Source organism: Paenarthrobacter sp. NPDC089988 (assembly GCF_044748465.1).
Lineage (GTDB): Bacteria > Actinomycetota > Actinomycetes > Actinomycetales > Micrococcaceae > Arthrobacter.
Genome location: NZ_JBIVGD010000012.1, coordinates 113670 through 171340 on the forward strand (window position 1 = coordinate 113670; position 57671 = coordinate 171340).

Genomic DNA, 57671 nt, shown 5'->3' on the forward strand with positions numbered 1-57671 from the left:
GCCTCGGCAACAGCTTTGGCGATGAACGGCAGGAAGGTCAGCTTGACGCCGTTCTGGGCCTGGAAATTGTTCTTGGCCTTGAGGCGGAGCTTCGCGATCTTGGTCATGTCCACTTCGTGCACCTGCGTGAGCTGCGTGGAGACCTCAAGGGATTCGCGCATGCGGCGGGCGATGACCTGACGGATACGCGGCGCTTTTTCCGTGGTTCCACGGAGCGAGGAAGCAACCACGGGTGCGGCTGCCTTGGCGGCAGGAGCAGCTGCCGGGGCCGGAGCTGCGGCGGCCTTCTTGGCCTCGGCCGCGGCAAGGACGTCCTGCTTGCGGATGCGGCCGCCAACACCGGTGCCCGATACGGCGGAGATGTCCACGCCGTGCTGGTTGGCGAGTTTGCGGACCAGGGGAGTGACGTAACCCGACTCGGAGGAGCCCGTGGTCTCTGCGGGTGCCGCGGCCGGGGCAGCGGGAGCCGGTGCAGCGGCGGGCGCTGCAGGAGCGGGCGCTGCAGGAGCGGACGCTGCAGGAGCGGACGGGGCGGCGGGTGCCGGTGCTTCCGCGGCGGGCGCTGCAGGAGCGGACGGTACCGGCGCTTCCGCAGTGGGTGCTGCCGGTGCCGGAGCTGCAGCAGGAGCAGCTGCGCCGGAACCAATTACTGCAAGGACGGACCCAACTTCGGCGGTTTCGTCTTCGCTGACCCGGATTTCCTGCAGGGTTCCGGCCACCGGGGAAGGGATCTCGGTGTCAACCTTGTCCGTGGAGACTTCGAGCAGCGGCTCATCAACCTCGACGGTGTCGCCGACAGCCTTGAGCCAACGGGTCACGGTACCTTCGGTAACGCTCTCGCCAAGCGCGGGCAGGGTTACTTCGTGGCCTTCGCCGCCGGAAGCGGCGGGAGCCTCGGCAGTCGGTGCCTCAGCAGCAGGTGCTTCCTGTGCCGGTGCAGCCTGCTCGGCGGGAGCCTCGGCAGCCGGAGCGGGTGCTTCTTCGGCGGCCGGAGCGGCAGAGCCGGAACCATCGCCGATGCGAACCAGGGGAGCGCCAACCTCAGCGGTCTCGTCTTCGGCGACGAGGATTTCTTCGATGACGCCTGCGATCGGAGAAGGGATTTCGGTGTCTACTTTGTCGGTGGAAACCTCGAGCAACGGCTCGTCGATCTCTACCCGGTCACCAACCTGCTTGAGCCAGCGGGTGACGGTTCCTTCGGTGACACTCTCACCGAGGGCGGGCAAGTTAACGGATTCAGACATGTCGTCCCCGTTCTCCTTATTGATCTTTTTGTGCGGATGAATTCTGCTGGTCCGGGAGGGTGCACGCTGCAGATTCTGCCGCGTGCACCCGGCCCGTTTGTCTTGGGTAAAGACTTAGCCGTGGAGCGGCTTGCCCGCGAGGGCGAGGTGGGCTTCGCCCAGGGCTTCGTTCTGCGTGGGGTGGGCGTGGACCAACTGGGCCACGTCTTCCGGGTAGGCTTCCCAGTTCACGATCAGCTGGGCTTCGCCAATCTGCTCACCAATGCGCGAGCCGATCATGTGGATGCCAACCACCGGGCCATCCTTCTGGCGGACGAGCTTGACGATGCCGCCCGTGCCGAGGATGGAGCTCTTGCCGTTGCCGGCCAGGTTGTACTCCTGGGTCTGCACCTGGTCTTCGCCGAACTTTTCCTTGGCGAGCTTCTCGGTGTAGCCCACGGTTGCGATTTCCGGCTCGCAGTAGGTGACCTTGGGGATGTTGATGTCCTCGACAATCGCGGGGTTCAGGCCCGCGATTTCCTCGGCAACGAAGATGCCCTGCTGGTAGCCGCGGTGGGCGAGCTGCACGCCGGGGACAATGTCGCCGACGGCGTAGATGTTGCCGACGCCGGTGTGGAGGCGCTCGTTGGTGATGACGAAGCCACGGTCGATGGTGAGGCCTGCTTCTTCGTAGCCAAGGTTGGCGGTGACGGGGCCACGGCCAACAGCGACCAGAAGGAGGTCTGCTTCGAACGTCTGTCCGTCAACCAGCGTGACCTTGACGCCGTTCTCGTCCTGCTCAACGCCCTGGAAGAAGATGCCGGTGCTGAACTTGATGCCGCGCTTCTTGAAGGCACGCTCAAGGTTCTTGACGATCGAGGCGTCTTCGTTGGGAACCAGGGAGGGGAGGCCTTCGATGATGGTGACGTCCACGCCGAAGGACTTCCACACGGAAGCGAATTCGACGCCGATGACGCCGCCGCCGAGCACGATCGCGCTCTTGGGGATGTAGTCCATGGTGAGGGCCTGGTCCGAGGTGATGACCTTGCCGCCGATTTCCAGTCCGGGAAGTGAGCGCGAGTAGGAGCCCGTGGCTAGGACAATGTTCTTGCCGGTGTAGGCCGTACCGTTCACCACGACGGTGTTGTTGCCCTGGAGCTTGCCTTCACCTTCGATGACGGTGATGCCCTTGGACTTGATGAGTCCCTGGAGTCCCTTGAACTTACCGGCGATGATGCCGTCCTTGTAGGCGTTCACGGCGGACATGTCGATGCTGTCCAGGGTCACGTTCACGCCGTACTTGGCGGAATCGCGTGCATGGTCGGCCAGTTCGGCCGAGTGCAGGAGTGCCTTGGTGGGGATACAGCCATTGTGGAGGCAGGTTCCGCCGAGCTTTGCCTTTTCCACAAGGCCAACGGTGAACCCAAGCTGTACGGCCCGCAGCGCCGTGGCGTAGCCGCCGCTGCCGCCACCGAGTACCAGGATGTCGAATTCTTGCGCAGTTGCCTGATCGGCCACTTAAACGCTCCCTCGCGTGAATGATGACACGGGACTGCGTGTCATCGGGTCTTTGGAACTTGTTCTGCCGTGATTATGCCAGCACGTAAGTTCTCTTGCATTTGTGACTATCGAGTTCACCTTAGCGAACCACCTACCCATGCTCCACCCTCTGCGGGCGTTTGTGGAGCGCTTGTGTCGAGACTCACGTTCACTTGTGACACAGCCCTACACGCCGCATAATTCCGCGGCAGGGCGGGCTTCCGGACGTGGTCCGGGAAGGCCCGCCCGTGCCTCGGTGGAGGGCAGGAACGCCTAGGCGGAAGTCGTCAGGAGGTCTTCCGCGTAGGCCACCAGGGTGCGGACAGTGCAGCCGGTTCCCTGCTTGGGTGTGTAGCCGTAGGGGCTGCCGTTGTTGAAGGACGGTCCGGCGATGTCCACGTGGGCCCACGGGATTTGTTCACCGTTGCCGTTCTTTCCGACGAACTCGCGCAGGAAGACGGCTGCGGTCATCATGCCGCCGTTGCGTTCGCCGATGTTCGCGATGTCCGCAACCTGCGAATCCAGGCTGGGACGCAGCTCCTCGGGGAGGGGCATGGGCCACACCAGTTCGCCGGCACGGTCTGCTGCGGACTTGAGGGCGGCGGTCACGGAGTCCGAGCCCATCACGCCCGCGGTCCGCAGGCCCAGGGCGATCAATTGGGCGCCTGTCAACGTAGCGACGTCGATGATGGCATCCGGGGCCTCCAGGCTGGCGGCGACAAGGCCGTCGGCCATGACCAGGCGGCCCTCGGCGTCGGTGTTGAGGACCTCGACGGTCTTGCCGCCGTAGACCGTGAGGACATCGGCGGGCCGCTGCGCTGCGCCGGAAGGCATGTTCTCCGCGATGCAAAGCCAGGCAGTTGCCTTAATGGGCAGCCCGAGAGAGGCGATGGCCAGGACAGTGTTAAGAACGACGGCGGCACCGGCCATGTCGCTCTTCATGTCGCCCATGCCGAGGGCCGGCTTGATCGAGATGCCACCGGTGTCGAAAGTAATGCCCTTGCCCACCAGCGCGATCTTCTTGGTGGCCTTGGCCGGGGCGTACTCCACCTTGACCAGGCGGGGCTGGCGGGTAGAGCCCTTGCCGACGCCGAGGATACCGCCGAAGCCTTCCTTTTCCAGGCGCTTTTCGTCCCACACGGTGACCTTGACAGGCAGGCCTTTGGCAAGGTCCTTGGCGGAGTCGGCGAACGATTCAGGGAAGAGATGGCTCGGGGGTTGGTTGACCAGGGTGCGCGTAGCGTTAACGGCGCGGGCCAGGACGGTGGCACGGTCCAGGACGGGCTGTGCTTCCTTTGCGGCGACCTCCGTGTAGAGGAGGACTTTGCTGACGGGTGCCTTCAAGCCGTCCTGGCTAGAGCGGTGCTCGGTGTACGAGTAGGAACCAAGGGCGGCACCTTCGGCCACGGCTGCGACTTCGGCCACTGTGGATGCCGGGAACGCGAGCGTTACCGTGGACAGGCCGGCGAGTTGGCGGACAGCCGAACCCGCAGCGCGACGCAGCGCCTCTTCGGTGAGGCGGCCGCCGTCGGACGTCTTTCCTGCGCCGGCGAGGACGAGGATTTCCGAGCCGGTTTCCGGAAGCCCCGGCAGGCGGTGCACCTGGTCGGCCGCGCCCGTGATGCCCAGGACTTTCAGGGATCCGGTGATGGACTCGGCGGCTTTGGCGCTGAGGGGATTGGACAGCAGCACCGGGCCGTCGGCGCCTTGCGCCACGCCCACCACGAGGGCGTCGCTGGGGGACTTTTTCAGATCCTTGGCGATCACGCCGAGGAGGATGTCAGTAGTCTTGACCACGAGGATGTGTCCTCACTTCTCTCTGCATTGCATGGCAGGGCTGCATGTTTGGCGCCCTGCTCCGGTACGCGCCCGGCGTCTTGTTGCGACGGCGGCCTTGGTCTTCGGGACCAGCGTAGTGAAAGGGCGCCGGCCCATTTCGATCGTAGTCTCTCGCAGGCTGCGGAGAGCAATTAAATGAGACTTGCGGCACACCGGGTGGCAGGAATGCCCACTCGACGTGCTGCGTTGTATCTACAACGGACCTTCAAGACCGGTCCTTGCCCTGCACGGATTCCACGCGAATCCATGCGTTGGCCGGGCCCCGAACTTTGCCACTGTGAAAGGAACATGCCGTGTTTGAACGGATATCCGGCTCCCTCCTGGACCCCGAGGCGCTCTACGCGAGCAACATCGAGATTTTCCACAGCCCCGAATTGCGTGGACTGAACATGGTGATGGGCTTTACCGGTTTCGCGGACGCCGGACATGTGGTCCGGCAGATCAATGCGGAACTGCTTGACCAGCTTGACGCCGAAGTGGTGGCGATGTTCGACGCCGACCAGTTGATCGACTACCGCTCCCGGCGGCCCCACATCACCTTCGTAGAGGACCACCTGCAGGATTACCAGCCGCCGCGCCTGGGACTGTACAAGCTGACCGACGGACTCGGACAGCCCTTCCTCCTGCTGGCAGGGTTCGAGCCTGACCTGCAGTGGGAGCGCTTCTCCAGGGCCGTTGTGGGCATTGTGGAAAAGCTCGACGTGAACCTCGTGACCTGGATCCACTCGATTCCGATGCCTGTTCCCCACACGCGGCCCGTGGGCGTTACGGTCCATGGCAACCGTCCCGAACTCATCGAGGGCATTTCCAGCTGGAAACCAACGGTGGAGGTTCCTGCCGCGATCGGACACATCCTTGAGCTGCGGCTCACCGAAGCCGAACGCAACGTTGCAGGCTACGTCATCCATGTCCCACACTACTTGTCCGAAGCGGAGTACCCGCAAGCGGCCGTTGCTGGCTTGGAGTACCTGGGAGCGGCAACGTCGCTGATGCTGCCCACCGACCGGTTGCGCGAATCCGGCCGGGAGGTGAGCCGGCAAATTGCGGAACAGATCGAATCGTCGGAGGAAGTGCAGGCCGTGGTTTCGAATTTGGAAGCCCGGTACGACGAGAAGTCCGAGGGCGTAGTGCGACGTTCCCTCCTGGCGGACGAGAATGATGAACTTCCCAATGCGGAGGATCTCGGTGCTGCGGTGGAGGCCTACCTCGCCCGTAAGGACGCGCCTCAATAAATCAGCTTTGATCTGATGACAGGCATAATTAAGGAGTGAATTCTCCCCGCGCCTGGCTCATCTGGACAATTGGCGTGTTCGCCTACCTCGTGGCTGTGGCGCAGCGCACCTCCTTCGGCGTTGCCGGGCTGGAAGCCACCGAGCGGTTCCACGCCAGCGCCGCCGCGGTATCCTTCTTCACCGTCCTGCAATTGTTGGTCTACGCGGGTTTGCAGATTCCCGTGGGTGTCCTGGTGGACCGGTTCGGTTCCCGGGTGATGGTTGCCGGTGGCGCGGTCCTGATGGGCTTGGGGCAATTGCAGTTGGCCTTCGCGGACAGCGTTCCCGGTGGAGTCCTGGGCAGGGTGTTGGTTGGCGCGGGAGACGCCATGACCTTTATTTCGGTTATCCGGCTGGTGCCCTTGTGGTTCGCTCCGGCACGCGTTCCGTTGGTGACGCAGCTGACCGGCATGTGCGGTCAATTGGGCCAGTTGTTCAGCGTGGTGCCGTTCGCGCTGCTGTTGCATTCCGCGGGGTGGACCCCGGCCTTCCTGTCACTGGCGGCACTGTCCGTGCTCGCCGTCGTCCTTGTCCTTGTCTTGTTGAGGGATGCTCCTCCGGGCCACCCGCCCAGGGACACCTCCCAGGGGCTCAGGGCCACGGGAGTTTCCTTGTCGCGGGCATGGAAGCAGCCCGGGACGAGGCTTGGGCTGTGGAGCCACTTCACAGTCCAGTTCAGCGGAAACCTGTTTGCCATGACCTGGGGCTACCCCTTCCTTCTTTCGGCCCAGGGGCTGGACGCAACCACGGTTTCTGCGCTGATGGCGTTGTTTGTAGCCACGGCCATTGTTTCGGGACCGGGCGTGGGGCGGTTCGTCTCCAAGCACCCCATGAGGCGTTCGGCGATGGTCCTTCTGATAACCCTGGCCACTGCGCTGGTGTGGGCGGCGGTCCTCGTGCTGCCCGAGAGGGCGCCGCTCTGGCTGCTCGTAGTCCTCGTGGTGGTGTTGGCCGTCGGAGGTCCCGGCTCGATGATCGGCTTCGACTTTGCCAGGACCTTCAATCCCTCGCACAGAATCGGGACCGCAACGGGAATCGTCAACGTCGGAGGATTTATCGCGGCGCTCGTGGCGATCTACCTCATCGGCCTGGTGCTGGACGTCCTGAATGCCAGTGGCTTTTCCAACGGTGTCTTGTACGGACTGGCCCCGTTCCGGATCGCTTTGAGCATCCAGTTCGTGCTCCTCGCGCTGGGCACGGTGTTGATCCTCTTGACCCGGCGCAAGGTGCGCCGCCAGATGGCGGCGCACGGCATCCATGTTGCCCCGTTGGTGGCAACGCTGGCCAAGCAACGCCGTGAGCGGATTGAGCGGCGGCGTACAGCGCGCCAGGCTTCCACCCACCCTGGCGATACCTAGCAGCCAGCTTCACTGGTCTTCCCCAAGAGCCCTTTTCCACATACGCCAAGAGGCGGCTGTGCGGTCCACTCCGCGCTGGCCAAGCTTGAAGCATGACCAGCAACGAGACCCTCAACATCTACCGGCCCGAAGACGTCCTGGGCTACATTCCGCATTTGCTCGGCTACTGGCCACAGGACAGCCTGGTAGCCATCACCATGCAGGAGAAGACTTTCGGAGCTACCCTTCGGGTGGACCTTCCCACGTCAAACTCGCCGCGCGTCCGGGCAGCCTTTGCGGAGTACGTACGGAACCACCTCCTCGCCGACGAACATGCGGATGGTGTGGTCCTTGCCCTGTATGACAGTGCCGGTTGGGACGACGGCTCGGTGGTGTGCCACGCCATGCCGGTGTTGGTGGCCTTGCAGCAGGCTCTCGAGACTGTGGGGCTTTGCGTCCGGGAAGCGTGGCTGGTGGGAGACGACTATTGGCGCAGTGCTTTCTGTACAGACGCGGACTGCTGTCCGGTCCCGGGCCTGCCAGTAGACCAGATCCGGAACAGCCGGATCAACGCCGAGATGGTTTACCGCGGAAGCAGCGTGGGCTCGTCGCCGCAGAGCCGGGTGGACCCGCCCAGGCTCGCGCTGCCAGGGAAAGCACCTGAGGGCGTGCTTGAGGCGGAGCTGAAATTCGAGGGCCAGTTCACTGGTGCATGGCGCAGCCGGCTGTGCCTGGATGCCGTCATGGATGCCTGGCTCCAGATCCTGGACAGACCGTGGGCGCGTGGCGAATCAAGCCTGGACGGTGCGGGGGAGGTGCAGGGGTTCGAGGGGCCGGCCGCCGACGAAGTGGTGGGCTTCCTGCGGGCGAGCCTTGCCGTACCACCGTGGCGGGACGCCATCATGGTCATGGCGGCGGCCGGGGTGCGATCTGCGAAGGCCGGGGCGGAGGCCTTCAGCATCTTCGACGACGATGTCTCACCGTCGCTGCCCTTTGATCCACGCGAACTTGGTTTGCGGGCAGGCCATGATCCGTGCGGTTGGCCCGGAACAGCTTTCGGCACGGGCGGAAGAGGCAGGGTGGCCGGAGAGTCAGAAGTGCCACAGCCGTCCCTGGATTCGGGCCATGGGGGGCTCTTCTCCTACGGAGAGGTGCTCCTGGGTGTGCAACCCGGCATTCCCGATTGGCCGCTCCTCGACGCCCTGCAGCGGGTGTTGTCCTTCCTGAGCTTCGACGAAGAAGAGAGCGAGGCCGCGGCGGCTGCACTGACCCTCCAAGGATGGATCGCCTGGTGCAAGGGGAGTGGTTCGTTCGCCCATGCCTGCCTGGACCGCGCCCTGGCCGCCCAGCCCGGATACAGGCTGGCCGAACTCCTCGACGAGATCCTGGGCCAAGGCACGGTCAGCGGATGGGCCCGGCGTCCTGACTCGGCGTGGGGCACCTACGTTGCGGGCAGGAAATAGGCCCGAGACCGGCCCGCTACGCGTGGGATTCGCAAAATCGTGAGACAATGGATGCCGAGACCCGGTTGGGTCCGCGTTTGAATGCCCGGGTGGCCCCCATATTGGGGAACATTTCGGCGGCGTCGGCAGTTGTACCTAGAGACCCTGCGGACGGCGATTGCATTTGAAAATAATCGCGGACTTGACAGGGTCATAGTGGTGTTGCCCACATGGTGATTCCACAGACCGCCGCTAGAAAGGTTTTCTGTGACCCCGTCTTCCGTCGAGAAGGAACCCGCCGCCCAGGCCGAACTGTCCGCTGAGGAAAAGAAGGCGGCTTCGGCAAAGAGCGCGGCGACTCGTGCTGCCAACAAGGCTTCAGAGGGAAACCCTGACAAGCCTGCACCCAAGAAGCGTGGACCCAAGCCCGGTGCCAAGGCCGCGGCCGAGGCTGCCAACAAGTCTTCAGACGCCGAAGACGACTCTGACGATGTGGAAGTCGAGGACGAAGAATTCGATCCCTCGGCAGCTGAGGAAGTGGAAGTCGGCGACGACGAGGCTGAAGAGGAGGGTGCTCCTGCCAGCAAGGACAAGCCTGCCCCCACTGGTTCCGGCTTTGTCTATTCCGATGCTGATGACGACGACGCCCCCGTCCAGCAGGTCATGTCCGCCGGGGCAACCGCAGACCCCGTCAAGGACTACCTGAAGCAGATCGGCAAGGTAGCACTGCTGAACGCAGAGCAGGAAGTCGACCTCGCGCTCAGGATCGAAGCCGGCCTCTTTGCCGAAGAGAAGATTGCTGCCGATGACGGATCCATGGACCCCAAGCTCAAGCGCGAGCTGGAGTTCGTTATCCACGACGGCAAGCGCGCCAAGAACCACCTGCTTGAGGCGAACCTGCGTCTCGTCGTGTCCTTGGCCAAGCGCTACACCGGCCGCGGCATGCTCTTCCTGGACTTGATCCAGGAAGGAAACCTGGGCCTTATCCGCGCCGTGGAGAAGTTCGACTACACCAAGGGCTTCAAGTTCTCCACGTACGCCACGTGGTGGATCCGACAAGCCATCACCCGCGCAATGGCCGACCAGGCGCGGACCATCCGTATCCCGGTCCACATGGTTGAAGTCATCAACAAGCTGGCCCGCGTGCAGCGCCAGATGCTGCAGGACCTCGGACGCGAACCCACGCCGGAAGAACTGGCTCTGGAACTGGACATGACCCCGGAGAAGGTTGTGGAAGTCCAGAAGTACGGCCGCGAGCCGATTTCCCTGCACACTCCGCTGGGTGAAGACGGCGACTCGGAGTTCGGTGACCTGATCGAGGACTCGGAGGCCGTTGTTCCGGCGGACGCCGTGAGCTTCACGCTTCTCCAGGAGCAGCTGCATTCCGTACTGGACACGCTCTCCGAGCGTGAAGCCGGTGTTGTGGCCATGCGATTCGGCTTGACTGATGGCCAGCCGAAGACTTTAGACGAAATCGGCAAGGTCTACGGAGTTACGCGTGAACGTATCCGCCAGATCGAATCCAAGACCATGTCCAAGCTGCGGCACCCGTCCCGCTCGCAGGTCTTGCGGGACTACCTGGACTAAGAACCGCTGGAAGTGAACAACAGCCCTGCCGGACATCCGGCAGGGCTGCTGTTGTTAAGCCCCGGGGCGGCGAGGCGCACCCATCTGACTGGCACTTGTGGTTGTTCCCAGCGCTGGGAACAACCACAAGTGCCAGCTACTTGGGGCATCCATGCCCTCCACGATCGATCCCCAGGCTGGGGACACTGTCGTCCAGGGCAGGCCAGTTAACAAGAACAGGGTCCCTCCCTGGTGGGAGAGACCCTGCTGCGGTGTGTTGTCCTTGCTAGTCGACCGGAACGGGTGCCTTCTCGTTGAGGCGTTCGGTCTCATCGTGCCAGTCGGAGGTCAGGGGCCGGAGCGTGGCCTCAACTGCGCGGGCGTGGTGGCCGCAGAAAAGCAGCTCACCGCCGGAGGACTCGAGTACAACGCGGACATATGCTTGAGCCCCGCAACGATCGCATCGGTCAGCTGCGTTAAGCGTGCGGTCTGCAACTGCTGTTGTCATGTCGGCCTCCTTAGTAGTTCTGTACATCCATATAACCAGTATTCGAAGCAGAACCATGGCAAGGATGGATCACTTTCGCTGTCCGCGTATCACATGTGCGTAACGTAACGGGACCGCCGTGCCGCTTACGGGAGTGGCAAACGGTTCCCGGCGGCGCCGGCGGCTACCCTAGTATGGGCAGAGTTTGCCTTGATTTTGGCGGATACAAACACTGCTGGAAACACCCTGAGATATACCCCGAAGGAGCACACCGCGAGTGGCACCGAGTTCTGAATACAACGCCCGGCATCTTTCTGTCCTTGAGGGCCTTGAAGCTGTCCGCAAGCGCCCGGGCATGTACATCGGTTCCACGGACTCCCGTGGCCTCATGCACTGCCTCTGGGAAATCATCGACAACGCGGTGGATGAGGCGCTTGCAGGATTCGGCCACGACATCAAGGTCATCCTGCACGCGGACAACTCGGTGGAAATCCATGACGATGGCCGTGGCATCCCGGTTGACGTGGAACCCAAGACGGGCCTGACCGGCGTCGAGGTGGTCTTCACCAAGCTGCACGCGGGCGGTAAGTTCGGCGGCGGGTCCTACACTGCATCGGGTGGCCTGCACGGTGTCGGCGCTTCTGTGGTCAACGCTTTGTCAAGCCGATTGGACGTCCAGGTGGACCGCGGCAGCAAGACCTACCAGATGTCCTTCCGTCGGGGCGAGCCGGGGCGTTTCCAGGATTCGGGCGCGAAGAGCGGCCCAGAGTCGGCGTTTGAGCCGTTCGTGGAGGGCTCGGTGCTTGACGTCGTCGGCAAGGCCAAGCGGGGAGTCACCGGAACCCGCGTCCGCTACTGGGCGGACCGGCAGATCTTCACGCCTGATGCCCGGTTCTCCTATGAGGACCTGGTTGCCCGCGCCCGCCAAACCTCGTTCCTTGTACCGGGACTGAAAATCACCGTCCGCGACGAACGCAAACTGCCAGGCACCCCCGGTGAGGCCGGCGTGCATGAGGAAGTCTTCCACCACGATGGCGGAATTTCCGAGTTCGTCGATTTCCTTGCCGCCGACTCCGGCGTGACGGATGTCTGGCGCCTCCACGGATCCGGAAAGTTCAAGGAGACCGTTCCCGTGCTTGACGAGAACGGCCACAGCAAGATCGCCGAAGTGGAGCGTGATTGCGAAGTGGACATTGCGCTGCGCTGGGGCATCGGCTACGACACCACCATGCGCAGTTTCGTCAACATCATCGCAACTCCCAAGGGCGGAACCCATCAGGCAGGGTTTGAGGCGGCACTGCTCAAGACGTTCCGCAAAGCGGTGGAGGCCAACGCACGCAAGCTCAAGGCCGGCAACGACAAAATCGAGAAGGACGATGTCCTGGCCGGGTTGACGGCAGTCCTGACGGTGCGACTGGCCGAACCGCAGTTTGAGGGGCAGACCAAGGAGATCCTGGGGACCTCGGCCGTGCGGGCCATCGTGGCCAGGGTAGTGGAACAGGAAATCTCAGCGAAGCTGGCGTCTGCCAACCGCAATGACAAGGCACAATCCTCGCTGCTCCTCGAAAAGATCGTCAGCGAGATGAAGTCGCGCATTTCAGCACGCGTGCACAAGGAAACCCAGCGCCGGAAGAATGCGCTGGAAACGTCCTCGATGCCTACCAAACTTGCCGATTGCAGGACTGACGATGTTGCGCGTTCGGAGTTGTTCATTGTGGAAGGTGATTCCGCCCTGGGCACCGCCAAGCTGGCGCGTTCCTCCGATTTCCAAGCCTTGCTGCCCATCCGCGGCAAGATCCTCAATGTCCAGAAAGCCTCGGTGGGGGACATGCTCTCCAATGCCGAATGTGCAGCCCTGATCCAGGTTGTCGGCGCAGGATCCGGCCGCAGTTTTGATATCGATGCTGCCCGCTACGGCAAAGTCATCCTCATGACCGACGCGGATGTTGACGGCGCGCACATCCGGACGCTGCTGCTGACGCTGTTCTTCCGGTACATGCGTCCGATGGTCGAGGCGGGGAGGGTCTTCGCCGCCGTGCCTCCGCTGCACCGGGTTGAAGTCATCAACCCCGGCCAGAAGGCGAACGAGATGATCTACACCTACTCGGAGGCCGAGCTCCACGTGCTCCTGTCCAACCTCGCCAAGGAAGGAAAGCGCTACAAGGAACCGATCCAGCGCTACAAGGGCCTTGGCGAGATGGATGCCCAGCAGTTGGCCGAAACCACCATGGACCCGAGGCACCGCACGCTGCGTAAGGTGGGCATCGACAGTGCGCAGCGTGCCGAGGAAGTCTTTGACCTGCTGATGGGATCCGACGTGGCACCGCGCAAGGAGTTCATCATCGCCGGTGCCGCGACGCTGGATCGGGAGCGCATCGACGCTTAGCGTTGCGCGGTACGAACGGCGTCGTCGGCTGCTTTTGCCGACGGCGCGGCCAGGGACGCTGCCGCTGCGACGGCGGCAAGCGCACCGAGTCCCCACGGCAGGCCGGCAGCGACGGCGACGCCGCCCACCAGAAGGGGACCTCCGGCGTCGCCAAGTTCCCGGCCGAGTTCGGCCGAGCCCATGGTGCGGCCCAGCCGCTCGGGCGGTGTGGAGTCCGCAAGGTGCGCGAAGGCCAGCGGCGTCGCGACGCCGATGCCCGCCCCGATCATCAACGCAGAGGCGTAAATGGCGGCCGGGCCGGGAAGCAGCGCTGCCGTTAGCGTGCCGGCTGCGATGGCCAGGAGGCCGGACACCATGCCGGGCCGGTCGTGCAGGATTCCGCGGTCCCGGAGCCTTCCGATCCGCGGTTGGATGAGCGCGGAGGCTATGGCCAGGACGGTGACGACGGCGACGCTCCCCGCAGTGCCGAGTCCCTCCCTGGCTGCCAGCGCGGGAAGGAAGCCGACGGCCGCTCCCAATGCCCCGGTGCCGGCGGCCAGGACGATCGTTGGGCCAAGAAAAGACCGTTGCGTGCTTTTGCCGCCAGACGTCCAGGATCGTGTATCGGGGCCTGGGGAGCGGCTGGAGGCGTGGTACGGCCACGGCAACCCAGGCTGCGGTCAGCAAGCCCACCATGGCCAAAACCCCGAACAGCAAGCTGAAGCCACCCGTGATGATGGCGAGGGCGCCCAGCAGTGGGCCGATGGCATACCCCAAGCCCTTCCAGGAGCCATAGCGGCCAAAGTAGTGTCCGGTCCTGGTGCCTGCCAGGCGCGCAACGCTGGCCGAGGATGCAGGCGAGAATGCCGAGGCGGCCATTCCCTGCCCCAGCCTCGCAGCTGCGAGCATGAGCGGCTGTTCGGCCCACAGCCCGATAAGGGAGGCGCCGGCGAAGGCTACGAGGCCCCCGACGATGACCGGCTTGGGTCCGATCCGGTCGCTGAGTGAGCCAAAGACCGGCTTGAGAAAAACTTCGGCGACGTCGTAGAGGGCGAGCAGGACGCCCAAACCCAGCAGGTTGAGGCCGATGTCGGCGCTTTCGGCGCCCAATCCGGCTGCCACCGCGTGGGCGCCGAAGGCTGTGGTGAAACCGGCAGCGTAGAGCGGCCATCGATGGCTGATGTGGAAAACGGGGGATTCGGCGTTCACAGCAGTCAATGTAACAGGTGATACATTCGATGATGTGATTGAGAAGGACATTGCATGGATCCTGCTTTTGGTGCAGGTTCCGGCCCAGCCCTCGCGGCACCGGGTGGCCGTGTGGAGGGAGCTGCGGAAGACCGGGGCAGTGCCGCTGTCACCGGGAACCTGGGTGCTGCCCGCCCATCCCGCGTTCGAGGAAGGACTCGGCCGGGTCCAGCAGCTCGTTGACAAGGGATCAGGGACGTGGACAGTTGTGGATGCTGTTCCGCGAGGAGACGGAGGTTCCGCCTTCCGCGACGCGTTCGTGGCGGCGCGGGCCGATGAATGGGCTGAGTTTGCGGCCGACTGCGGCAAATTCGAGCAGGAGATCGCCAAGGAGATCTCGCGCAAGAAGTTCACGCTCGCAGAACTCGAGGAAGAGGAGCAGAGCCTGGAGCGACTGCGTCGATGGTTCCGGGAGCTGAAGTCACGGGATGTCTTGCGATTGCCGCAGGCCTCGGAGGCCGCCGACCGCCTGGCACAGTGCTCCGCCGACTTGGATGGCTTTGCCGAACTGGTCTATGAGGCTACCCTGACGTAGCTGTTCCCAAGGGGCAGGAAGCCCGGGGTCAGCCGAGCAATCCTGGAACAATCAGCAGCGCGGTTGGGACCGCGAGCAACAGTGCCGAAGTCACCAGAACCAGCGTTCGCAGCCCCTTGGCGAGTGGTGGTTGAGGCGAGAGCAGGCGGCTGACGCGTGACGCCGTCGTGCGTGGGGAGTCAGCTCCGCCGGTGGCGCTGACGGATCCACCCTCGATGATTCCGCTGCCTCCCGCCAGCGAGCCTGCTGAAAGGGTGCCAGGCGACGGGGAGCCGCTGGAGACTATCGCGATTGCCTTGATGAGCGTGCCCTTGCTTTCGGTCCGCAGGGCGACGTCGTCGGCGAGCATTTCGATCAGCGAATTGACCGCAGTCTGCGCCAGCCTGGTGGTGGGAAACCACGGCAAAGCCTGACGCCAGGCGGCAAAGGCCCAGAGGAGGAGGTCGTGCCGTTGGGAGAGGTGGGCGTTTTCGTGGATGAGGACCGCCCGGAGTTCTGCCGGTTCGAGGGCCGCCATGAGGCCATCCGAGAGGACCGTCACCGACCGGGCACCGCCCGGGAGGCAATAAGCCACGGGGGAGTCGTGGTTGATGACTACAGTCCCGGGGCCATCGGCGGAGGGGGAAGCGAGCAAGGCGAGCAATTCACGGTGCCGGCGCCGCTGCCGTTCGATCTTGTAATAGGTCAGTAACAGCGTGAAGACCAAGTGGGCCGTCAGCAGGGCGGCTGCCGAGAGCGCAAAGAGGTGCCAGAACCCCAACGCGGTGGTTGGTGCGTTGTTGAAGACCATGCCCGCCAGGCCCTTCAGCCCCGCGATCAGGGTGTCGCCTATGGGCTCCAGCCCGTAGACCAGCATGGCGCCGATCATCGACAGGCCACCGGCAAGGGCTATCGCCTGCCAGAGCACCATGGCGGTGAACGGGGAGCGCGCCGGCCACTGTGCCCGGGAGAGAAGGACAGGCACAGGCCATGCGAGAATCAATGCCAGGACCGCCAGGAGATACGAGGTCCAGAACATAGTGGCTAATTGTAGCCGAGCAATTTGCGCAGTGTCGCGGCTTCACTTTCTGAAACGGAGCCAATGAAGCGGGCCAGGACGGCTTCGCGATCGGGTGCCGAACCGAGGACCTCGTGCATGAGTTCGGCCGTGTGGTCCGCCCGGCTGGAAACAGCCTGGTAGCGGTGCGGGCGCGTGCCGCGTTCGCGCTCCACGAGGCCCTTCTTTTCCAGGCGGGACAGCACGGTCAGAACCGTGGTCACGGCAAGGTCCTTGCCCTGGTGTCCGGCGGAGCCATCCCCCGCTTCGGAGTCCTGGGCCAGCAAGTCACGCAGCGTGTTGGCGGTTGCGGCTTCTTGTCCCGCCCAGAGCAGATCCATCACTGCCCGTTCCAGTTCCCCAAGACTCGCCATCTATACGTCCCTACCTTCCGCGCCCCGCCATCCTTCTGGCAGGCCGCGACGATCCAACATTCCACGATAAATCTACCGCTTTTCAGGCCTCCATTCTACGCGAAGTAGAACTATCGGCGCGCCGCGTCCCCCAGCAACCGCTGGGCAAGGTGCCGGGCTGCCCCCTTGCGGGTGTGTAACGCCACTTGAAGAATTGGACTGAGCTTGCCGCATCTGTTCTACACTGTGTAGAAGATTAGTTTTCTACGCGACGTAGAACTAAGCACCCGCTATGGGCCGCCGGACAAAGGACAGCCATGGACGCCTTGGAAATTGCACGTTGGCAATTCGGTATCACCACCGTCTACCACTTCATGATGGTTCCGCTCACCATCGGGCTTGGCCTGGTGGTGGCGATCATCCAGACCCTCTGGTACCGCACGGGAAAAGTGGAATACCTGAGGATGACCAAGTTCTGGGGAAAACTCTTCCTCATCAACTTCATCATGGGCGTGGCCACTGGTATTGTGCAGGAATTCCAGTTCGGAATGGCCTGGAGTGAGTACAGCCGCTTCGTAGGTGACGTCTTCGGCGCCCCCTTGGCCCTGGAAGCACTGCTGGCCTTCTTCGTGGAGTCCACATTCCTGGGGCTGTGGATCTTCGGCTGGAAGCAGCTCAAGCGTGGCGTGCACCTGGCGTGCCTGTGGATCGCCGTGATCGGCTCCATCTTCTCTGCGTACTTCATCATCGTCGCCAACTCCTGGATGCAGCACCCCGTCGGAGTGGAAATGGTGGATGGCCGGCCCGTCATGACGGACGCTTGGGCGGTGTTCACGAACAACACGGCATTGGTAGCCGTTCCGCACACGCTCTTCGGGGCGCTGGGCGTGGCCGGGGCCTTCCTGCTGGGCATCGCCTGGTACCACCTGTGGCGCAGGCGGCATGACGGCATTGACGTCGTTGGCAAGGACGGCAAGCTGGTGCCGGGCGAGGCTGCCATCCCCGGCCGCGACAAGACCGACTACACCGTTTGGATGCGCTCCCTCCGGATCGGAGCAGTAGTGGCCATGATCTCCTTTGCCGGTACAGCCATCACCGGCGACCTGCAGGGAAAGCTCATGTTCGAGCAGCAGCCCATGAAGATGGCCGCAGCCGAAGCCGCCTGCCACGACGGGACCGGGTTCTCTGTCCTGAGCGTGGGCAACCTCGGGGCCAAGAACTGTGACGACATCGTGGCGGTGATCGAGGTTCCCGGAATCCTCTCCTTCCTCGCCAAGGGTGACTTCACCACCGAGGTAAAGGGCGTCAACAGCCTCCTGGGCGAGTACAAGGAGAAATACGGCACCCACCTGCCGGACAACCCGCTGTACGGTGACCGGGCCGGCCAGGAGATCCAGTATGTCCCTGTCATGGAAGTGACCTACTGGGGCTTCCGCATGATGATCGGATTCGGTGGCGTCGCTGCTCTGGCAGCCCTTCTTGCCCTCTGGGTGACCCGCAAGGGAGTTGTTCCCGAATCCCGGTGGCTCATGCGCCTGGCAGTGTTTGGCATCCTTGCTCCGTTTGGCGCAAATGCGGCCGGATGGATCTTCACCGAGATGGGCCGGCAGCCCTTCGTGGTGGCACCGAACCCGGACATGAACGGCATCGACCAAGTGTTCATGTTCACGGCCGCCGCCGTCTCCCCGGGCGTAAGCGCCGGCGAAATCATGGGCTCGTTGGTGGTCCTGACTGCCATTTACGCCGTACTCCTGGTGGTGGAGGTCAAGCTGCTGGTCAAGTACGTCCGAGGCGGTGTCGCTTCCGCCATGCCGGAACTGGCCCACGGCAAGGACGACGGCGACGACCATGACTCTTCCGCCCCGGACAAGCGCGACGACGTGCTGGCCTTCGCCTACTAGAGACAGAGGAAACCACCAATGGAACTGTTGCCTACAATCTGGTTCGTGGCCATCGCTGTGTTGTGGACCGGCTACCTCTTCCTCGAAGGCTTCGACCTGGGCGTCGGGATGCTCATGAAGCTCTTTGCCCGGAACAACACGGACCGACGCGTGCTGTTGAACACTATCGGACCCGTATGGGACGGAAACGAGGTGTGGCTGCTGACGGCGGCCGGAGCGACCTTCGCGGCCTTCCCGCTCTGGTACGCGTCCTTGTTCTCCACGCTTTACTTGCCCCTGCTGCTGGTCCTGGTGGCCCTCATCTTCAGGGCTGTGGCTTTCGAATACCGCGGCAAGGTGGACACCGAACGCTGGCGCAACGGGTGGGACTGGGCCATCGCTTTGGGCTCTTTCGTGGCCGCCTTCGGCATCGGCGCCGCGCTGGCACTGACCACCACGGGCCTGCCCATCGACGCCAACGGCGACCGAACTGGAGGTCCGCTGGCCTGGTTCAGCGGCTATGCGCTGTTGGGCGGCCTGGCTGTGGTGGCGTTCGCCCTGGTGCATGCCTTGGCATTCCTCGCCTTGAAGACCGACGGCGAAGTGCGGCACCGGGCGCGCCGCTGGTTCGTGCGCTTGGTTGCCGTGGCCGCATTGCCCCTGCTCGGGTGGATGGTTGCCGTGCAGTTCCTGAGCGGAAAGCCGTGGACCTGGGTGCTGGTGGTTGCCGGCGTGGCGGCCGTGGTACTGGCATGGTTGTGGGCCCGGAAGGGTTCCGAGGGGCGGGCGTTCGGGGCCACCGGGGCGTTCGTTGTGTGCGCTACCGCCTCAATCTTCGGGGCAGCGTTCCCTGTGGTCATCCCGTCCACCCTTGATCCTGCCTTCAACCTGACCATCTCCAACGCCTCATCCTCGGACTACACCTTGGGCCTGATGAGCGTCGTGGCGGCGGTGGGCCTTCCGCTGGTCATCGCATACCAGGCCTGGACGTACTGGGTCTTCCGGCGGCGGGTCAGCTCTTCGCACATTCCCGAGGCCCACGGCTTCCTGCCCGCCATCGCATCCAAGGTGCTGCTGAACGCGGGTCCCCAGCAGGATCGGCAGCAGCCCGGTAACGCCTCCAGCCCAGGAGTCTAGCCCTCCATGAAACCCGTGTTCCCCTCCGGTCCTGCAACCCGCGCCGCTCTCTACGGAACAGGCGTCCTGTCTGCACTCAAAGCACTGGCCCTGGTGCTGATGGCCCAAGCCGTGGCCGGGATGCTCGCGGGCCTTGCCGGAGGTGAAGCTGACTGGCATGGCGGCCTGGTGTGGGGTGCCGCGGGTGCAGTGCTCAGGTCCTTCGCCGTGTGGGGCCAGGGCATAGCGTCCCGGCGTGCCGCCCTGGGCGTCAAAGAGGAACTGCGTGCGCAACTCCTGCGCAAAGCACTGACCGACGGCGGAGCCTCCACAGGTGCCAGGGTCAACGATGGCGGACTGGCCATTCTCGCCACCCGGGGCCTGGACGCCCTGGACGACTACTACACGCAGTACCTCCCTGCCTTGGTCAACTGCGCAACCATACCCCTGTTGGTGGGCGCGAGGATTCTCTGGGCGGACTGGGTCAGTGCTGTGGTCATCGTCCTGACCGTGCCTTTGGTGCCGCTTTTCATGGTCCTCATTGGGCGGCACACCGAGGACAAGGTCCGCGAGGCCCAAGCCACGCTGCGCACCCTGTCCGGCCACATCCTGGAGTTGGCCAAGGGCCTGCCCGTCCTGGTGGGCCTGGGAAGGGCAGGCGACCAGCGCGCCGCCTTGGAAGACATCTCCGAGCAGTACCGGTCCCGGACCATGGGCACACTGCGTACCGCGTTCCTTTCAGCCCTGGCCCTTGAACTCATCGCCACGATTTCCGTGGCGGTGGTGGCAGTGTTCATCGGCGTGCGGCTGGTGGGTGGGCACATGGCCCTCGAAGCAGGACTCCTGGCCCTGATCCTTGCGCCCGACTGCTATCTGCCACTCCGCGAGCTCGGTACCGCCCACCACGCCAGCGACGACGGGCGGGAGGCCCTCGAAACCACCAACGCCGTGCTGGCCGCCCCCGCCAGCATCCCCGTCACCGGTGACCGTCCCGGTATGTCCGGGCCGGCCGACGTCGTGGTTACCGATCTGGTGGTGGGCTACGCGGGAAGGCCGGGACCCGCCGTCGGGCCTTTGACGTTCACCGCGCCAGCGGGGCGGGTTACCGCCCTGGACGGTCCAAGCGGTGCAGGCAAGACCACTGTCCTGGCCGTCCTGGCCGGCCTGGTGGGCAACGGAGCCGACGCATCCGTGGCCGGCACCGTTGCGGGTGCCGGGACCGTTGCCTGGGTTCCACAGCATCCGGTCATGGCGAGCGCAACGGTGCAGGACGAAATCCTGCTCTATCTCGGCGAAGCATCGCAGGATTTGGCGATTGTTTCCCGGTTGCTGGACCAGGCCGCGGCAGGACATCTGGCAGGCAAGCACCCGGCGGAACTGAGCCCAGGGGAGCTGCGTCGGGTTGCCTTGGCGCGTGGGCTCGCACGCCTTGAGTCAGGAGCCACGTTGCTGCTCCTGGACGAACCAACGGCCCACCTGGACCAACAGTCAGCAGCCGTGGTGCGATCCGTCATCGGGTCCTTACGCGGCCGTGCCACGGTGATCCTGGTGGCCCATGACGCCGCGACGCGACGGCTCGCCGACCACACCGTCCCCCTGGGGCGGGCCGGCGAACGTGCGGCCCAGGTGCCGGAACCCCTGTTGTCTGCCAGCGGAACGGGGGACCTGGGGGCGGACGTCACCGCGAAAGCGCGCAACGGTGTTTCCGGTACCGGTCGGACGGCGATTTTGGCGTCCCTGGGCTCCGTCCTGAGGCCGGTCCGCTGGAAATTCGCCGGAGCCGCCGGGGTGGGCGTACTTGCCGCCCTATTCGCGGTGGCGTTGTCCGGTTTGTCCGGATGGCTCATTATCCGGGCAAGCGAACAACCACCCATCCTCTACCTGCTGGGCGCGATCGTGGGGGTCCGCTTCTTCGGCATTGGCCGGGCCGTGCTCCGGTACACCGAACGGCTGCTGACCCACGATGCCGTGTTCGCGGCGATGGGCCGTTTGCGTGGCTCCTTGTGGGCGGCGTTGAGCCGCCGCGCACTGGCCCTGCGCAGATTGCTGCAGGGCGGAAACGTCCTGGGTTCGGTGGTGGATGACATCGACACCCTCCGGGACCTTCTTCCCCGGGTGGTTCTTCCGCCCCTGGCAGCCGCAGGCGTTGCGGCCGGCGCCATCATCGCCACCGCATTGGTGCTGCCCGCCGCACTGCCGGCCACCCTCTTGGCGGCCGCCTTCGGCCTGGTGGCGGCTCCGTTGCTTGCACTTTTCGCTGACCGCAATGCCGCGGCGGCGGAACAGAAACTGCACGCCACCATCCTGCGCGGAACCGCAGCGGCACTGGAAGCGCGCGCCGAACTCGCCGCCAACGGTGTGGCGGGGCCCGTCCTGGAGGCGCTCAAGGAGCAGGACCGTGAAGCCACCCTCGCCGCGCAACGGTCCGCATGGGCCGAGGGGCTGGGCCAGGCCACCATTGTGCTGGCCTGCTCGCTGGCCGCGTTGTGGACCGGAGTCCTGGGCTCCGCGCCGTCCCTGGACGGTACAGTCAACCCCGCCTTGGTGGCCGTGATCGTCCTCATGCAACTCGCCCTCGTGGAACCATACGCCGGAGTGGTGCCGGCCATCCGCCAAGCCCCTGCGCTCGCAGCCGTCCTGCGGCGGGTGGCCGGCTCAGGAGCGCTGGACGCAACCAGGCCCGGGCAAGCCGACGACGGCGGCATCCACCCGCTGCCCGACCGGGACGGCGGCCCGGGACTCGAGCTGATGGACGTCTCCGCGGCCTGGCCGGGCGGCCCTGAGGTCTTCTCCGCGCTGTCCGCCGAGGCTGCGCCCGGACGGTGGCTCGCCGTCACCGGACCGTCGGGGTCGGGCAAGTCCACGTTGCTGTCGGTCCTGCTCGGTTTCCTCCGACCGTCCTCGGGGAGTGTCCGGCTAACCGGGAGCGCCGCATGGTGTCCCCAGGAAGCACACCTCTTCGACTCCACCATCCGCGGCAATCTCCTCCTGGCCAGGCCCTCGGGAGACAAGCCGGATGAAGCTGAGATGCGCAAGGCCCTTGCGGACGTGGGGTTGGATTCCTTGGTTAGTGGCCTGCCGGAGGGGCTGGATACAAGGATCGGTCCCGGCGGGGCCTTCCTCAGCGGAGGTGAACGGCAGCGGCTTGCCATGGCCAGGACACTCCTGACAGGGGCGCACGTGCTGCTGCTCGATGAACCGACTGCGCACCTGGATGCAGCCTCCGCGCGCGACATGATGGCGACCCTTCGGCACGGACTCCGGGATGTCACGGTAGTGCTGGTGACGCACAATCCAGCGGACATCTATGCCGGTGATGCCCGGTTGGAGCTGCAGGTCAAGTCCAGGGTCGCAGCTGAACTGGTGACCCGCCACACTCCTCAGTAGCCTGTTGGCATGGCCGAAGAGCACCCTCATAACGTTCCGCCGCACGACGACATGCCGGCAGCCGAGCCAACGGGCCTGCGGTGGCAAGCCGCCAGCGTGGACCAGCTCGATAACTGGGCCGCACTGATCGCCCGCACGGCCGCCGTCGAGCATCCTGCGTGGTTCGAGAAGTCCGGCGACCTGCTCCACATCCTTGAGTCAACCACCAACGATGCACGGACCAGCACGCTCCTGGGCCTCGACAGCGACGGTGTGGCCCGGGCCTACGGCCGCATCACCAAGAACCCGGACGGGGACAAGGCCACCGCCATGGGCTGCGTCGATCCTGGCTGGCAGCGCCGGGGGATCGGCACGGCCGTCCTGGCCTGGCAGGAAGCGCGGACCATCAATCGGTTCGCCGCGGACGCCGGGGCAGGGCACCTGGCGTCACCGCCCCGGCTTCGGGTGCGGACGGAGGAGCAGCACCGGCACCAGGCGGCGCTGCTGGAATCGCGCGGCTATGCGGCTGTGCGTTGGTTCAATGAGATGCACCGTCCACTGTCGGTTCCCGCGCCCCTGGCGCAGCTCCCTCCGGGACTTGAACTGCGGACCTTGGACTCCACGTTGCACGAGCAGGTCCGTTTGGCACACAACGATGCGTTCAGGGACCACTGGGGCAGTGAACCTCGGGACCGGGAATCCTGGCGATTCACCATGGAAGAGCCCACGGCACGGCACGACTGGAGCACGGTGGCCATCGACACGGCCTCGGGGACGGTGGCGGGATACCAGTTGGCCAGCTTCGACCCCGATGCTGCCGCTGACCGCGGTTTCACCGAGGGCTACACGGAACTGCTCGGTGTCCGGCGCGAATTCCGCGGCAGGGGGATCGCCCAGGCCCTGCTGGCCGATGCCATGCGCAGGTTCGCGGTGGACGGCATGGACATTGCCTCGCTGGATGTGGACTCGGCGAATCCCACGGGAGCGCTCGGTTTGTACGTGGGTATGGGTTACAGGCCGGTGAACCGGAGCATTACGTGGGAGAAGCGGTTGTAGCGCTGGCCTTCAGCCGTCGACGTCGTGCAAATGATGGACGACGTCGTGCAGGAAGTACTGCGAAAACGTCAGGACCGTGAAGGACGAGCCGTTGCTCCGCGTGCCGGTCCGCTCCCATTCATCCTGGACTACGCGTGCGAACGACTCAGCCACCTGCTCGCCTTCGGTGACCAGTTCGTCGGCGACCTGGCCGGCGTCGGAGGATCCGTAGTCGCCATCGATGGCTGCCTGGTCCTGGTCCCAGTTGTCGAAGGCCGCATTTTCCTGCGTGAGCATCAGGTTCAAGCGCTGGCCAAACAGCTCGAAGACATCCCTGACGTGGCACGCGTATTCCACGGGGGACCATGTGTGGTCATTGGGCCGGGTTGCCGCATCCTCCCGCTTGAGGACCGAACGCCACCGCGGAAGCATGCTCCGGACACTTCCGGGCACGGTCGCTGGTGTGACCGTCGAAGCATCGAATCCACATTCGGGGCAGGGCTCGGCGAGCACCCACGTCCAGTCTTTGTCCTCAGGAATGATCGGCATGCCGCCAGTCTATGCGGCTTCCTGTCCCATACTGCGCAGGCGGTTAAACAGGTGCCGTTTGCCGATTGCTTCGCGTCGGCGCAGGAGTAGAGTTCGTTCCGGGAGGAGAGCCGGAAAGAGAGAATCATGCTCAAAGATCAGCAAGTGGCTGCCGTCCTGCCAGCATCGGACATTGCCCGGGCCCGCGCGTACTACAGCGAAAAGCTCGGCCTCGAACCCGACAATCCGGACGACGACGACAACCTTCAATACAGGTGCGGAGATGGCACGGGATTCTTCGTTTACCAAACTGCCAACGCCGGAACAGCCAAGAACACCCAGATGGGCTGGAACGTGGATGACCTTGCCGCCACAGTCGCCGAACTCCGTGGAAAGGGCGTGGTTTTCGAAGACTACGACTTCCCCGGGCTGAAGACAGAGGACGGCATCGCCACCATGCCCGATGGCACCGCGGCGGCCTGGTTCCTCGATACCGAGGGAAACATCCTGAGCCTGAACCAGATGGGCCGGAACGGCTGACACCAACGGGACGGGCCGGCAGCCTACTGAGGCCGCCGGCCTTTCCTTTGCCCCGCCTACGCGCCGTCCGGAGCGTTTTCGGGCCACGCCATGCTCGGACCGATCGCTTCCACCGGCTGGGACAACGGCACGCCGGACCCATCCCTTCGGCCGTGTTCATGCGGAAGGGCCCGGGCAACGCCTGCGGCGGTTGACGCCTTGGCCGGGCCGTGCCCTGCCCACGCCAGCAGCAGGGTGTCTTCGCCCTTGAGGAAACGGTGGGCGCGGACACCGCCGGTGGCGCGGCCCTTGGCCGGATACTCGTCGAAGGCAGTCACTTTCGCCGTGCCCGGGGCCGTTCCGGGCAGGGCGCCAACGGTTCCGGCGATGGTCACCACGACGGCGGCAGGATCGTTCGGGCGCACGGCACCGAAGTGGATCACTTCGTCTCCCGCAGCCAACTTGATGCCTGCCATGCCCCCTGCCGTGCGGCCCTGCGGCCGGACGTTGGACGCACTGAACCGCAGCAACTGGGCTTGCTTGGTCAGGAAGACGAGATCGACGTCGTCCTCCTGCGCCGGTTCCACGGCGAGGACGGTGTCCTTGTCCTTGAGTGAGATGATCTCCCAGTCCTCCCGGTTCAAGGGATAGTCGGGCTGGACGCGCTTCACCACGCCCTGCACCGTGCCGATCGCCAGGATCTGGTCAAGCGGGACGAAGGCCACCAAGGCCTCGCCCTTGAGCAGCGTGATGAATTCCCTGGCCGGCACGCCGCCGGCCAGGTTGGGCAAACCGTTCACCGGCGGAAGAACAGGCATGTCCATCACTTGCAGCCGGAGCATCCGGCCGGTGGAGGTCACGGCGCCGATTTCGCCGCGGGCCGTGGTCTTGACCACCGAACGGAACACATCGTGTTTTGCGCGCGGACCCGATTCGGCGAGGGGTTCCTGGTTGGAGGTCCGGGCGATCTGGCCGGACATGCTGAGCAACGCCCAGCAGGGGTCGTCCGGAATTTCCAAGGGAAGCGCGGCGGCCTTGCCCTTGGGGCCCGGGGCTGCAGACGCCAGGGCAGCGGCGACCGTAGGAGACACGGCCTCGGATTCCAACAGGACTGTCCGGCGCGGAGTTCCGTACTTCTCCGCGATCTCGGCCAACTCGCCGGAAACCAGCTCACGAAGCAACTGGTCGCTGCCCAGGATCGCCTCAAGGGCTTCGATTTCCCTGCGCAACTCGTCCTGCTCTTTCTCCAGCTCGATGCGGGAGTACTTGGTGAGCTGGCGAAGGCGGAGCTCCAGGATGTAGTTGGCCTGGATCTCGGTGAGGTCGTAGATGGACATCAGGCGTTCGCGGGCCGCGGAAGCTTCATCGGAAGACCGGATGATCTGGATGACTTCGTCGATGTCCACGATCGCGATCAAAAGGCCCTCTACCAAGTGGAGGCGGTCCTTCTTCTTGCCCAAGCGGAAAGCCGTTCGCCGGCGGACCACGTCGAGGCGGTGGTCCACGTAAACCTGCAGGAGCTGCAGGAGCCCAAGGGTCTGCGGCTGGCCGTCAACCAGGGTGACGTTGTTGATACCGAAGGAATCTTCCATCGGGGAGAACCGGTAGAGCTGCTGGAGGACGGCGTTGGGATTGAAGCCGTTCTTCAATTCGATCACCAGGCGCAGGCCGTGGTTGCGGTCCGTCAGGTCGACGACATCGCTGATGCCGGTCAGTTTCTTGGCGTTGACCGCATCCTTGATGCGCTCGATCACCTTCTCAGGGCCAACCATGTACGGAAGTTCCGTCACCACCAGGCCGGTGCGCCGGGCAGTGAGCTGCTCCACCTCAACCTTGGCCCGGGTCTTGAAGGAACCGCGCCCGCCCGCGTAGGCGTCGCGGATGCCGTCCAGGCCGACGATCCGCCCACCCGTGGGCAGGTCCGGACCCGGGATGAACCTCATGATGTCATCCAGGGTGGCCGCGGGGTTGGCGATCAAATGCCGTGCGGCCGCGATGACTTCCACCAGGTTATGCGGAGCCATGTTGGTGGCCATTCCCACGGCGATGCCCGTGGTTCCATTCACCAGGAGGTTGGGGAACGCCGCCGGCAGGACTTCGGGTTGGGTCAGTTGGTTGTCGTAGTTCGGAACGAAGTCCACCACGTCTTCGTCGAGGTGGTCGGTCATGGTCAGGGCTGCTGCGGCCAGCCGGGCTTCCGTGTAACGGGGCGCGGCCGGACCATCGTCCAGCGAACCGAAGTTGCCGTGGCCGTCGATCAGCGGCAGGCGAAGGGAGAAATCCTGCGCCATGCGCACCATGGCGTCGTAGATCGCGGCGTCACCATGGGGGTGGAGCTTACCCATCACTTCGCCCACCACGCGGGCACTCTTGACATGGCCGCGGTCGGGGCGGAGGCCCATGTCGGCCATCATGTAGAGGATGCGGCGTTGGACGGGCTTGAGGCCATCACGTGCGTCGGGAAGGGCACGCGAATAGATCACCGAGTAGGCGTACTCCAGGAAGGAGCCCTCCATCTCGGAAGTGACGTCAATGTCGACGATCGTCTCGGTGAAATCGCCGAGGGGCTCGCCTTTGCGTGCTGAAGTTTGGCTGCGGGCCATGGGTGTGGTGGATCCTTGAAAGTTGTACTGCGGATGTTTAGCTAGGCTAAGCCTATGGTGGATCAGCCCGGGGTCGGCATTTATCCGGAATATTGGGAGGCCGATGTCGTCCTGCGCGACGGCGGAACCGCCCACCTTCGCCCCATCCGACCGGAGGATGCGGACGCTCTGCAGGCCTTCCACGCAGGCCAGTCGCAAGCCTCCATCTACATGCGGTTCTTCTCCTTCAAGGCCAAGCTCTCCGGCAAGGAAGTCCGGCGCTTTACCGAAGTGGACCACGTCAACCGCGTGGCGTTCGTCATCACCATCGGTGGCGAGATCGTGGGCGTCGGGCGCTACGACCGGCTGGACGACCCGGCCGAGGCCGAAGTCGCCTTCAACATCTCCGATTCCCATCAAGGCCGCGGCATCGGCTCCATCCTGCTGGAGCACCTGGCCGTCGCTGCACGGGAAAACGGCATCCGGCGCTTCACAGCGGAAGTCCTGCCGGAGAACCGCAAGATGCTCATGGTCTTCGCGGACGCCGGTTACGACCTCACCCGCCAGTTCGACGACGGCGTCGTCAGCGTCGAATTCAACATCGATCCCACCGAGAAGTCGCGGGCCGTCATGGAGGCACGTGAGCACCGTGCAGAGGCGCGCAGCGTGCGGGACTTGCTGGCGCCGTCGTCCATCGCCGTCATCGGTGCAAGCCGCAAATGGGGCACCGTCGGCTACCAACTTCTCGAACACCTCATCGAGGGTGGCTTCAAAGGACCCGTATACGCCGTCAACCCGGAGGCGTTCGAACTGGCAGGCATGATCTCCTTCGCCCGCCTGTCCGAAATACCAGGACCGGTGCAACTCGCCATTATCGCGGTTCCTTACGAGGAAGTCCCCGGAGTGGTGGACGATTGCGCGGCTGCCGGCGTCAAGGGACTCGTCGTGGCCACGGCGGGCTTCGCGGACGACGGCGAGCGGGGCCTCGCCCGTCAGCACGAACTGGTCAGGCGTGCCCGCGCCAACGGCATGCGCGTGATCGGCCCTGAGTCGCTGGGCATCCTGAACACCCACCCGGACATTTCCCTCAATGCCTCCATGGCACCAACCATGCCGCCCCGGGGAGGGCTTGGCCTCTTCAGCCAGTCCGCAGCAGTGGGGGTGGCAGTCTACGCGGCCGCGAGCCGGCGCCGCCTCGGACTGTCGTCGTTCCTGTCGGCGGGCAACCGTGCCGACGTCTCAGGCAACGATGTCATGCAGTTTTGGGAAGACGATGCGGACACCTCCGCCGTCGGGCTTTACCTCGAATCCATTGGCAACCCCCGCAAGTTCTCCCGGCTCGCCCGACGGTTGTCACGCAGCAAACCCGTGATCGTCGCGAAGTCCGACGTGACCGGCCTCAGGCTTCCACCCGGACACGAAGTCCGGACCACCCAGGCGCCCGCGGCGGCAGTGGATGCCATGATGCGCCAGGCCGGCGTGATCCGCGTGGACACCATAGAGCAGCTCATGGACATCGCCCAGATCGTCTCCACCCAGTCGCTCCCGGCAGGACCCGGAGTGGCGGTCTTCGCCAATTCGGTGGCTCTTGCCACGGTGGTGGCGGACGCCGCGGCCCCCGCCGGACTCGACATCAGGCGAACCGTCACGGACGTGGACCTCGACGCCGGGATGTCGCTTGCGCTGCCGGCTTTCCGCAAGAGCCTGCGGGACATCCTCGCCGACGAATCGGTACATGCCCTCATTGCAGCGCTCCTGCCGGCGCGGGGCTTGACGGTGGCGGCACTCGCAGAAGTCCTTGCCGAGTGTGCTGCGGAGGCCGGCAAACCAGTGGTGGCCGCGTTTACGGGAATCCTGGATCCTTCCGTGCAGCTTGAGGGCATGGTGGGGCAGGAAGGCACGCCGCAACTGCCTTGCTATTCCAATGCAGGGTCCGCGGTGGCCGCGTTGTCCGCGATCGTCCGTTACGCGCAATGGCGTGATCGCGACCAAGGCCTGTTCGTAGAACCGGACGGATGCGATGTCGAGGGCACCCGGGAGGCGTTGGCATCGATGCTGTCCGGGGTGACAGGGGAGAAACTGCGAAAACTCGACGCCGGCGCTGCCGCGGCGTTGCTGGCCGGCTACGGAATCGGCGTGGTGCCGGCGATCGGCTTCGGCACGCCAGAGGAGGCCGTCGGGGCGGCCGAATCGATTGGATGGCCAGTGGTGCTGAAGACCACGGACCCTGCGCTGAGGCACCGGCTGGACCTGGGTGGGGTACGCCTGGACATCCAGGACGCAGCATCCCTTCGCCAGAACATCGAACAAATGCGCCGGGCGCTGGAACCGTATGGATCCTCGTCGCTGGAAGTCCAGGCCATGGCTCCAGTAGGCCAGGCCTGCACCTTCCGGGCCATGGAGGACCCCCTGCTGGGGCCGGTAGTGTCCTTCGGCCTGGCAGGGGACGCCGTAAACCTCCTGGACGATTGGGCGCACCGGGTTCCGCCCCTGTCCGCCGCCGACGTGCATGACGTCATCCGGTCGCCCCGGGCATCCCGGAAGCTGTTCGGATACCAGGGCCTGCCGGCGGTGGACGTCCCGGCCTTGGAAGACGTGGCGGCCCGGTTGGCAAAACTCAAGGACGACCATCCGGGGATCGCCCTGATCGAGTTCAACCCCGTGCTGGCCGGCCCCAACGGAGCAACCATCCTGGGGGCCGAAGTGTGGATCGGCAATGCGGCGCAACGTACGGACAGCGCGCGCCGGGCCATGCGGAACTAGCCCCTGACCACGCACGGCATGCGTTTGCTGCTGTGGGATGCGGTTAGGAAGTCACCAAGCGATCTGTGAAAATGGGGGAATGAGCACCCAGTCTCCGACGCCTCAATCCCGCCCGTCCAACACCGGGCACCACACTGCGCGCAACCACAGCTCCCAAGCACAGAGCCTGGACCAGGCCCTGCAGCAGGCAGGTTTCTACCCGCGACTGGTGGCCGACGTCGTCGATGATGCCTTGGACGGCCGTGATTGCCTGTCCCACCTGGTGCACCTGGAAACCCATTTCGACAGGGCCGAGGTCCGGCGCCACATCACCGTGCTGGTACTGACGGAGGACATGCTGGTCATCACCCACGTGGACGACCAGCAACTGGATGAGGCCGGCGAGCAGATCGTCGCGCAGATTTCCACGGAATCGGTGCCCGTGGCCCAGATCCGTTCCGTCGTGCTGAGCTACATGTACTCCCAACCCCAGGACTACAAACCGTCCGATCCTGTCCGTGAGCTGACGCTCTCCATTGCCTGGTCCGGTGGACAGCGGCTGGACATGGGCCCGGCCAGTTGCGGCGATCCGCAGTGCGAGGCCGACCACGGGTACACGGGAACCATTGCCCAGGAGGACATTGTGCTGCGCATCAGTGCCGAGGCGGACGGGCTCCAAGCCGTCCAGGATGCCAAGGTCTTCGCCCGGGCCTTGCGCGCCGTGAACACGGGCGTTTCCACACCGGTTCCGCATGCCGGCATACCTGCGCCGCGGCCACGCTCAGGTGTCTTCAGCAACCGCCTGGGTCGCGGACACCAGCGTTGAAGGCGGCGGGGCCAAACAGCGCCAACGCCGTGGCCGACGTGCCTTCACCGCCGCTGTTCGGCGATAAGTCGATCGCGGAGGTCCTGACCAGCGCAGCCGCCAGCCTGGGCGTTCCCGGGTTCGCCAACAAACTCCAGCTCCCGTCCAGCCAGCGGGTTTGCGTGGTCCTGGCCGACGGATTGGGCCGTGCGCTCCTGAAACAAAAGGCATCGCATACACCGTTCCTTCGCTCGGTCCTCGCGGCAGGCCAGGGCAACGTCCCCACATGGATCGATTCGGCCTTTCCGAGCACCACCGCGGCATCCCTCGCCAGCCTGGGGACGGGTTTGCCTGCCGGAAGCCACGGCATGGTGGGTTACGACGTCCTGGATCCCGCCCAGGACAAAGTGGTCAACCTGCTCGGCAACTGGGATGCCCATGTGGATCCCGCCCGTTGGCAGCCCCACCCCACAATCTTTGAGCGGGTGTCCGCCGAGGTGGATGTGGTGACGGTGAGCCTCCCGCAGTTCGGCAACTCGCCCATGACACAGGCCGCACTTCGGGGCAGCCGCTTCGTCGGTGGCACAACACTCCATGCGCGGACGGCTGCTGCTGCCGAGGCGATGGCGTCCGGCGGGCCGTCGTTGATGTACTTCTACGTCAACGAGCTGGACAAGGCGGGCCACCGCCACGGCTGCCAGTCGGAGCGCTGGGAGCACCAACTCGAAGAGCTCGACGCCACGGTGAAGCGCTTGTCCACGTCCCTTCCCGCGGGCACCACCATCCTGGTCACGGGAGATCACGGAATGCTTGACGTTCCGGAGTCCCAACGCATCGATTATTCGGCCGATGCGTCCCTGGTGGAGGGCGTCCGTCATACGGCCGGAGAGCCGCGCATGGTCCATCTGTACCTTGAGCCGGATGCAGGCGAGGCCACGCGGGAGTCACTCATGGCGGCGTGGCGGAAACGGTTCGGGGAGCGGATCTGGTTCTTCACCCGCGAACAGGCCCTCTCGGCCGGTTTGTTCGGCGACGTCGAGGCACAGGTGTCGCCGCGCATCGGCGACATCATGGTGGCGGCACGGGACACGCTGGCGTTGTACGACACCCGGCGTGTCCGGCCAACGTCCCTCGAAGTAGTAGGTCAGCACGGCTCCCTGACCAAGGCCGAACGCGAAGTTCCGTTCCTCTGCCTTTCCGCCACCGGCAAGAAGGGTGGCCGTGGCTGAGCTGGTCTTCTTTTCCGGCACCATGGACTGCGGGAAATCGACGCTCGCGCTGCAGATGGACCACAACCACCGGGCACGGGGCCGGGGAGGCGTGCGTTTCAGCTGTAATGACCGGGCGGGGGAATCCATCATTTCCAGCAGGCTAGGGCTGCAGACCGATGCCGTGGAGGTGCACGGCTCCACCGATTTTTGGGATGAGGTGGTGGTCCGGCGGACCAGCGGACTCCGGGTTGACTACCTGATTTGCGACGAAGCCCAGTTCTATTCCGCGGCCCAAGTGGAGCAACTGGCCCGCCTGGTGGACGAGATGGATGTTGATGTTTTCGCCTTCGGGATTACCTCGGACTTCCGCACCAGGCTCTTTCCCGGTTCGCAGCGCTTGATTGAACTCGCGGACAAAGTCCAGGTCCTGCAGGTAGAGGCCCTGTGCTGGTGTGGCCGCCGCGCCACGCAAAACGCCCGGACCGTGGACGGCATCATGGTGGTGGAGGGCGAACAGGTCATGGTTGGCGACGTCGCGCCGGGGGATGACGCAGCGCCGGTAGCCGGAGTGGTGGAGTACGAGACACTCTGCCGCCGGCACTACATGCGACGCGTCACCGCCCACGGTGCCAACCTCATGGCAGGTTCCGACCAAACATTGCCGTTCGACATTGAGGCATGCCTATGGCCGGGGGCAGGGGAACCGCGGGGGAGTTAGTCTCCCCGGGCCCCGAAGACGATCTCGTCCCAACTGGGGATGCTGGACCGCTTGGGCCGCGAAGGCTGGCGTTCGGCCGGTGCCTCGTCTGCCTTCGGAGCGGGGCGGTCCTTGGGGCCGGCAGCGGAGCCATCGGTCGGCGCGGGGTGGCGCCGGGATCCGGCCGTGGCTGAACCACCCAGCAACTCATCGAGGCCGGCCCGCTGGACGGGGCCCTGGCCTGGAACGTCGGCTGCGCCGTCTGCCTCTTCGTCCGCAACGGGTGTATCGGCCGACGTCGGCGGTTCGTCAAGCGGGGGAACCGGCCGCAGCGGGCCGGCGACGACGGTTATTTCCCGCGTTTCGGTACTGACGCCGTCGTGCAAGCGAAGGGAGTCGTCGGCGTCGTCGGATTCAACGTGCCGGGGTGCGAGGCTGAGCCGCGACAGGATGGACGGGCGGCCGTCCACGCGCCCAGGTTCGGTTGCCGGCTGGGTATCCGGTGCGATGTGATCCCCGCCGGTTTCGTCGCGCTGATCCTGGCCTTCGTCTTCGGGTCGGGGGTGCGCGGCCGGGACGTTGCTCAACAGGACGGCCAAGGCGTCGTCGGCGTCTTCGTCCACGCCAAGGCGCTGTCCACGCCGCGAGCGAAGCATCTCCAGGAGGTTGTCCGAATCCTTGGCAGACGCCCGCACGGAACCGCCGGGGTCTGCTTCGACGTCGAAAGGCCGGTCCGAGACAGCCGCAAGCCGCCGCGCTGGAACAGGGCCGTCCAACGGCTCGAGTTCGCTCAACTGCTGGGCCCACCGGTTGGCGTTGTGCAGGGACTTCCGTTGCGGACTGAAAGTCCACATGGCAGGAGGTTCTTCGCCGATGGTCCCGTCGGAGCCGGGTACGGTTTCAAAGCGCGCGACGACGGTCCAGGTGCCGTCGGTGCGGCGCCAGGAATCCCATTCGACGGTGGCAGGGTCGATGCCGTGGGCAGACAACCTGTGTGCGACCATCTCGCCCAGGGTGGCGGGGTTGTCCCCGAATGCCGAACGGTGGGCGTCATGGCCAGGGGAGGGAGCAGCCACTTCCACGTTGCGGGCCTGCTGTGCCACATACTCGCGTTCGGCGAGGACCGGTCCTTCGTAGCGCTGGACGTTCGCGAGGGGTATGCCGGACAGCTCGGCCACTTCCGCGGCGGTTGCACCGCTGCGGATCCTTGCCTGGATGTCCCTCGGCGACATGGCCACGGGAGTGATGGAGGCGCGTGCTGCGACCTGCGCAGGGGTCCGGCTCGCCGCGGCCCGCAAGGCCTCGTCGATCGGAAGCTGGAACATCGCACCGCCGGGACCGCTCAAGAGGAGATGCCCGCCGTCGTCGTGGACGCCTACCAGCCGTAGATCCTGCATAACACCCTCCACCACATGGCATAACTGACATTCGAAACTCTGCCACCCACGGTGCCCTTTTCCTACTAGGAGAAAGGGCGTGCCGTGATATTCCGGCGAAAACAGCCTTCTTCGCGGTTGGGAGAGGCCACTGGCGGAGCTATGGACAATCGTGTGTCAGGGGAGGAAAATCTGGCCGATACCGGGCACAAATCCGGGGAGTCCGACGTTACATCCCTACAGCCGCTGCGGGCTGCGAAGCCCACCGCGGAATTCCAACCGCATCAAGCATCGAGGATAAGAAAGACCATGGCCACGGACTACGATGCCCCTCGGAAGACCGAGGAAGACGTCAGTGAGGACTCGATCGAGGAACTCAAGACGCGTCAGTCGGGAAAGCAATCCTCGGCTGTGGACGTGGATGAAACGGAACTGGCTGACGGCTTCGAACTGCCGGGAGCCGATCTTTCAGGCGAAGAGCTGCTCATCCAGGTCATGCCGGCCCAAGCCGACGAGTTCACTTGCTTCAACTGCTTCCTGGTGAAGCACCGTTCGCAGATCGCCGCCGAGCGGAACGGCCATCTGTACTGCACGGAGTGCGAAAGCTAGGAAACCTGCTGCCCGCCCAGCGCGGCAACCAGCTCCTGTGGTTTGCGGGAAGAAGCAATCCAGTAAGGCGTGCGGTCGGCGGGATCGGTGATTTCGATCTTGACCACGGGATCGATCCAGCCTCGGAAGCACATGTACGCCAGGCCATTGAGGCGCGGACCGCGTTCCGCGGTTGCTTCGGCTTTGGTAAACGCCTCAACGGATCCAACGAACTTCCGGTCGATGCTGGCCCGGCCCACGCGAAGGGTGTCCTCGGTGACGGAAATCGTGGGGGTGGAGAGCACCAGCAACGTGGTCATGATCGCCAGGAGCACCAGTGCGGCGATGACGCCTGCAGCGGGGCTGATGGGGGCGAACATCAGGATCCCTGCGCCCGAGAGGCCAACCACGACGATCCAGATCCAGATGGTGGGCCACAGCTTTTCCTTGAACAGGACCTCTCCTGGAGTGGAGGAGTTCCGGGCAGGCAAAGGGGCGGACTGGTCAGGCGTAGGCATGGGTCCAGCTTATCCGCCGTCGAGGGGAGGTTGCTCCACGTAGAATGGACCACTGTGAGCAACGAGACCGCAGTATTCAGTAATGATTCCCTTTCCACGGAAGCCGGAAGCGGTGACACCGCCTCCTACGGTGCGCCCACGCTCGAGGTACAGCTGAAAATGCTCGACGCAGGCTTGGAAGCGCCCTCGTATGCCCACCCGGGTGATGCCGGCGCTGACTTGCGGGCCCGCGTAGACGTGTTCCTGGCTCCGGGGGAGCGGAAACTTGTTCCCACCGGTGTCTCGATCGCCCTCCCCAACGGCTTTGTTGCACTGATCCACCCCCGTTCTGGCCTGGCCACCAAGCACGGACTGACGGTGGTGAATGCTCCGGGAACGGTCGATGCCGGGTACCGGGGCGAAATCGCCGTCACTTTGCTCAACACCGACCAAAGCCAGGCGATTGAGCTCAAGCGCGGGGATAGGATTGCCCAAATGGTGATCCAGCGCGTGGAATATGCCCGCTTCGTCGCCGTTGAGGAGCTTTCCGATTCCGTCCGTGGGACCGGCGGCTTCGGTTCCACCGGTGGCTTCAACGCTCCGGTGGCCTGACCATCCACAACCCAACCAGGCAGGTGCGCAGGCTGTTGCCCCCCGCATTGCCGTACTTCGGCATGGGTGCGGTTTACTTGGGGATAGACCACTACTAAGGAGAAAACCCAATGGTTTTTGGGCGCGGCAAGAAGTCCAAGGCTGAGCGGCCGGAAACAGCCGTCATCGACGAGGAGAACGCAGCCCCGGGGCCGGCAGACGCCGGGCCCGCCAAAGGCGACCTTCGGCTGGCCAAGGGTCCGTGGGACATCGACGAGATCGAGGACCGGGACGGTTACGTGGATCTCGGAGCCTTGCTGATTGCCCCCGCCGAGGGCCTGCAGCTTCGGCTCGAAGTCGAGGAAGCCACGCAGCGCGTAGTGGCCGTGACCATGGACCTGGCGGGCTCCAGCCTTCAGCTGCAGGCCTTTGCGGCTCCCCGTTCGGAAGGTCTGTGGGAGGAGATCCGCGAGCAGATCAGCCAATCCGTGGCCAGTCAGGGGGGCGAGACAGAGGAAGTCGCCGGTACGTTCGGCACCGAGCTTGTCGCCAAGCTTCCGGCTGAAGCCGCCGATGGCAGCCGGGGCTTCCGGGCGGCCCGGTTCATGGGCGTGGACGGTCCGCGCTGGTTCCTTCGCGGTGTTCTTGGCGGTGCGGCCGCGCTGGAGAAGGATGCCGCGGCCGGGCTGGAAGAGTTGTTCCGCCAAGTGGTGGTGGTTCGCGGGGACAACCCCATGCCTCCGCGCGAACTCCTGCAACTGCGGCTGCCGAAGGACGCCACCGCCTCGGGACAGCCGCCCGTCCCGCACGACGAACCCTCCGTGCAACGGCCGGAGCGGGGCCCGGAGATCACCCAGATTGGCTGAAACCGCAGGGCGGCCCGTTGAGGGCAGCCAACGGCAGGACACCGTGCCGGGCGTCAGGGACCTCCCCGCCCGTGGCCGGGCCGTGTGCACGGGCTTCATCGAATCGGTAACCCATCAGCCGCCCAGCGAACAACCGTTCTTTTCGGCAATCGTGGTTGACGCCCTGGAGCACAGCTCACGGTCGACGCTCAGCGGGACGGCCAGGAAGCCCTATGAGCGGCTTCGGGTCATCTGGCTCGGCAGGAACCGGGTTCCCGGCATTGAGGCCGGCGTCCGGCTGCGGCTGAACGGGATGGTCACCGAGGTCGAGGGCTTGCCGGCCATGTTCAATCCACGCTACGAAATACTTTCCCGTCAGGAGCACCGATGACTTCCGCCAATGGACCGGACCCCAAGGACCCTGCCGGGGCAAACCCTGCCGCCGATTCCGCGCTGCCACAGACACCGGAAGCGCAGACGGTCGCCGGCCTTGCCGCGGGTTATGCGGAGAAAGCGGGACTGCACCGGAACAGCTCCGGGCACGTTGACCTGCTCAAATCAGCCGGCGGCGTGCAGGGCATAGCGGAGAGCATCCTCCCGGGCCTGGTTTTCCTGGTGGCCTTCACCATCATGCGGGACCTGACGGTTTCCCTGGTGGCCGCCCTGGCGGTTGCCGCGGTTTTCACCGTGGCCAGGCTTATCCAGAAGCGGCCGTTGACCCAAGCGCTGGCCGGAGTGGTCGGCGTCGGAATCTCCGCCTGGCTCGCCAACACCACGGGCAAGGCAGAAGATTTCTACGTCCTGGGCTTCTTCACGAACATCGCGTACATCGCAGGCATGGTGCTCTCGATCGCCCTGAAGTGGCCCATCGCGGGACTCCTGTTCGGCTTCGTGCGCAACGAAGGGCTGGACTGGCGCAAGGACCCCGAGCGGCTGCGGGCCTACCGTCTGGGCACCTGGATAGTGGTGGCCGTGCTGGCCTTGCGGCTGGTTGTCCAGGTTCCGTTGTACTTCATGGGTGAGGCGGGACTGACGGCCCTCGCTACCACCCGCCTCATCATGGGAGCGCCGCTGTACATCCTGGGACTGTGGGTGGCTTGGCTTGTGACCAAGCCGGAGCCTCAGCCGTCGAAGCCGTCGTCCTCCGCGGACTGATCAGAAACCTCCGCCGACCCGTCGCGCGGTCCCTGTCCGGCAACTGAATCCGGAGACAGGAGGGCCCGGAGGCCGTCCTCCGCGGCGATTGTGGTGACGAAGAACAACTCGTCGCCACCGTCCAGGACATCGTCCCTGCTGGGCGTGATGGGGGCTTGGTCGCGCAGGATGGCCACAAGCGTTGAATCCTCGGGCCACTCGATGTCACCCAACGTGCTGCCGATGACGTGCGAGTCGTGGGGAACGGTGAACTCAACGATGGAGGCCACACCGGTCTGCAAGGTCAACAAGCGGACAATGTCACCGATTTCCACCGCTTCCTCCACCAGGGCGGTCATGAGCTGCGGTGTATTGACCGCGACATCGACGCCCCAGGAATCGTTGAACATCCAGTCGTTCTTGGGGTTGTTGACCCTGCCAACCGTCCGGCCCACGCCGAATTCGGTCTTCGCCAGGAGCGAGACAACGAGGTTGACCTTGTCGTCGCCCGTAGCGGAAACGACGACGTCGGCGTCCTCCAGCTTGGCGTCCTGCAGCGTGCTCAGTTCGCAGGCATCGCCCACCAACCAGCGTGCACCGCGCAGCCCGCTGCGCCCGATGACTTCCGGTTTGAGGTCGATGAGGAGGATCTGGTGGTTGTGGGCCAGCAGTTCGCGGGCGATCGACGAGCCGACGCTGCCTGCTCCAACGATGACGACTTTCACTAATTCTCCTTGGCAGGGGCTTTGGCGAGGATCTTGCCGACATCCGAGGACCGGTCCAGGCTCAGCATTGCGTGCACGGTATCGCCTTCCTGGTAGGCCGTACCGGCCTGGGGCAGCAGGCCTTCGCCGAAGCGCGTGAGGAAGGCAATGCGGATCCCCGCCGCGGCCTCGATGGAGTCCAGGCTGTGGCCAATCCACCCTTCGTGAAGGTCCACTTCGGCCAGCACGAGCCGGCCGGACGGCTCGCGGTAATCGCCTGAAAGGTGCTGTTCCGGAAGGATGCGGCGCAACACCTGGTCCGCGCTCCAACGTACGGCGGCAACGGTGGGGATGCCGAGCCGCTGGTAGATTTCAGCGCGGCCGGGGTCGTAGATGCGCGCCACGACGTGGGCCACGTGGAAGGTTTCCCGGGCTACGCGCGTGGCGAGGATATTGGAATTGTCGCCGCTGGAAACTGCGGCGAAGGCGTAGGCCTCTTCGACGCCTGCCTGCTTAAGGGTGTCCCGGTCGAAGCCGACGCCAGTCACCTTGCGCCCCGTGAAGGTGTTGCGCAGCCGGCGGAACGCGCGCTCATCCTGGTCGATGATGGCTACGGAATGCCCCGAATCCTCCAAAGTGTGTGCCAGGGTTGCGCCAACGCGGCCACAACCCATGATCACGAAGTGAGCCACCGTGTCTCCTTTTGTCTTTGTCCTTGCCGCTGCGTAAGACTTTACCGGTGCGACGTGCGTAAGCAGGCGACCGCCGTCATGACATCGCGGGGGATTCAGAGTAGCTTTGCGGAGTGCTGACAATACTGAATGCAGTGAAGCGGGTGTTGGTGGGCCGACCCTTTCGGAACGACCGCTTGTCCCACACCCTGTTGCCTAAACGCATCGCCTTGCCGATCTTCGCTTCGGATGCCCTGTCCTCCGTGGCTTACGCACCCGACGAAATCCTCCTGACCCTCGCGTTGGCAGGCGTCAGCGCCGTGGCGTTCTCCCCGCTGGTTGGCCTGGCTGTGATGGTGGTCTTGCTCACAGTGGTGGCCTCCTACCGGCAGAACGTGCACGCCTATCCTTCCGGTGGCGGCGACTACGAGATCGCCAACGTGAACCTCGGAAAATACGCCGGCCTGACGGTGGCGTCGGCCCTCTTGGTGGACTACGTCCTGACCGTGGCCGTATCCATGTCCTCGGCTGCCGCCTACCTCACCACGGCCATTCCTGCCCTGCATGGCGAACAGGCCCTCATCGCAACCATCGGCGTGGTGATCCTGGCCCTGGTCAACCTCCGCGGCATCAAGGAAGCGGGAACGGTGTTTGCCATTCCCACCTACATCTTCATGGCCTCCATCCTGGGCATGACCGCGGTGGGTATCTTCCAGGCCCTCACCGGCCAACTCGGCGAAGCTCCCTCAGCCAACTTCACGATCGTTCCGGAAGCCGGTTTCGACGAGGGCCTCGTGGGCCTGGCCGGCGCCTTCCTCCTGCTGCGGGCGTTCTCCTCCGGCGCCGCGGCGCTGACCGGCGTCGAAGCCATCAGCAACGGCGTCCCGAACTTCCAGAAGCCCAAGAGCAAGAACGCCGCCACCACCTTGCTGCTCCTCGGTGCGATCGCAGCGGCCATGCTTGCCGGCATCCTCTACCTGGCCAACGCCACGAAGGTCCACATCGTCCTGGACCCGGCCACAGAGTTCCTGATGGACGGCAAGCCGCTGCCGGAGGGGTACATCCAGAACCCTGCCATCAGCCAGATCGCCGATACCATCTTCGGCGCAGGCTCCATTCCCTTCTACATCGTGGTGGCGGCAACAGGCATCATCCTGGTGTTCGCCTCCAACACGGCGTTCAACGGCTTTCCGGTGCTGGGCTCCATCCTGGCCCAGGACGGTTACCTCCCGCGCCAACTGAGGACCCGTGGCGACAGGTTGGCTTACAGCAACGGTGTCCTGGCCCTTGCCGCAGGCGCGTTGGTGCTCATCCTGTCCTTCAACGCCGACGTCACCAAGCTGATCCAGCTATACATCGTGGGTGTTTTCATTTCCTTCACGGCCAGCCAGCTCGGCATGGTCCGGCACTGGGGCCGCGAACTCAAACTGGCCCGGGACAAGGCCATCCGCCGCAGGATCATCAAGTCCCGCACCATCAATATGGTGGGCTTCGGCATGACCGCGCTGGTGCTGGTCATCGTCCTGATCACCAAGTTCGAGCAGGGCGCCTGGATTGCGCTGCTGGCCATGTTCGTGTTGTTCCTCATAATGTGGAGCATCCGGGCGCACTACGACAATGTGGCCAAGGAACTGGCCGTGGACGAGGACTCCTCGCCGCGGGCCCTGCCCACGCGCGTCCACGCTGTGCTCCTGGTCTCGCATGTGCGCAAGCCTGTCCTCCGGGCATTGGCTTACGCCCGTGCATCCAGGCCGTCCCGCCTGGATGCCATCACGGTAGACATCAACGCAGAAGAAACCGAGCACACCGTTCGTGACTGGGAGAAGCTGGAAATTCCCGTACCCTTGACTGTTCTGGCCAGTCCCTACCGTGAGACGGTCACGCCCATCATGGAGTACGTCAAGAACATGCGGCGCGACTCGCCCCGCGACCTGATCGTTGTTTACATCCCCGAATATGTCGTGGGCAAATGGTGGGAACAACTGGTCCACAACCAAACCGCACTCAGAATCAAGACGCGGCTCCACTTCGAACCCGGCGTCATGGTCGCCAGCGTTCCGTGGCAGCTGAAGTCCTCCGAAGAAGCAAAGGCATTGCAGGATACCCAATGAGTTCCAACAGCGTTTCCCCCCACTCCGCAGGCACGGGCAAACACGAAGGGCCCGGCACTGAACTGGTGGTGGACGTTGGTCCGATCGCCCACGGCGGCCACTTCGTCGCCCGCCATGAAGGACGGGTTATTTTCGTCCGCCACGGCATTCCCGGCGAGAAAGTGCGGATCCGGCTCACCGACTCCGGCGACTCGTCGCGCTTCTGGCGGGCCGACGTCGTCGACGTCCTGGAAGCTTCCCCTGACCGGGTGCAGCACTTCTGGAAGCCGGCCGACTCGCCAGGCTCGTGGCGCCGTGGCGGCCCGCCGGTGGGCGGCGCCGAACTCGGCCACGTGTCCCTCGGTCGGCAACGGGCGCTGAAGGCAGAAGTGTTGGCCGAGCAACTCAAGCGGCTTGGCGGCCTCGACCTCACCACCGAGGTGGAACCGGTGGGAGATACGGGCGACGCCGGACTCGGCTGGCGTACGCGCGCCAGTTTCGCCGTCACGTCCAAGGGTCGCCTGGGTATGCATGCCCACCGGTCCGACGCCGTGATACCGGTCCACGAAATGCCGTTGGCCCATCCTGGAATCAATGACCTCCGGCTGTGGGACCTGGACCTGACGGGAATCGCCCGGGTGGAAGTTGCTGTTCCGGCAAACGGCTCACGGCCCCTGGTCCTGCTTGCTCCGGAGGAAGGAACCAGCCCCAAGCGCTTGCACGGCATCCTGACGCAGCTGCCGCAGGACATTTCCGTGGCGAGCTTCGACCCCACCAAGGGCCATGTGCTGCAACTTCGCGGACGAACCTGGGTGCAGGAGTCGGCGGCTGGGCACGAATACCGGGTGACGGGGGAGGGCTTCTGGCAGATCCACAAGGATGCTCCGGAAACCCTGGTGAACGCAGTAACCGGCTACCTCAGCGGTGGCGGGTACCTGCAGCCGGGAGCCGCGGTGGCGGACCTGTATGCCGGGGCAGGCCTGTTTACGGCACCACTGGCGGACGCCGTCGGCGTGACCGGATCCGTTCTTTCGGTGGAAGGCGCCCCGGGGACCAGCCGCGATGCCCGCAAGAACCTGCACGGCGAACCGCAGGTGGAGATTGTCCAGGGCAGGGTTGAGCGCGTCCTCCACCAGAGGGCCAGAAGCTTCGATTCGCTGGTGCTCGATCCGCCGAGGGCCGGTGCAGGCAAGGCCGTTGTGCGGCAGTTGATGGAAACCGGACCCCGTGCCATCGCCTATGTGTCATGCGATCCGGCATCGTTTGCCCGTGATTTGGGTTACTTCCACCAGGGAGGTTGGCGGTTGGAGAGCCTGCGGGCCTTCGACCTCTACCCGCACACGCACCACCTCGAGACGGTAGGGCTCCTGGTTCCGGCAAGCTAGGCAGGGAACAGTGCGGCAAACGGGATACATGCCACTACGATGGGCGTAGTAGTCCCGGTCCGCTGCCGCGCTGCGCCTCCGGACCGGGGTGACCAAGAGAAAGTGCCGCCGGGCTAAGTAAGGTGCGCCTAACTGGCTAGCGGCCAACCACGCGACAAAGATAAAACCTGTTGCGAGAGGAGTCCTGCCATGAGCACTGTGGACAGCTTCGGTTCCAAAGGCGTACTGAATGTAGCCGGCACCGATTATGAAATTTTCCGGTTGAACTCCGTAGAGGGCGCAGACAGCCTTCCGTTCAGCCTCAAGGTATTGCTTGAAAACCTCCTGCGGACTGAGGATGGCGCCAATATTACGGCTGACCACGTCCGCGCCCTGGCCGGTTGGGACCCCAATGCGGAGCCCGATACCGAAATCCAGTTCACCCCGGCCCGAGTCATCATGCAGGACTTCACCGGTGTTCCCTGCGTTGTGGACCTGGCCACCATGCGTGAAGCAGTCAAGGAACTCGGCGGCGACCCCAAGCGCGTCAACCCGCTGGCACCCGCAGAAATGGTCATCGACCACTCCGTCCAGATCGACGCCTTCGGCAACGCCGGCGCGCTGGAGCGCAACATGGAGATCGAATACCAGCGCAATGGCGAGCGTTACCAGTTCCTGCGCTGGGGACAGACCGCGTTCGACGATTTCAAGGTTGTTCCTCCGGGAACCGGCATCGTCCACCAGGTCAACATCGAATACCTGGCACGCACCGTCATGACCCGCGAAGTGGACGGCGTGGTCCGTGCCTACCCGGACACCTGCGTGGGTACCGACTCGCACACCACCATGGTCAACGGCCTTGGCATCCTTGGTTGGGGCGTTGGCGGCATCGAAGCCGAGGCAGCCATGCTCGGCCAGCCTGTTTCCATGCTGATTCCCCGCGTTGTTGGCTTCAAGCTCAACGGCAGCATCCCGGCCGGTGCCACCGCTACCGACGTCGTCCTGACCATCACGGAAATGCTGCGCAAGCACGGCGTGGTGGGCAAGTTCGTCGAGTTCTACGGTGAAGGTGTCGCCGCAGTGCCGCTGGCAAACCGCGCAACCATCGGCAACATGAGCCCGGAATTCGGTTCCACGGCTGCCATGTTCCCGATCGACGACGTCACCCTCGACTACCTGCGCCTGACCGGCCGTTCCGAGGAGAACGTTGCCCTGGTTGAGGCGTACACCAAGGAACAGGGCCTCTGGCACGATCCTTCGCGCGAACTGCGCTTCTCCGAGTTCCTTGAGCTGGACCTCTCCACGGTTGTTCCGTCCATCTCCGGCCCGAAGCGTCCGCAGGACCGCATCGAGCTCAGCGATGCCAAGGAGCAGTTCCGCAAGGACATCCACAACTACGTCGCCATCGAAGACGGCAGCGTGGACGAGTCCCTGGATGAGTCCTTCCCGGCCTCGGACGCGCCGTCCTTCACGCACGCCGATTCCCACACCACGGACACGGCACGTGTTGCATCCGCCGCGAACGGTGCGCACGGCCGCCCGTCTTCGCCGGTGCATGTCACCACTGCTGACGGCCGCGAATTCGAGCTGGACCACGGTGCTGTGTCGATCGCGTCGATCACGTCCTGCACCAACACCTCCAACCCGTCCGTCATGCTGGCAGCGGCCCTCCTGGCCCGCAACGCCGTCAACAAGGGCCTGACCGCCAAGCCGTGGGTCAAGACCTCTGTTGCTCCCGGCTCCAAGGTGGTCACGGACTACTACGAGAAGTCCGGACTGACCCCGTACCTGGAGAAGCTCGGCTTCTACATCGTCGGCTACGGCTGCGCCACCTGCATCGGCAACTCCGGCCCGCTGGAGCCCGAAATCTCCGAGGCCATCCAGAAGAACGACCTCTCCGTGACGGCAGTCCTCTCCGGTAACCGCAACTTCGAAGGCCGTATCAACCCGGACGTCAAGATGAACTACCTGGCATCCCCGCCGCTGGTCATCGCTTACGCCCTGGCCGGCTCCATGGACTTCGACTTCGACGCCGATGCCCTGGGCACCGATTCCGAGGGCAACGAAGTATTCCTGAAGGACATCTGGCCCAACCCCACCGAGGTGCAGGAAGTCATCGACTCCTCCATCGACGAGGGCATGTTCGCCAAGGGCTACGAAGGCGTCTTCGAGGGCGACGAGCGCTGGAAGGCCCTCGACACCCCCTCCGGCGACACCTTCGCCTGGGCTGAGGACTCCACCTACGTCCGGAAGCCCCCATACTTCGAAGGCATGAAGGCGCAGCCGGATCCGGTCCAGGACATCCAGGGTGCACGCGTGCTCCTGAAGCTTGGGGATTCCGTTACCACGGACCACATCTCCCCGGCCGGCTCGTTCAAGTCGGACACCCCCGCCGGCCAGTACCTCCTGGCCAACGGCGTGGAGCGCAAGGACTTCAACTCCTACGGATCCCGCCGTGGCAACCACGAGGTCATGATCCGCGGTACCTTCGCCAATATCCGTATCAAGAACCAGCTCCTGGACGGCGTCGAAGGTGGCTTCACCCGCGACTTCAGCCAGGAAGGTGCCCCGCAGGCCTACGTCTACGATGCCGCCCAGAACTACCAGGCTGCAGGTACGCCGCTGGTGGTCCTGGCAGGCAAGGAGTACGGCTCCGGCTCGTCCCGTGACTGGGCAGCCAAAGGCACGGCCCTCCTGGGAGTCAAGGCTGTCATCGCCGAAAGCTACGAGCGCATCCACCGCTCAAACCTGATCGGCATGGGCGTCCTTCCCCTGCAGTTCCCGGCAGGCGAGTCCGCAGCAACGCTCGGCCTCACCGGCACGGAGACGTTCGCTGTGGAAGGCGTGACCGAGCTGAACAACGGCACCACGCCCAAGACGCTCAAGGTGACGGCAACGGCAGAGGACGGTTCCACCAGGTCCTTCGACGCTGTCCTGCGCATCGATACCCCGGGTGAAGCGGACTACTACCGCAACGGCGGCATCCTGCAGTACGTGCTTCGCCAGATCTCGGCATAAGGAACCGGCTGCGCAGCTGATTCCGTGCATGGCAGCCCCGGCTGGTCACCAGACCAGCCGGGGCTCGCTGCGTTTGCGGGGATAAATGGAGGCCAGGGGGCGCGCCCTGGCACTAGACACTGGGCCACCGGCAACGCGCTAAAGTTAACAAGCACGTCATTGACCGTAAGGAGGGCCCTTGGGACTCTTGGAAACCATCAAGGATCCACAGGACCTGGCCAAACTGTCCAGTTCCGAACTGGACCAGTTGGCCGGAGAAATCAGGGACTTCCTGATCACCAACGTGGCCGCGACCGGCGGACATTTGGGGCCCAACCTGGGCGTTGTGGAATTGACCATGGCCGTGCACAGGATTTTCGAATCGCCGCGCGACAGCATCGTCTTCGACACCGGCCACCAGTCGTATGTCCATAAACTGCTGACCGGACGGCAGGACTTCAGCACTCTCCGGCAGCAAGGCGGCCTCTCCGGTTATCCGGACCGCGCGGAATCCGAACACGACATTGTGGAAAGTTCCCACGCGTCGTCGTCGTTGTCCTGGGCGGACGGCATTTCGCGTGCCCGCCAGTTGACCGGAGAAGGCGACCGGTTCGTCGTCGCCGTCGTGGGCGATGGTGCCCTGACTGGCGGCATGACCTGGGAAGCCATCAACAACATCGCTGCGGACAAGCGCCGCCGCGTAGTGATCGTGGTCAATGACAACGGCCGTTCCTACGCGCCCACCGTGGGCGGTCTCGCCGACTACCTCGCGTCCCTGCGGCCCACCATCGATTCGCTGCGTACGGCCCCGGCCTACGAGCGCATGCTCGACTGGTGGAAGAGGAGGCTCCAGAACGGCGGCCCGGTGGGGCAGTTCACTTACAAGAGCCTCCACGCCATGAAAAAGGGCGTCAAGGACTGGTGGGCACCCCAAGGCATGTTCGAGGACCTCGGCATGAAGTACATCGGGCCGGTGGACGGCCACAATCTGCAGGCCTTGGAGAATGCCCTGGGCACCGCCAAGGCGTACGGCGGTCCGGTCATTGTCCATGCCATGACGGAGAAGGGCCACGGCTACGCTCCTGCCCTGGCCAACGAGGCCGATCAATTCCACGCCGTCGGCATCATCGATCCCGAGACGGGCGAGCCGGCCGAGACTCCGGGCGCGCGTTCGTGGACGTCGGTCTTCGCCGAGGAAATCGCCGACATTGCCGATGAGCGGCAGGACATCGTCGGCATCACCGGCGCCATGCTCATCCCTGTCGGCCTGCACAAGTTTGCCGAGCGGCACCCGGAGCGCGTGATCGACGTCGGCATCGCGGAGCAGCACGCACTGACTTCCGCGGCCGGGATGGCTTACGGCGGGCTGCATCCGGTGGTGGCGGTGTATGCAACGTTCCTCAACCGTGCCTTCGACCAGTTGCTCATGGACGTGGCCCTCCACAAGGCGGGCGTCACTGTGGTGCTTGACCGGGCCGGCGTGACTGGCCCCGACGGCCCCAGCCATCATGGCATGTGGGACATGGCCATGGTCCAGATTGTTCCGGGCCTGCATCTTGCTGCGCCCCGCGACGCCACGCGCCTTCGCGAGGAACTCCGGGAAGCCGTTGCCGTGAACGATGCCCCCACGGTGGTGCGCTTCTCCAAGGGAAGCGTCGGAACTGAAATTGAAGCGATCGAACGCTTGAAGGACGGCGTTGACATCCTTGCCCGCCGGCCAGAGGGCTCAACCGAAAACGACGTCCTGATTGTCAGCGTTGGAGCCATGTCCGAGCTCGCCCTGGATGTGGCAGGCCGCTTGGGCGCGCAGGGCATCAGTTCCACGGTGGTCGACCCGCGGTGGGTCCTCCCGGTACGGAAGTCGATCATTGCCTTGGCTGCCCGCCACCGCCTGGTGATCTGCATCGAAGACGGGGTCCGTGCCGGCGGCGTGGGTTCCCGCATCCGGCAGGAAATGCGCGCGGCCGGCGTGGACACGGCCCTCAACGAGGTAGGCCTGCCCGTGGAATTCCTGGTCCATGGCTCCCGCAGCCAGGTGCTGGAGCGGGTTGGGCTAACGGCCCAAAAGATAGCGCACGACGTCGTTGCCCAGGTTTTGGGGACAAAGGTTCCGTTTGCCAGGCCCCTCCCGGGCCAGGAACACCCCACCACGGGAAGCCTGCCCACGCTGTGACCGCCGGACGCGAACCCGGTGCGTTGCAGCCGGGCGACCTCGTAGTGGCACGCAACCGGAAATGGGACGGCACCGCCCATTGGGTAGTGCCGGGCCGGTACCTTGGCGAGGACATCCACGGCTGGTGGATTTTCCAGGGCCAGGGGGAGTTCTGCTCCCGCCCCGGCGCTGCTTTCTACACTGCATCCGATGCCGTCCTGCTGGTGCCCCGAGCGGGGGAGTATGTGGCAACGTTCTACGACGACACCAATCCGGGGGACTTCAGGATCTATGTGGATCTTGCTACGGCCCACCAATGGAAAACCATCCGGCCGGGCGTGACGGAATTCCACATGGTTGACATGGATCTCGACGTGATCCACTCGGCCACCCGTGGAGTCTTTGTTGACGACGAGGATGAGTTCGAGGACCACTTGGTACGGATGGACTACCCCGTGGATACAGTGGCGGTAATGCGGGACGAATGTGCGGCCCTCTTGGCCGCCGTAAGCACGATGGAAGCCCCCTTCGACGTTTCGGCGCCGGAGAGCGCCAGCACGGAGTGGTTCAGGAAAGGACGGGCATGAGCGGCATCATCCGCACCTACAAGCGGGACGAGGACGCCGTCCTGCATTTTCGTGAGGCCTGGTACGACGAGGACGATCAACAGTTCGTGGTCAACTACGGCGTGGTGGGCCACCAGAGCCGCACCGAGGAATCGGGGATCGACGGCGATACGTCCCCGGAAGGGCTCATGGCCGCATTCGCGGCCCAGTGCGAGGAAGACGGCTATGCCGTGATTCCCGAAGCTGAACAGTTCTGGGTGGTGGCGCAGTTCGCGTTGAAGACCAAGGACGGGACCGAGCGGGACCGGTATCTGGAACGCAAAGTGAAGGCTGCGCTGGCGGGTGAGCTTGCCTGGCGCGGCCTCGGGGTTGTTGACCGCACGGACATCGGCAATTCCCGCCTGAACGTTTTCTGCCTGTGCCCGGATGTCACCAAAGCGGTCAACGCCATCAAGGTCTGTATCCGCAACGAGGATCTGGACTTTACCAAGCTCAGCATCGCGGCCGCTCCGCACGGTGATCCCACTGCATTCAAGGTGAAGCACTCGCCCAAGCAAGGCGCTGGCTTTACGCTCTAAGTACCAGCCATCGCAGGCCTCAACCGTACAAAGAGGGATCTCCCATGCCGCACAAGAGCAACTGGCCAGGACACACACCGCTTCCCAAGGGCCTGGCGGCTCCTGCCAGACGTGCGCTGGCCCACCAGGGCATTGAAACACTCGAGCAGTTGGCCGAGTTCGGCGAGTTGGAGACGTCCAAGCTGCATGGCATGGGGCCAGTGGCCATTGCCCAGTTGGAGGATGCCATGGAGGAGTCCGGGATCGGCTACGGCAGGCCCGGAACCACAGACGCCTGACATTGTTGCCTCGGGTGACTATGTGTCCGGGGTGCACGTTATAGGCTGACTTCATGACTGATTACCGACGCCTAGGCCACTCAGGATTGACCGTCTCAGCTGTTGGGCTGGGCTGCAACAACCTTGGCCGCGCCAATACTCCCACGGAGTCCCAGGAAGGCACGGACGCGGTAGTCCATGCCGCGATCGACGCGGGAGTGACCTTCTTTGACGTCGCCGATGTCTACGGCCGGGAGCCGGGCCTGAGCGAAACCATGCTCGGAAAGGCGTTGGGGGGTCGCAGGGACGACGTGGTGATCGGAACCAAGTTCGGCATGGACATGCGCGGCGCCAACGGCAATGACTTCGGCGCCCGCGGGTCCCGCCGGTACATTGTCCAGGCCGTGGAGGCTTCCCTCCGGCGCCTTGGCACCGAATGGATCGACCTCTACCAATTCCACACCCCGGATGCCGGCACGCCCATCGAGGAGACGCTGGCGGCGCTGGATGATCTGGTGCGAAGCGGCAAGGTCCGGTACATAGGCCACTCCAACTTCGCGGGATGGCAGATCGCCCAGGCCGAGTACGTCGGACGGGAGCTGGGCGGAGCACGGTTCATCTCCACGCAAAACCACTACAACCTGCTGGACCGCCGGGCCGAACTGGAGGTCCTGCCCGCTGCCGTGGAGTTCTCCTTGGGCGTCCTGCCATACTTTCCCCTGGCCAACGGCCTGCTGACCGGCAAGTATTCGGCGGGCAATGCACCGGAAGGTTCGCGGTTGAGCCACACCCGGACCAACCTGGTGAACGACGCCGATTGGGAACAGCTTGGACGTTTTGGGCAGTTCGCGAAGGAACGGGATCTCAGCGAACTGGAGTTGGCCTTCTCCTGGCTTGCCGCGCAGCAGGGCGTGGCCAGTGTCATCGCGGGAGCCACCAAGCCGGAACAGATTCGCCAGAATGCCGAAGCCGTGCGGTGGATCCCCACGCAGGAGGAACGCGAAGAACTGGACGGAATCTTCCCGAAGTCCCCAAAGGTGGCCTTGTTCTAGCGGACAGCCACGCGGCGGAGTGATGCCCACCGGCCGGTTAGGCAGCGAAGGGCCGGGGAACGGATACTCCGTTCCCCGGCCCTTCCGGCGTCTGCGGCGCCTGTGGGGACCCAGGCCTCCGCTGCGTCACTAAACCGCTGCGGACGCCACCCCGGGGGCCAGGAACCGCTTGCCGTTCACTCTTTCCGAGGCGCCCACACGGTCCAGGTACGGCGTGATCCCACCCAGGAACATCGGCCAGCCGGCGCCCATGATCATGCAAAGATCAATGTCTTCCGGTCCGGCCACAACACCTTCGGCGAGCATCAGCCCGATCTCTTCCGCCAGCGCGTCCTGGGTCCGGCGCAGGACATCGGCGCCAGTGGACGGTGTGCTTCCGAAGGACAGGATGGCCAGGGTCTCCGCAGGGATGGCGGGCGTTCCGGCGGCGTCCGGAACCCACAATGAGGTGATCCCGTTGTCGATCAGCTTCTGCAGGTTCTGGGAGACGGGGAACCGGTCGCCGAAAGCTGCATGGAGCGATTCCTGGACGTGCTGGGCGACGGGGAGGCCCACCATGGCACTCAGCGTGAACGGTGTCATGGGCAGGCCCATGGGGCGCAACGCCGTGTCTGCCACGTCCGCAGGCGTGCCCTCGTCGAAGGCCGCGATGACTTCGCCCATGAGGCGGAGGAGGACGCGGTTCACCACGAAAGCGGCCGCATCCTCCACCAACACTGCGGTCTTCTTCAGGCCCTTGGCGAGCTCGAAAGCCGTTGCCAGGACGGCGTCGTCCGTTGCGGGGGCTTTGACGATTTCCAGGAGCGGCATGACGGCCACGGGGTTGAAGAAATGGAACCCCACAAGGCGTTCCGGATGTTGAAGGTCCTCAGCCATGGCGGTGACGGACAACGAAGAGGTGTTCGTGGCCAGGATGCATTCGGGGGAAACGATGGCTTCCACCTCGGCGAAGACCTGCTTCTTGACATTCAGTTCCTCGAACACGGCCTCGATCACGAAGTCGGCGTCACTGAAGGCTGCCTTGGAGACCGATCCGGTGACCAGCGCCTTGGTGCGGTTGGCGGCGTCGGCTTTGATGCGCTTCTTGGCGAGCAGTTTGTCCACCTCGCCGTGCACGTAGGCCACGCCTTTGTCCACGCGGGCCTGGTCGATATCTGTCATGACCACGGGCACCTTGAGTTGCCGGGCGAAGAGGAGGGCAAGTTGGCTGGCCATGAGGCCGGCGCCCACCACCCCCACCTTGGTGACGGGCCGGGCAAGTTTCCGGTCGGGAGCTCCTGCCGGGCGCTTGGATCTCTTCTGGACGAGGTCAAGGAAGGCGTAGACGGTGGAACGGAACTCGTCCGTCTGCATCAGGTACGCCAGCGTTTCGCACTCAAGGGCGGCCGATTCGGATTGGCTCATGGTCCGGTTGGCTTCCATGATGTCCAGGACCTTCGCCGGCGCCGGGGAAGCGTTGGAGGTCTTGGACTCCACGAACGCCCGCCCTGCCGCCACGGCGGAGGCCCAACGGCCGGCTACGGCTTCTTCGGAAGGGTCGACGGCATTCTTCCGCACGGGCGTGGTGTGGCCGGTGATAACACTCGCAGCCCACGCGAGTGACTGCTCCAGGAAATCGGCCGGTTCGAACAAGGCATCGGCGATGCCCAGCTCGAAGGCCTGGGGACCGGTCAAGGTGCGGTTGTTGCTCAACGGGTTTTCAATCATCACCTTGACGGCGTTCTCCGGACCGATCAGGCGGGGGAGGATGTAGACGCCACCCCAGCCCGGCACCAGTCCCAGGAAAGCTTCGGGCAGTGCCAGGGCGCCTGCTCCGGTTGACACCGTCCGGTAGTTCGACTGCAAGGCGATCTCCAGGCCGCCGCCCAACGCCAGGCCGTTGATGAACGAGAAGCTCGGCACCCCGAGGTTGGCCAGCGTGGCATAGACATCGTGGCCCAGTTGCGCCATCCAGAGGCCGTGGTCCTGCTCCTTGAGGTTCTTCACTGCCGAGAGGTCCGCACCCGCCACGAGGAAGTAGGGTTTGCCGGTGACGCCAACGCCCACGATCTCGCCGCGCGCGGCGCGTTCCCGGAGGGTCTCCAGGACGTTGCCGAGCTCCACCAGGGTGTTGGGGCCCAGCGTGGTGGGCTTGGAGTGGTCCAGCCCGTTGTCCAAGGTGATGAGGGCAAAGGTTCCGGCACCTCCTGGCAGATCGATGTCCTGCACATAGGAGTGTGTCACTACCTCGTCCGGGAACAAGGCGGCAAGTTTCCGGAAATCGTTGGCGCTCATGCGGCGGCTCCTTCTGTGGTGTGCGTGCTGGTTCCGTACTCGGCGTGGTGCGGATTCTCCCAAATGACAGTGGCTCCCATGCCCAGGCCGATGCACATGGTGGTAATGCCGAACCGCACCGATGGATCTTCTTCGAATTGGCGTGCCAACTGGTTCATGAGGCGGACTCCCGAGGAGGCCAAGGGATGCCCGACGGCGATCGCCCCGCCGTAGCGGTTGACGCGGGGATCGTCGTCCGCGATCCCGAAATGATCCAGGAAGCTCAGGACCTGGACGGCGAAGGCCTCGTTGATTTCGAACAGCCCGATGTCGTCGATGCCAAGCCCGGCGTTCCTGAGGGCCTTTTCGGTGGCCGGAACGGGTCCGATGCCCATGACTTCCGGCTCGACTCCTGCGAACGCGTAGGAGACCAGCCGCATCTTGACCGGCAGGCCGAGCTCTTCGGCGGTGTCGGAGGCGGCGAGCAGTGCCGCTGTGGCACCGTCGTTCAATCCGGCGGCGTTGCCGGCGGTGACCCGGCCGTGGGCGCGGAACGGGGTCCGCAGCCCGGCAAGATCCGCAACGGTGGTGCCTGGACGAGGTGGCTCGTCCACGGTGTGGAGAGCCCAGCCTTGGCCGGGCTTGAGGGTGGCCACGGGCACCAGGTCCCCCTGGATCTGTCCGTTGCCGTATGCTGCGGCAAGTTTGGCCTGGGAGGCTGCCGCATAGGCATCCGTCCGGTCCTTGGTGATCGCGGGGAAGCGGTCATGCAGGTTCTCGGCCGTGTTGCCCATATTGAGCGCTGCCGGATCCACCAGCCGTTCGGACATGAACCGGGGGTTGGGATCGGCTCCGGCGCCCATGGGGTGGTTGCCCATGTGTTCCACCCCGCCGGCAATGACGACGTCGTACGCGCCAAAACCGATGCCGCTCGCCGTCGTCGTTACCGCGGTCATGGCGCCTGCGCACATGCGGTCGATCGCGAAGCCCGGCACGGTTCGCGGAAGACCGGCGAGGAGGGCAGCGGTGCGGCCGATGGTGAGGCCCTGGTCGCCGGTCTGGGTAGTAGCCGCGATGGCTACCTCGTCCACACGGTCGGAAGGGAGGGAGGGGTTCCGTCGAAGCAATTCGCGGATGCATTTCACCACGAGGTCGTCAGCGCGCGTTCCGGCATAGATGCCCTTCTCTCCGGCCTTGCCGAAGGGAGTGCGGACGCCGTCCACGAAGACGACGTCGCGGATGTTCCGTGTAGCGGTGCGGGTGGGACTCATGCGGTACTCCTCATCGAGACATGGTGCCGGGACCGCAAGGCGGTTACCGGGTGGCATTGCTGAAATGTTACTCGTCAGTAACTTAGCATGCAAGGCCGGGAAACGCAGGAGGCCCGCTTGCGAACCGGGGTTCGGAAGCGGGCCTCCCTTTGCTATGGCGTCAGGGTGCGTCCGTGGTTTTGGGCTCCTTGGGCTCTTTGGGTGGAAGTGGCTGCGGGTTGAGGCACGCCTCGGCCAGGATGGGCGCGGTCAGGGCGATCTGCCATTCGCGTGCCCCCAATGTCCGCAATTCACTGGAGACTGATTCGAGCGAGGCATCTGACGGCGGCCGCCACATGACGCGGCGGAGGTAGTCCGGGGTGAGCAGGTTCTCGACGGGCAGCTTCAGGGTGTCTGCTTTCTCCTGCAGGACGGGCCTGGCCGTGGCCAGGCGTGCTGCGGCTTCGGGATCCCTGTCAACCCAGACGCGCGGGGGTGGCGGAGCGTTGGTGGGCAGGTGCAGTGGCGGCAACTCGGTCAGGGTGCGCGCTGCACTGATGCAACGCAGCCACCTGGGGGCTTCGCGCTGTGCGGACCTGCCATGGAAGCCCTTGGTGGCCAGTAACTGGGGAACCGTGGTAGGCAGGGCCTTGGCTGCGGCAACCAGCGCGGAATCTGGGATGAGGCGCCCGGGGGCGACATCCCGTTTGCGAGCCAATTGGTCCCTTTCCAGCCAGAGTTCCCTGACCGCGGCCAGCTGCCGTCGGTCCCGGATCTGGTGGAGGCCTGAGGTCTTGCGCCAAGGATCCACCCGCGGCGGTGCGATGCCCGCGGCGAGGATTCCGGCGAACTCCTGCTCGGCGAAGTCGAGCTTGTTGTCGGCTTCGAGGAGTTCGATCAATTCCTCCCGGAGCTCGGCAAGGACTTCCACGTCGAGAGCCGCGTAGCGCAGCCACGGCTCAGGGAGGGGGCGGGTGGACCAGTCTGCGGCAGAGTGCTCCTTGGCGAGGCCGAAGCCGAGCAATTGCTCGATGACTGCGGCGAGACCCACCCGGGGGAGTCCGGCCAGGCGGGCCGCCAGCTCGGTATCAAACAGCTTGTCCGGCCACATGCCCAGTTCAGACAGGCACGGCAGGTCCTGCGTGGCCGCGTGGAGGATCCACTCAACACCCCGGAGGGCGTCGTTGACGATGTCCAGGTTGTCGAAAGGTTCGGGGTCGATGAGCCAGGTTCCGGCACCTTCCCGGCGGATCTGCACCAGGAAGGCGCGCTGGCCGTAGCGGAACCCGGACGCGCGTTCGGCGTCGACGCCGGCCGGTCCGGTCCCCGCGGCAATGGCGGCTGCGCAGCGTTCCAGGCCGGACGGGGTGTCAATGACCAACGGCACGCCTTCACGGGGCGTGTCCAGCTCAATGACAACAGGTACGTGGCCGTCGAAGCCTTCAACCTTGATGTGTGTTGTGGGATCAGCAACCGGGTCGCCGGCAGTGGTTTTTTCCAGGTTTTCAGGGGTCATGATTGCTTAAGCTTACCGATACCCGCCGGAGACGGCCGGGGCAGGGTTGGCCGGAGGGGTCAATTGAGCCTCCTGTTGGGCAGGCCGGTCACCCCGGGAGGCAGTGGAGGTAGGCCTGCGAAGGTACAAACCATGTCCGACCACGCTTCCAGATGGGCCTGGACGTTGGAGCTTGCGGGCGTCCAGGACGCCCGGAGTTCTATGTCGATGGTGTCCGGGCGTTCGGCCAGGGTGCCGAAGCTCTCCGACAGGATGCGGGTGGCAGTCCCTCCCGCTGCCCGGTACGGTGCGGCGTGGTTCTCGAGTGCTTCAACCAACCAGGTCCAGGCAACCGAGCCCAACATCGCGTCATTGCCCATTTCCGCATCCATCTGGGCCCGGATGTAGGTGACTATCCGGAACTCACCTTCCCAGACCGCGGAGCCTTCGGGGTCGTGGAGGAGGATGAAGCGTCCGGTAGCCAGTTCGTCGTCTTCGTCGTCGGATGGGCTCCCGCTGGTGTTGTCGACGAAGGCCTTGGCGGCTGGTCCGTGGACGGGGACGCGGCGGGTGGCGGCGGTGGGCCGGAAGACTTCTGCGCCAAGGGCAACGGCATACGGCGCCAACCGGGCGGGAGCAGGGATCTCGTCCAGCCTCAATTCGCTGCGGCATTGTGCTTTTCGAAGCGTTCCCAAGGCAAAGAGAAAATCCGCGGGAACCTGTGCGAGGGCGTTCACCATCGCAGGTTATGCGCCCGGGGCGGCGATCCTGTGCAGGCTCGCCGCCCCGGAATGCCGTATTATCCGGCGGCCGACTCCCGTTTGATGGCGGAAACGAAGGCGTCGATGTCTTCCTCGGTGGTGTCGAAGGAACACATCCACCGCACCTCGCGCCGGGCGGCGTCCCAGTCGTAAAAGGCAAACGAGGAACGGAGCCGGTCGGCAACGCCTTCCGGAAGGACGGCAAAGACGCCGTTCGACTGGGTCGCCTGGGTGGGCTCCACGCCGTCAATGCCGTCGATGGCGGTGCGCAGGCGGGATGCCATGGCGTTCGCGTGGCCGGCGGAGCGCAGCCAGAGTCCGTCCTCCAGCAGGGCAATGAACTGCGCAGAGATGAAGCGCATCTTCGAGGCCAGCTGCATGTTCATTTTGCGCAGGTACTTCAGGCCGTGTGAAGTGTTCGGGTTCAAGGCAACCACCACTTCGCCAAACAGCAGGCCGTTCTTGGTTCCGCCGAATGACAGGATGTCCACGCCGGCGTCGCGGGTAAACGCACGCAGGGGAACGCCCAGGTGCGCCGCCGCATTCGCCAGCCGGGCGCCGTCCATGTGGAGTTTCATGCCCTTGGCATGGGCGTGGTCTGCGATGGCGCGGACTTCCTCCGGGGTGTAGCACGTACCCAGTTCCGTGGTCTGCGTGATGGAGACGGCCAATGGCTGTGCCCGGTGTTCGTCACCCCAGCCCCAAGCCTCGCGGTCGATGAGCTCCGGGGTGAGCTTGCCGTCGGGGGTGGGAACATGGAGGAGCTTCATGCCGCCAATGCGTTCGGGTGCGCCGTTCTCGTCCATGTTGATGTGGGCCGTTGAGGCGCACACCACGGCTCCCCAGCGGGGCAGGAGCGATTGCAGGGACAGGACATTGGCGCCCGTGCCGTTAAAGACCGGGAAGCATTCTATGCCAGGACCGAACTGCTGCTCCATGACCTCCTGCAGGCGGGCGGTGTAGACGTCTTCGCCGTAGGAAACCTGGTGTCCGCCGTTGGCGCCTGCCAGGGCCGCGAGGATTTCGGGGTGGACGCCGGAGTAGTTGTCCGATGCGAATCCGCGGACCGAGGGGTTGTGCAGCCGGCCGTTATCCGTTGTGCTGCCTGCAGAGTGGATGGCTTCTGTTGTGCTCGTCACTTGTTCATTCACGCTTTCAAGTCTATTTCGCCAGGAGGATCCGCTGGCCGTTCAGGGAGTCGGCGGGCTGGTCAAAGAGCCCGACGACGGCGCCCGCCAGGTCTTCGACGTCGGTATAACCGGGAAACTCCCGGTCGGGATTGTCACGCCGCATGCCGGCATCCACGAGGGACTTCACCACAAAGACCACTGCTGCGCTCCGTTGCTCCGCCGGGCCCGTGCCGTCGCCTTGTTGGTCCCGCGCGAACCCTTCCGCAACCGCCAGGGTCCACGCCTCGGCCGCTGCCTTGGCCGCGGCGTAACTTGCGGTCGCCGCGGTGGGAGCTGCCGCCGTCGTCGATGACACCATGGCGAACCGCCCCGTAGGTGAGGATTCCAGCTGCCGGTAGAAGACGCGGGAGACGTTACGCACGGTGGTGATGGCGCTGGATTCCAGGTCCGCCCAATCGTCGTCGCCCTGGTCTTCGATGCCGGTGGCGCTCCGCCAGCCTCCTACCAGGTGGATCAGGCCATCCACGCGTTCCACGCCGAGTCCGCGAAGGGTCGCGTCAAGGTCGCGGACGGCCGCCAAACTCCCCAGATCGCATGT

Annotated in this window: 46 protein-coding genes and 1 pseudogene (2 of these 47 cut by a window edge); 28 read left to right on the top strand and 19 right to left on the bottom strand. The window is 64.8% G+C overall.

Annotated elements, in window-relative coordinates; translation table 11 throughout:
* The 3 genes from sucB to ACIPV6_RS15180 all read right to left on the bottom strand — a co-directional run.
* Positions 1-1244, bottom strand: the 5' portion of a protein-coding gene (gene sucB / locus ACIPV6_RS15170; protein WP_400271662.1) for a 2-oxoglutarate dehydrogenase, E2 component, dihydrolipoamide succinyltransferase. It extends 508 nt beyond the left edge of the window; only the first 1244 of its 1752 coding nucleotides appear in the window; the start codon lies at positions 1242-1244; its stop codon lies off the left edge, out of view.
* A 114-nt stretch (positions 1245-1358) separates the two neighbouring features.
* Positions 1359-2741, bottom strand: a complete 1383-nt coding sequence (gene lpdA / locus ACIPV6_RS15175; RefSeq protein WP_400271663.1) for a dihydrolipoyl dehydrogenase — start codon at positions 2739-2741, stop codon at positions 1359-1361.
* 294 nt (positions 2742-3035) lie between these two features.
* A complete protein-coding gene (locus tag ACIPV6_RS15180) occupies positions 3036-4559 on the bottom strand; it encodes a leucyl aminopeptidase (protein ID WP_400271664.1) in 1524 nt (507 codons plus the stop codon).
* Positions 4560-4894: 335 nt separating this feature from the next.
* Between ACIPV6_RS15180 and ACIPV6_RS15185 the strand changes: the two genes are divergently transcribed.
* The 4 genes from ACIPV6_RS15185 (at position 4895) to ACIPV6_RS15200 (ending at position 10238) form a co-directional block, all read left to right on the top strand.
* Positions 4895-5833 (top strand): proteasome assembly chaperone family protein, encoded by a 939-nt coding sequence (locus tag ACIPV6_RS15185; RefSeq protein WP_400271665.1) that lies wholly within the window; start codon positions 4895-4897, stop codon positions 5831-5833.
* 35 nt (positions 5834-5868) lie between these two features.
* A complete protein-coding gene (locus tag ACIPV6_RS15190; protein ID WP_400271666.1) occupies positions 5869-7230 on the top strand; it encodes a nitrate/nitrite transporter in 1362 nt (453 codons plus the stop codon).
* A gap of 92 nt (positions 7231-7322) precedes the next feature.
* The gene (locus ACIPV6_RS15195) at positions 7323-8672 is read left to right on the top strand and encodes a DUF4192 domain-containing protein (RefSeq protein ID WP_400271667.1); all 1350 of its coding nucleotides are present in this window, start codon (positions 7323-7325) and stop codon (positions 8670-8672) included.
* Positions 8673-8918: 246 nt separating this feature from the next.
* Positions 8919-10238 carry an RNA polymerase sigma factor gene (locus ACIPV6_RS15200; protein ID WP_400271668.1) on the top strand — a complete coding sequence of 440 codons (1320 nt, stop codon included), beginning with the start codon at positions 8919-8921 and terminating at the stop codon, positions 10236-10238.
* 265 nt (positions 10239-10503) lie between these two features.
* Here the strand turns inward: ACIPV6_RS15200 and ACIPV6_RS15205 are convergent, their stop codons facing one another.
* Positions 10504-10725 (bottom strand): hypothetical protein, encoded by a 222-nt coding sequence (locus ACIPV6_RS15205; protein ID WP_021473125.1) that lies wholly within the window; start codon positions 10723-10725, stop codon positions 10504-10506.
* Between the two features lie 256 nt (positions 10726-10981).
* Between ACIPV6_RS15205 and ACIPV6_RS15210 the strand changes: the two genes are divergently transcribed.
* Entirely contained in the window at positions 10982-13090 is a 2109-nt protein-coding gene (locus tag ACIPV6_RS15210; RefSeq protein WP_400271669.1) for a type IIA DNA topoisomerase subunit B, read from the top strand.
* Here the strand turns inward: ACIPV6_RS15210 and ACIPV6_RS15215 are convergent.
* Positions 13087-14278: pseudogene (locus ACIPV6_RS15215) on the bottom strand (MFS transporter). The gene ACIPV6_RS15210 and the pseudogene ACIPV6_RS15215 overlap by 4 nt on opposite strands.
* 34 nt (positions 14279-14312) lie before the next feature.
* Here ACIPV6_RS15215 and ACIPV6_RS15220 point away from each other — a divergent pair.
* Entirely contained in the window at positions 14313-14852 is a 540-nt protein-coding gene (locus ACIPV6_RS15220) for a Chromate resistance protein ChrB (RefSeq protein ID WP_400271670.1), read from the top strand.
* Positions 14853-14880: 28 nt separating this feature from the next.
* Here the strand turns inward: ACIPV6_RS15220 and ACIPV6_RS15225 are convergent, their stop codons facing one another.
* Positions 14881-15870, bottom strand: a complete 990-nt coding sequence (locus tag ACIPV6_RS15225; protein ID WP_400271671.1) for a M56 family metallopeptidase — start codon at positions 15868-15870, stop codon at positions 14881-14883.
* A gap of 5 nt (positions 15871-15875) precedes the next feature.
* Positions 15876-16262 (bottom strand): BlaI/MecI/CopY family transcriptional regulator, encoded by a 387-nt coding sequence (locus tag ACIPV6_RS15230; RefSeq protein ID WP_397322825.1) that lies wholly within the window; start codon positions 16260-16262, stop codon positions 15876-15878.
* A gap of 296 nt (positions 16263-16558) precedes the next feature.
* Here ACIPV6_RS15230 and ACIPV6_RS15235 point away from each other — a divergent pair, with 296 nt between their 5' ends.
* The 4 genes from ACIPV6_RS15235 to ACIPV6_RS15250 are packed head-to-tail and all read left to right on the top strand — an operon-like array spanning position 16559 to position 23659.
* Positions 16559-18142: a cytochrome ubiquinol oxidase subunit I gene (locus ACIPV6_RS15235; protein ID WP_400271672.1), complete on the top strand. Its 1584-nt coding sequence runs from the start codon at positions 16559-16561 to the stop codon at positions 18140-18142.
* Between the two features lie 18 nt (positions 18143-18160).
* On the top strand, positions 18161-19258 hold the full coding sequence (cydB, locus tag ACIPV6_RS15240) for a cytochrome d ubiquinol oxidase subunit II (RefSeq protein WP_400271673.1): 1098 nt from the start codon (positions 18161-18163) through the stop codon (positions 19256-19258).
* A 6-nt stretch (positions 19259-19264) separates the two neighbouring features.
* Positions 19265-22624: a thiol reductant ABC exporter subunit CydD gene (cydD, locus tag ACIPV6_RS15245; RefSeq protein WP_400271674.1), complete on the top strand. Its 3360-nt coding sequence runs from the start codon at positions 19265-19267 to the stop codon at positions 22622-22624.
* 9 nt (positions 22625-22633) lie between these two features.
* Positions 22634-23659 carry a GNAT family N-acetyltransferase gene (locus ACIPV6_RS15250; protein ID WP_400271675.1) on the top strand — a complete coding sequence of 342 codons (1026 nt, stop codon included), beginning with the start codon at positions 22634-22636 and terminating at the stop codon, positions 23657-23659.
* A gap of 9 nt (positions 23660-23668) precedes the next feature.
* Here ACIPV6_RS15250 and ACIPV6_RS15255 read toward each other — a convergent pair whose 3' ends face one another.
* Positions 23669-24187, bottom strand: a complete 519-nt coding sequence (locus ACIPV6_RS15255; protein ID WP_400271676.1) for a DinB family protein — start codon at positions 24185-24187, stop codon at positions 23669-23671.
* A gap of 126 nt (positions 24188-24313) precedes the next feature.
* On the opposite strand from ACIPV6_RS15255, the gene ACIPV6_RS15260 reads away from it, so the two are divergent.
* The gene (locus tag ACIPV6_RS15260; protein WP_397322819.1) at positions 24314-24706 is read left to right on the top strand and encodes a VOC family protein; all 393 of its coding nucleotides are present in this window, start codon (positions 24314-24316) and stop codon (positions 24704-24706) included.
* A 56-nt stretch (positions 24707-24762) separates the two neighbouring features.
* Here ACIPV6_RS15260 and ACIPV6_RS15265 read toward each other — a convergent pair whose 3' ends face one another.
* Positions 24763-27288: a DNA topoisomerase (ATP-hydrolyzing) subunit A gene (locus tag ACIPV6_RS15265; protein ID WP_400271677.1), complete on the bottom strand. Its 2526-nt coding sequence runs from the start codon at positions 27286-27288 to the stop codon at positions 24763-24765.
* A gap of 54 nt (positions 27289-27342) precedes the next feature.
* On the opposite strand from ACIPV6_RS15265, the gene ACIPV6_RS15270 reads away from it, so the two are divergent.
* From ACIPV6_RS15270 to ACIPV6_RS15285, 4 genes are all read left to right on the top strand, one after another.
* Positions 27343-30030 carry a GNAT family N-acetyltransferase gene (locus tag ACIPV6_RS15270; RefSeq protein WP_400271678.1) on the top strand — a complete coding sequence of 896 codons (2688 nt, stop codon included), beginning with the start codon at positions 27343-27345 and terminating at the stop codon, positions 30028-30030.
* A gap of 79 nt (positions 30031-30109) precedes the next feature.
* The gene (locus tag ACIPV6_RS15275; RefSeq protein ID WP_397322816.1) at positions 30110-30835 is read left to right on the top strand and encodes a DUF5998 family protein; all 726 of its coding nucleotides are present in this window, start codon (positions 30110-30112) and stop codon (positions 30833-30835) included.
* A gap of 29 nt (positions 30836-30864) precedes the next feature.
* Positions 30865-32043 (top strand): alkaline phosphatase family protein, encoded by a 1179-nt coding sequence (locus ACIPV6_RS15280; RefSeq protein WP_400271679.1) that lies wholly within the window; start codon positions 30865-30867, stop codon positions 32041-32043.
* Positions 32036-32743, top strand: a complete 708-nt coding sequence (locus ACIPV6_RS15285; protein WP_400271680.1) for a thymidine kinase — start codon at positions 32036-32038, stop codon at positions 32741-32743. Before ACIPV6_RS15280 ends, ACIPV6_RS15285 begins: the two co-directional genes overlap by 8 nt.
* Here the strand turns inward: ACIPV6_RS15285 and sepH are convergent.
* A complete protein-coding gene (gene sepH, locus ACIPV6_RS15290; RefSeq protein ID WP_400271681.1) occupies positions 32740-34119 on the bottom strand; it encodes a septation protein SepH in 1380 nt (459 codons plus the stop codon). The two genes, ACIPV6_RS15285 and sepH, sit on opposite strands and share 4 nt — an antisense overlap.
* 288 nt (positions 34120-34407) lie before the next feature.
* Here sepH and ACIPV6_RS15295 point away from each other — a divergent pair, with 288 nt between their 5' ends.
* Positions 34408-34707, top strand: coding sequence for a DUF4193 domain-containing protein (locus ACIPV6_RS15295; protein WP_397322811.1), 300 nt, complete (start codon positions 34408-34410; stop codon positions 34705-34707).
* Here ACIPV6_RS15295 and ACIPV6_RS15300 read toward each other — a convergent pair.
* A complete protein-coding gene (locus ACIPV6_RS15300) occupies positions 34704-35204 on the bottom strand; it encodes a DUF3093 domain-containing protein (RefSeq protein WP_400271682.1) in 501 nt (166 codons plus the stop codon). The genes ACIPV6_RS15295 and ACIPV6_RS15300 overlap by 4 nt on opposite strands.
* Before the next feature lie 54 nt (positions 35205-35258).
* Between ACIPV6_RS15300 and dut the strand changes: the two genes are divergently transcribed.
* The 4 genes from dut (at position 35259) to ACIPV6_RS15320 (ending at position 37774) form a co-directional block, all read left to right on the top strand.
* Positions 35259-35795 carry a dUTP diphosphatase gene (gene dut, locus ACIPV6_RS15305; RefSeq protein WP_400271683.1) on the top strand — a complete coding sequence of 179 codons (537 nt, stop codon included), beginning with the start codon at positions 35259-35261 and terminating at the stop codon, positions 35793-35795.
* Between the two features lie 110 nt (positions 35796-35905).
* Positions 35906-36640, top strand: coding sequence for a DUF3710 domain-containing protein (locus ACIPV6_RS15310; RefSeq protein WP_400271684.1), 735 nt, complete (start codon positions 35906-35908; stop codon positions 36638-36640).
* A complete protein-coding gene (locus ACIPV6_RS15315; RefSeq protein WP_400271685.1) occupies positions 36633-37010 on the top strand; it encodes a hypothetical protein in 378 nt (125 codons plus the stop codon). Before ACIPV6_RS15310 ends, ACIPV6_RS15315 begins: the two co-directional genes overlap by 8 nt.
* Positions 37007-37774: a DUF3159 domain-containing protein gene (locus ACIPV6_RS15320; RefSeq protein WP_400271686.1), complete on the top strand. Its 768-nt coding sequence runs from the start codon at positions 37007-37009 to the stop codon at positions 37772-37774. Before ACIPV6_RS15315 ends, ACIPV6_RS15320 begins: the two co-directional genes overlap by 4 nt.
* On the opposite strand, the gene ACIPV6_RS15325 is transcribed toward ACIPV6_RS15320, so the two are convergent.
* Positions 37741-38478 (bottom strand): potassium channel family protein, encoded by a 738-nt coding sequence (locus tag ACIPV6_RS15325; RefSeq protein ID WP_400271687.1) that lies wholly within the window; start codon positions 38476-38478, stop codon positions 37741-37743. The two genes, ACIPV6_RS15320 and ACIPV6_RS15325, sit on opposite strands and share 34 nt — an antisense overlap.
* Positions 38478-39149 (bottom strand): potassium channel family protein, encoded by a 672-nt coding sequence (locus ACIPV6_RS15330; RefSeq protein WP_400271688.1) that lies wholly within the window; start codon positions 39147-39149, stop codon positions 38478-38480. The genes ACIPV6_RS15325 and ACIPV6_RS15330 overlap by 1 nt, the downstream gene beginning before the upstream one ends.
* 113 nt (positions 39150-39262) lie before the next feature.
* Here ACIPV6_RS15330 and ACIPV6_RS15335 point away from each other — a divergent pair, with 113 nt between their 5' ends.
* The 8 genes from ACIPV6_RS15335 to ACIPV6_RS15370 all read left to right on the top strand — a co-directional run bounded on the left by ACIPV6_RS15335 (position 39263) and on the right by ACIPV6_RS15370 (position 50184).
* A complete protein-coding gene (locus tag ACIPV6_RS15335) occupies positions 39263-41239 on the top strand; it encodes an APC family permease (protein ID WP_400271689.1) in 1977 nt (658 codons plus the stop codon).
* The gene (locus tag ACIPV6_RS15340) at positions 41236-42603 is read left to right on the top strand and encodes a class I SAM-dependent RNA methyltransferase (RefSeq protein ID WP_400271690.1); all 1368 of its coding nucleotides are present in this window, start codon (positions 41236-41238) and stop codon (positions 42601-42603) included. Before ACIPV6_RS15335 ends, ACIPV6_RS15340 begins: the two co-directional genes overlap by 4 nt.
* A 189-nt stretch (positions 42604-42792) precedes the next feature.
* Positions 42793-45600 carry an aconitate hydratase AcnA gene (acnA, locus tag ACIPV6_RS15345; RefSeq protein ID WP_400271691.1) on the top strand — a complete coding sequence of 936 codons (2808 nt, stop codon included), beginning with the start codon at positions 42793-42795 and terminating at the stop codon, positions 45598-45600.
* Between the two features lie 178 nt (positions 45601-45778).
* Positions 45779-47752 (top strand): 1-deoxy-D-xylulose-5-phosphate synthase, encoded by a 1974-nt coding sequence (gene dxs, locus ACIPV6_RS15350; RefSeq protein WP_400271692.1) that lies wholly within the window; start codon positions 45779-45781, stop codon positions 47750-47752.
* Positions 47749-48318 (top strand): DUF402 domain-containing protein, encoded by a 570-nt coding sequence (locus ACIPV6_RS15355; protein ID WP_400271693.1) that lies wholly within the window; start codon positions 47749-47751, stop codon positions 48316-48318. Before dxs ends, ACIPV6_RS15355 begins: the two co-directional genes overlap by 4 nt.
* Entirely contained in the window at positions 48315-48875 is a 561-nt protein-coding gene (locus ACIPV6_RS15360) for a hypothetical protein (protein ID WP_400271694.1), read from the top strand. The genes ACIPV6_RS15355 and ACIPV6_RS15360 overlap by 4 nt, the downstream gene beginning before the upstream one ends.
* 44 nt (positions 48876-48919) lie before the next feature.
* A complete protein-coding gene (locus ACIPV6_RS15365) occupies positions 48920-49153 on the top strand; it encodes a hypothetical protein (RefSeq protein ID WP_400271695.1) in 234 nt (77 codons plus the stop codon).
* Positions 49154-49206: 53 nt separating this feature from the next.
* On the top strand, positions 49207-50184 hold the full coding sequence (locus tag ACIPV6_RS15370) for an aldo/keto reductase (RefSeq protein ID WP_400271696.1): 978 nt from the start codon (positions 49207-49209) through the stop codon (positions 50182-50184).
* A gap of 129 nt (positions 50185-50313) precedes the next feature.
* Here the strand turns inward: ACIPV6_RS15370 and ACIPV6_RS15375 are convergent, their stop codons facing one another.
* The 6 genes from ACIPV6_RS15375 to ACIPV6_RS15400 all read right to left on the bottom strand — a co-directional run.
* On the bottom strand, positions 50314-52458 hold the full coding sequence (locus ACIPV6_RS15375; RefSeq protein WP_400271697.1) for a 3-hydroxyacyl-CoA dehydrogenase NAD-binding domain-containing protein: 2145 nt from the start codon (positions 52456-52458) through the stop codon (positions 50314-50316).
* Positions 52455-53708: a thiolase family protein gene (locus ACIPV6_RS15380; protein WP_400271698.1), complete on the bottom strand. Its 1254-nt coding sequence runs from the start codon at positions 53706-53708 to the stop codon at positions 52455-52457. Before ACIPV6_RS15380 ends, ACIPV6_RS15375 begins: the two co-directional genes overlap by 4 nt.
* A gap of 160 nt (positions 53709-53868) precedes the next feature.
* The gene (locus ACIPV6_RS15385) at positions 53869-55203 is read right to left on the bottom strand and encodes an HRDC domain-containing protein (protein WP_400271699.1); all 1335 of its coding nucleotides are present in this window, start codon (positions 55201-55203) and stop codon (positions 53869-53871) included.
* Positions 55204-55262: 59 nt separating this feature from the next.
* Positions 55263-55922 carry a DUF3000 domain-containing protein gene (locus ACIPV6_RS15390; RefSeq protein ID WP_400271700.1) on the bottom strand — a complete coding sequence of 220 codons (660 nt, stop codon included), beginning with the start codon at positions 55920-55922 and terminating at the stop codon, positions 55263-55265.
* A gap of 59 nt (positions 55923-55981) precedes the next feature.
* Complete coding sequence (locus ACIPV6_RS15395; RefSeq protein ID WP_400271715.1) at positions 55982-57061, bottom strand: threonine aldolase family protein; 1080 nt, start codon at positions 57059-57061, stop codon at positions 55982-55984.
* A gap of 43 nt (positions 57062-57104) precedes the next feature.
* Positions 57105-57671, bottom strand: partial view of an SDR family NAD(P)-dependent oxidoreductase gene (locus tag ACIPV6_RS15400; RefSeq protein WP_400271701.1) — the 3' portion only. It continues 162 nt past the right edge of the window; only the last 567 of its 729 coding nucleotides appear in the window; the start codon falls outside the window, past its right edge; its stop codon occupies positions 57105-57107.

Excerpts from the sequence above, each read along its gene's own strand:
- ACIPV6_RS15225 (WP_400271671.1), bottom strand. The coding sequence starts at position 15,870 with ATGTTCTGGACCTCGTATCTCCTGGCGGTCCTGGCATTGATTCTCGCA.
- cydB (WP_400271673.1), top strand. The coding sequence starts at position 18,161 with ATGGAACTGTTGCCTACAATCTGGTTCGTGGCCATCGCTGTGTTGTGG.
- cydD (WP_400271674.1), top strand. The coding sequence starts at position 19,265 with ATGAAACCCGTGTTCCCCTCCGGTCCTGCAACCCGCGCCGCTCTCTAC.
- ACIPV6_RS15365 (WP_400271695.1), top strand. The coding sequence starts at position 48,920 with ATGCCGCACAAGAGCAACTGGCCAGGACACACACCGCTTCCCAAGGGC.
- ACIPV6_RS15265 (WP_400271677.1), bottom strand. The coding sequence starts at position 27,288 with ATGGCCCGCAGCCAAACTTCAGCACGCAAAGGCGAGCCCCTCGGCGAT.
- ACIPV6_RS15310 (WP_400271684.1), top strand. The coding sequence starts at position 35,906 with ATGGTTTTTGGGCGCGGCAAGAAGTCCAAGGCTGAGCGGCCGGAAACA.
- ACIPV6_RS15195 (WP_400271667.1), top strand. The coding sequence starts at position 7,323 with ATGACCAGCAACGAGACCCTCAACATCTACCGGCCCGAAGACGTCCTG.
- ACIPV6_RS15320 (WP_400271686.1), top strand. The coding sequence starts at position 37,007 with ATGACTTCCGCCAATGGACCGGACCCCAAGGACCCTGCCGGGGCAAAC.
- ACIPV6_RS15235 (WP_400271672.1), top strand. The coding sequence starts at position 16,559 with ATGGACGCCTTGGAAATTGCACGTTGGCAATTCGGTATCACCACCGTC.
- ACIPV6_RS15385 (WP_400271699.1), bottom strand. The coding sequence starts at position 55,203 with ATGACCCCTGAAAACCTGGAAAAAACCACTGCCGGCGACCCGGTTGCT.
- ACIPV6_RS15250 (WP_400271675.1), top strand. The coding sequence starts at position 22,634 with ATGGCCGAAGAGCACCCTCATAACGTTCCGCCGCACGACGACATGCCG.
- ACIPV6_RS15340 (WP_400271690.1), top strand. The coding sequence starts at position 41,236 with ATGAGTTCCAACAGCGTTTCCCCCCACTCCGCAGGCACGGGCAAACAC.
- ACIPV6_RS15360 (WP_400271694.1), top strand. The coding sequence starts at position 48,315 with ATGAGCGGCATCATCCGCACCTACAAGCGGGACGAGGACGCCGTCCTG.
- ACIPV6_RS15230 (WP_397322825.1), bottom strand. The coding sequence starts at position 16,262 with ATGGCGAGTCTTGGGGAACTGGAACGGGCAGTGATGGATCTGCTCTGG.
- ACIPV6_RS15390 (WP_400271700.1), bottom strand. The coding sequence starts at position 55,922 with ATGGTGAACGCCCTCGCACAGGTTCCCGCGGATTTTCTCTTTGCCTTG.
- ACIPV6_RS15370 (WP_400271696.1), top strand. The coding sequence starts at position 49,207 with ATGACTGATTACCGACGCCTAGGCCACTCAGGATTGACCGTCTCAGCT.
- sepH (WP_400271681.1), bottom strand. The coding sequence starts at position 34,119 with ATGCAGGATCTACGGCTGGTAGGCGTCCACGACGACGGCGGGCATCTC.
- ACIPV6_RS15295 (WP_397322811.1), top strand. The coding sequence starts at position 34,408 with ATGGCCACGGACTACGATGCCCCTCGGAAGACCGAGGAAGACGTCAGT.
- ACIPV6_RS15270 (WP_400271678.1), top strand. The coding sequence starts at position 27,343 with ATGGTGGATCAGCCCGGGGTCGGCATTTATCCGGAATATTGGGAGGCC.
- ACIPV6_RS15255 (WP_400271676.1), bottom strand. The coding sequence starts at position 24,187 with ATGCCGATCATTCCTGAGGACAAAGACTGGACGTGGGTGCTCGCCGAG.
- acnA (WP_400271691.1), top strand. The coding sequence starts at position 42,793 with ATGAGCACTGTGGACAGCTTCGGTTCCAAAGGCGTACTGAATGTAGCC.
- ACIPV6_RS15260 (WP_397322819.1), top strand. The coding sequence starts at position 24,314 with ATGCTCAAAGATCAGCAAGTGGCTGCCGTCCTGCCAGCATCGGACATT.
- ACIPV6_RS15375 (WP_400271697.1), bottom strand. The coding sequence starts at position 52,458 with ATGAGCGCCAACGATTTCCGGAAACTTGCCGCCTTGTTCCCGGACGAG.
- ACIPV6_RS15380 (WP_400271698.1), bottom strand. The coding sequence starts at position 53,708 with ATGAGTCCCACCCGCACCGCTACACGGAACATCCGCGACGTCGTCTTC.
- ACIPV6_RS15205 (WP_021473125.1), bottom strand. The coding sequence starts at position 10,725 with ATGACAACAGCAGTTGCAGACCGCACGCTTAACGCAGCTGACCGATGC.
- ACIPV6_RS15300 (WP_400271682.1), bottom strand. The coding sequence starts at position 35,204 with ATGCCTACGCCTGACCAGTCCGCCCCTTTGCCTGCCCGGAACTCCTCC.
- ACIPV6_RS15275 (WP_397322816.1), top strand. The coding sequence starts at position 30,110 with ATGAGCACCCAGTCTCCGACGCCTCAATCCCGCCCGTCCAACACCGGG.